At 44.0% G+C, this 57459-nt stretch carries 55 protein-coding genes and 1 rRNA gene (1 of these 56 only partly in view); 31 read left to right on the top strand and 25 right to left on the bottom strand.

Features of this window, described 5'->3' with window-relative positions; translation table 11 throughout:
* Positions 1–465, top strand: the 3' portion of a protein-coding gene (locus tag AC1WMD_RS15000; RefSeq protein WP_043903547.1) for an energy-coupling factor ABC transporter ATP-binding protein. The gene continues 306 nt to the left of window position 1, outside the view; the window shows 465 of its 771 coding nt (coding positions 307–771); the start codon falls outside the window, past its left edge; the stop codon is at positions 463–465.
* Positions 466–601: 136 nt separating this feature from the next.
* Here the strand turns inward: AC1WMD_RS15000 and AC1WMD_RS14995 are convergent, their stop codons facing one another.
* The 3 genes from AC1WMD_RS14995 to AC1WMD_RS14985 form a co-directional block, all read right to left on the bottom strand.
* A complete protein-coding gene (locus tag AC1WMD_RS14995) occupies positions 602–1255 on the bottom strand; it encodes a potassium channel family protein (RefSeq protein ID WP_043903548.1) in 654 nt (217 codons plus the stop codon).
* A 33-nt stretch (positions 1256–1288) separates the two neighbouring features.
* Complete coding sequence (locus AC1WMD_RS14990; protein ID WP_043903549.1) at positions 1289–2629, bottom strand: TrkH family potassium uptake protein; 1341 nt, start codon at positions 2627–2629, stop codon at positions 1289–1291.
* A 759-nt stretch (positions 2630–3388) separates the two neighbouring features.
* Positions 3389–4774: an L-cystine transporter gene (locus AC1WMD_RS14985; protein ID WP_043903551.1), complete on the bottom strand. Its 1386-nt coding sequence runs from the start codon at positions 4772–4774 to the stop codon at positions 3389–3391.
* A 244-nt stretch (positions 4775–5018) separates the two neighbouring features.
* Here AC1WMD_RS14985 and AC1WMD_RS14980 point away from each other — a divergent pair, with 244 nt between their 5' ends.
* On the top strand, positions 5019–5561 hold the full coding sequence (locus AC1WMD_RS14980; RefSeq protein ID WP_043903552.1) for an RNA polymerase sigma factor: 543 nt from the start codon (positions 5019–5021) through the stop codon (positions 5559–5561).
* Entirely contained in the window at positions 5554–6312 is a 759-nt protein-coding gene (locus AC1WMD_RS14975; protein WP_043903553.1) for a hypothetical protein, read from the top strand. The genes AC1WMD_RS14980 and AC1WMD_RS14975 overlap by 8 nt, the downstream gene beginning before the upstream one ends.
* Before the next feature lie 47 nt (positions 6313–6359).
* Here AC1WMD_RS14975 and scpC read toward each other — a convergent pair whose 3' ends face one another.
* Complete coding sequence (gene scpC / locus AC1WMD_RS14970; protein WP_043903554.1) at positions 6360–7886, bottom strand: succinyl-CoA:acetate CoA-transferase ScpC; 1527 nt, start codon at positions 7884–7886, stop codon at positions 6360–6362.
* A 318-nt stretch (positions 7887–8204) separates the two neighbouring features.
* The gene (locus AC1WMD_RS14965) at positions 8205–8852 is read right to left on the bottom strand and encodes a LytTR family DNA-binding domain-containing protein (protein WP_043903555.1); all 648 of its coding nucleotides are present in this window, start codon (positions 8850–8852) and stop codon (positions 8205–8207) included.
* Between the two features lie 324 nt (positions 8853–9176).
* Here AC1WMD_RS14965 and AC1WMD_RS14960 point away from each other — a divergent pair, with 324 nt between their 5' ends.
* Positions 9177–9494 (top strand): DUF3870 domain-containing protein, encoded by a 318-nt coding sequence (locus AC1WMD_RS14960; RefSeq protein WP_043903556.1) that lies wholly within the window; start codon positions 9177–9179, stop codon positions 9492–9494.
* A 27-nt stretch (positions 9495–9521) separates the two neighbouring features.
* Here the strand turns inward: AC1WMD_RS14960 and AC1WMD_RS14955 are convergent, their stop codons facing one another.
* The 3 genes from AC1WMD_RS14955 to AC1WMD_RS14945 form a co-directional block, all read right to left on the bottom strand.
* Positions 9522–10727, bottom strand: a complete 1206-nt coding sequence (locus AC1WMD_RS14955; RefSeq protein WP_186003944.1) for an acyl-CoA dehydrogenase family protein — start codon at positions 10725–10727, stop codon at positions 9522–9524.
* Entirely contained in the window at positions 10727–11890 is a 1164-nt protein-coding gene (locus tag AC1WMD_RS14950) for a CaiB/BaiF CoA transferase family protein (protein ID WP_494257823.1), read from the bottom strand. Before AC1WMD_RS14950 ends, AC1WMD_RS14955 begins: the two co-directional genes overlap by 1 nt.
* 295 nt (positions 11891–12185) lie before the next feature.
* Positions 12186–14213 (bottom strand): penicillin-binding transpeptidase domain-containing protein, encoded by a 2028-nt coding sequence (locus AC1WMD_RS14945; protein WP_494257822.1) that lies wholly within the window; start codon positions 14211–14213, stop codon positions 12186–12188.
* A 489-nt stretch (positions 14214–14702) separates the two neighbouring features.
* Between AC1WMD_RS14945 and AC1WMD_RS14940 the strand changes: the two genes are divergently transcribed.
* The 3 genes from AC1WMD_RS14940 to AC1WMD_RS14930 all read left to right on the top strand — a co-directional run bounded on the left by AC1WMD_RS14940 (position 14703) and on the right by AC1WMD_RS14930 (position 17573).
* Entirely contained in the window at positions 14703–16139 is a 1437-nt protein-coding gene (locus AC1WMD_RS14940; protein ID WP_043903560.1) for an NADP-dependent isocitrate dehydrogenase, read from the top strand.
* Between the two features lie 98 nt (positions 16140–16237).
* On the top strand, positions 16238–16495 hold the full coding sequence (locus AC1WMD_RS14935) for a hypothetical protein (protein ID WP_043903561.1): 258 nt from the start codon (positions 16238–16240) through the stop codon (positions 16493–16495).
* A gap of 250 nt (positions 16496–16745) precedes the next feature.
* Positions 16746–17573, top strand: coding sequence for a glycosyltransferase family 8 protein (locus AC1WMD_RS14930; RefSeq protein WP_043903562.1), 828 nt, complete (start codon positions 16746–16748; stop codon positions 17571–17573).
* Between the two features lie 33 nt (positions 17574–17606).
* Here the strand turns inward: AC1WMD_RS14930 and AC1WMD_RS14925 are convergent, their stop codons facing one another.
* From AC1WMD_RS14925 to AC1WMD_RS14910, 4 genes are all read right to left on the bottom strand, one after another.
* Positions 17607–17795, bottom strand: a complete 189-nt coding sequence (locus AC1WMD_RS14925) for a YfhD family protein (protein ID WP_043903563.1) — start codon at positions 17793–17795, stop codon at positions 17607–17609.
* 89 nt (positions 17796–17884) lie between these two features.
* Complete coding sequence (locus tag AC1WMD_RS14920) at positions 17885–18013, bottom strand: YfhE family protein (RefSeq protein WP_088124098.1); 129 nt, start codon at positions 18011–18013, stop codon at positions 17885–17887.
* 103 nt (positions 18014–18116) lie between these two features.
* Positions 18117–18668, bottom strand: coding sequence for a GNAT family N-acetyltransferase (locus AC1WMD_RS14915; RefSeq protein ID WP_494257821.1), 552 nt, complete (start codon positions 18666–18668; stop codon positions 18117–18119).
* Positions 18669–18955: 287 nt separating this feature from the next.
* Positions 18956–19858, bottom strand: coding sequence for a TIGR01777 family oxidoreductase (locus AC1WMD_RS14910; protein WP_494257820.1), 903 nt, complete (start codon positions 19856–19858; stop codon positions 18956–18958).
* 97 nt (positions 19859–19955) lie between these two features.
* On the opposite strand from AC1WMD_RS14910, the gene recX reads away from it, so the two are divergent.
* On the top strand, positions 19956–20771 hold the full coding sequence (gene recX, locus AC1WMD_RS14905) for a recombination regulator RecX (RefSeq protein ID WP_494257819.1): 816 nt from the start codon (positions 19956–19958) through the stop codon (positions 20769–20771).
* Here recX and AC1WMD_RS14900 read toward each other — a convergent pair.
* Entirely contained in the window at positions 20768–21436 is a 669-nt protein-coding gene (locus tag AC1WMD_RS14900; RefSeq protein ID WP_494257868.1) for an SDR family NAD(P)-dependent oxidoreductase, read from the bottom strand. The genes recX and AC1WMD_RS14900 overlap by 4 nt on opposite strands.
* A 68-nt stretch (positions 21437–21504) precedes the next feature.
* Here AC1WMD_RS14900 and AC1WMD_RS14895 point away from each other — a divergent pair, with 68 nt between their 5' ends.
* Entirely contained in the window at positions 21505–21840 is a 336-nt protein-coding gene (locus tag AC1WMD_RS14895) for a YfhH family protein (protein WP_043903568.1), read from the top strand.
* 38 nt (positions 21841–21878) lie between these two features.
* On the opposite strand, the gene AC1WMD_RS14890 is transcribed toward AC1WMD_RS14895, so the two are convergent.
* Together AC1WMD_RS14890 and AC1WMD_RS14885 are read right to left on the bottom strand one after the other, a co-directional pair.
* Positions 21879–22040 carry a YpzG family protein gene (locus AC1WMD_RS14890; RefSeq protein ID WP_088124099.1) on the bottom strand — a complete coding sequence of 54 codons (162 nt, stop codon included), beginning with the start codon at positions 22038–22040 and terminating at the stop codon, positions 21879–21881.
* 32 nt (positions 22041–22072) lie between these two features.
* Positions 22073–22234 carry a small, acid-soluble spore protein K gene (locus tag AC1WMD_RS14885; RefSeq protein WP_043903569.1) on the bottom strand — a complete coding sequence of 54 codons (162 nt, stop codon included), beginning with the start codon at positions 22232–22234 and terminating at the stop codon, positions 22073–22075.
* A 118-nt stretch (positions 22235–22352) separates the two neighbouring features.
* Between AC1WMD_RS14885 and AC1WMD_RS14880 the strand changes: the two genes are divergently transcribed.
* Positions 22353–22622, top strand: coding sequence for a YfhJ family protein (locus AC1WMD_RS14880; RefSeq protein ID WP_043906471.1), 270 nt, complete (start codon positions 22353–22355; stop codon positions 22620–22622).
* A 36-nt stretch (positions 22623–22658) separates the two neighbouring features.
* On the opposite strand, the gene AC1WMD_RS14875 is transcribed toward AC1WMD_RS14880, so the two are convergent.
* Positions 22659–23639 (bottom strand): metal-dependent hydrolase, encoded by a 981-nt coding sequence (locus AC1WMD_RS14875; RefSeq protein WP_494257816.1) that lies wholly within the window; start codon positions 23637–23639, stop codon positions 22659–22661.
* 356 nt (positions 23640–23995) lie between these two features.
* Between AC1WMD_RS14875 and mutY the strand changes: the two genes are divergently transcribed.
* Positions 23996–25108 (top strand): A/G-specific adenine glycosylase, encoded by a 1113-nt coding sequence (gene mutY / locus AC1WMD_RS14870; RefSeq protein WP_043903571.1) that lies wholly within the window; start codon positions 23996–23998, stop codon positions 25106–25108.
* Here mutY and yfhS read toward each other — a convergent pair whose 3' ends face one another.
* The gene (gene yfhS, locus AC1WMD_RS14865; protein ID WP_043903572.1) at positions 25109–25327 is read right to left on the bottom strand and encodes a mother cell protein YfhS; all 219 of its coding nucleotides are present in this window, start codon (positions 25325–25327) and stop codon (positions 25109–25111) included.
* A gap of 69 nt (positions 25328–25396) precedes the next feature.
* Here yfhS and fabL point away from each other — a divergent pair, with 69 nt between their 5' ends.
* From fabL to nikC, 10 genes are all read left to right on the top strand, one after another.
* Positions 25397–26146 carry an enoyl-[acyl-carrier-protein] reductase FabL gene (gene fabL, locus AC1WMD_RS14860; RefSeq protein ID WP_494257815.1) on the top strand — a complete coding sequence of 250 codons (750 nt, stop codon included), beginning with the start codon at positions 25397–25399 and terminating at the stop codon, positions 26144–26146.
* Positions 26147–26204: 58 nt separating this feature from the next.
* Complete coding sequence (locus AC1WMD_RS14855; RefSeq protein ID WP_043903574.1) at positions 26205–26393, top strand: gamma-type small acid-soluble spore protein; 189 nt, start codon at positions 26205–26207, stop codon at positions 26391–26393.
* A 213-nt stretch (positions 26394–26606) separates the two neighbouring features.
* Positions 26607–26879, top strand: a complete 273-nt coding sequence (locus AC1WMD_RS14850) for a YgaB family protein (protein WP_043903575.1) — start codon at positions 26607–26609, stop codon at positions 26877–26879.
* Positions 26880–26959: 80 nt separating this feature from the next.
* Entirely contained in the window at positions 26960–27493 is a 534-nt protein-coding gene (ntdP, locus tag AC1WMD_RS14845; RefSeq protein ID WP_043903576.1) for a nucleoside tri-diphosphate phosphatase, read from the top strand.
* A 69-nt stretch (positions 27494–27562) separates the two neighbouring features.
* A complete protein-coding gene (locus AC1WMD_RS14840) occupies positions 27563–29311 on the top strand; it encodes an ABC transporter ATP-binding protein (RefSeq protein ID WP_043903577.1) in 1749 nt (582 codons plus the stop codon).
* A gap of 208 nt (positions 29312–29519) precedes the next feature.
* Complete coding sequence (locus AC1WMD_RS14835) at positions 29520–30545, top strand: ABC transporter ATP-binding protein (protein ID WP_043903578.1); 1026 nt, start codon at positions 29520–29522, stop codon at positions 30543–30545.
* Entirely contained in the window at positions 30511–31476 is a 966-nt protein-coding gene (locus tag AC1WMD_RS14830; RefSeq protein WP_043903579.1) for an ABC transporter ATP-binding protein, read from the top strand. The genes AC1WMD_RS14835 and AC1WMD_RS14830 overlap by 35 nt, the downstream gene beginning before the upstream one ends.
* Before the next feature lie 52 nt (positions 31477–31528).
* On the top strand, positions 31529–33133 hold the full coding sequence (locus AC1WMD_RS14825) for an ABC transporter substrate-binding protein (RefSeq protein ID WP_043903580.1): 1605 nt from the start codon (positions 31529–31531) through the stop codon (positions 33131–33133).
* A 67-nt stretch (positions 33134–33200) separates the two neighbouring features.
* Positions 33201–34205 (top strand): ABC transporter permease, encoded by a 1005-nt coding sequence (locus AC1WMD_RS14820; protein ID WP_494257814.1) that lies wholly within the window; start codon positions 33201–33203, stop codon positions 34203–34205.
* A 17-nt stretch (positions 34206–34222) separates the two neighbouring features.
* Positions 34223–35122 (top strand): nickel transporter permease, encoded by a 900-nt coding sequence (gene nikC / locus AC1WMD_RS14815; RefSeq protein ID WP_494257812.1) that lies wholly within the window; start codon positions 34223–34225, stop codon positions 35120–35122.
* 37 nt (positions 35123–35159) lie between these two features.
* Here nikC and AC1WMD_RS14810 read toward each other — a convergent pair whose 3' ends face one another.
* From AC1WMD_RS14810 to AC1WMD_RS14800, 3 genes are all read right to left on the bottom strand, one after another.
* Positions 35160–36221 carry an FUSC family protein gene (locus AC1WMD_RS14810; RefSeq protein WP_494257811.1) on the bottom strand — a complete coding sequence of 354 codons (1062 nt, stop codon included), beginning with the start codon at positions 36219–36221 and terminating at the stop codon, positions 35160–35162.
* Between the two features lie 275 nt (positions 36222–36496).
* Positions 36497–40969, bottom strand: coding sequence for a glutamate synthase-related protein (locus tag AC1WMD_RS14805; RefSeq protein WP_494257809.1), 4473 nt, complete (start codon positions 40967–40969; stop codon positions 36497–36499).
* Positions 40970–41399: 430 nt separating this feature from the next.
* On the bottom strand, positions 41400–42695 hold the full coding sequence (locus AC1WMD_RS14800) for a glutamate-1-semialdehyde 2,1-aminomutase (RefSeq protein WP_494257808.1): 1296 nt from the start codon (positions 42693–42695) through the stop codon (positions 41400–41402).
* A gap of 321 nt (positions 42696–43016) precedes the next feature.
* On the opposite strand from AC1WMD_RS14800, the gene AC1WMD_RS14795 reads away from it, so the two are divergent.
* The 5 genes from AC1WMD_RS14795 to AC1WMD_RS14775 all read left to right on the top strand — a co-directional run bounded on the left by AC1WMD_RS14795 (position 43017) and on the right by AC1WMD_RS14775 (position 48467).
* Positions 43017–44021 carry an ABC transporter ATP-binding protein gene (locus AC1WMD_RS14795; RefSeq protein WP_494257807.1) on the top strand — a complete coding sequence of 335 codons (1005 nt, stop codon included), beginning with the start codon at positions 43017–43019 and terminating at the stop codon, positions 44019–44021.
* Positions 44014–44805: an ABC transporter permease gene (locus AC1WMD_RS14790; RefSeq protein ID WP_494257805.1), complete on the top strand. Its 792-nt coding sequence runs from the start codon at positions 44014–44016 to the stop codon at positions 44803–44805. Before AC1WMD_RS14795 ends, AC1WMD_RS14790 begins: the two co-directional genes overlap by 8 nt.
* 3 nt (positions 44806–44808) lie before the next feature.
* Positions 44809–45594: an ABC transporter permease gene (locus AC1WMD_RS14785; protein ID WP_043903588.1), complete on the top strand. Its 786-nt coding sequence runs from the start codon at positions 44809–44811 to the stop codon at positions 45592–45594.
* Between the two features lie 251 nt (positions 45595–45845).
* Positions 45846–46805, top strand: coding sequence for an L-lactate dehydrogenase (locus tag AC1WMD_RS14780; RefSeq protein ID WP_494257803.1), 960 nt, complete (start codon positions 45846–45848; stop codon positions 46803–46805).
* Between the two features lie 36 nt (positions 46806–46841).
* Positions 46842–48467, top strand: coding sequence for an L-lactate permease (locus AC1WMD_RS14775; RefSeq protein ID WP_043903590.1), 1626 nt, complete (start codon positions 46842–46844; stop codon positions 48465–48467).
* 146 nt (positions 48468–48613) lie between these two features.
* Here the strand turns inward: AC1WMD_RS14775 and AC1WMD_RS14770 are convergent, their stop codons facing one another.
* The 4 genes from AC1WMD_RS14770 to AC1WMD_RS14755 all read right to left on the bottom strand — a co-directional run bounded on the left by AC1WMD_RS14770 (position 48614) and on the right by AC1WMD_RS14755 (position 53099).
* Positions 48614–50533, bottom strand: a complete 1920-nt coding sequence (locus tag AC1WMD_RS14770; protein WP_494257801.1) for an FtsX-like permease family protein — start codon at positions 50531–50533, stop codon at positions 48614–48616.
* Positions 50505–51284 (bottom strand): ABC transporter ATP-binding protein, encoded by a 780-nt coding sequence (locus tag AC1WMD_RS14765; protein WP_043903592.1) that lies wholly within the window; start codon positions 51282–51284, stop codon positions 50505–50507. Before AC1WMD_RS14765 ends, AC1WMD_RS14770 begins: the two co-directional genes overlap by 29 nt.
* 94 nt (positions 51285–51378) lie before the next feature.
* On the bottom strand, positions 51379–52401 hold the full coding sequence (locus AC1WMD_RS14760) for a sensor histidine kinase (protein WP_043903593.1): 1023 nt from the start codon (positions 52399–52401) through the stop codon (positions 51379–51381).
* Positions 52398–53099 (bottom strand): response regulator transcription factor, encoded by a 702-nt coding sequence (locus tag AC1WMD_RS14755; protein ID WP_043903594.1) that lies wholly within the window; start codon positions 53097–53099, stop codon positions 52398–52400. The genes AC1WMD_RS14760 and AC1WMD_RS14755 overlap by 4 nt, the downstream gene beginning before the upstream one ends.
* A 118-nt stretch (positions 53100–53217) precedes the next feature.
* Here AC1WMD_RS14755 and AC1WMD_RS14750 point away from each other — a divergent pair, with 118 nt between their 5' ends.
* The 3 genes from AC1WMD_RS14750 to perR all read left to right on the top strand — a co-directional run bounded on the left by AC1WMD_RS14750 (position 53218) and on the right by perR (position 54857).
* Positions 53218–53634: a potassium channel family protein gene (locus tag AC1WMD_RS14750; protein ID WP_043903595.1), complete on the top strand. Its 417-nt coding sequence runs from the start codon at positions 53218–53220 to the stop codon at positions 53632–53634.
* A gap of 53 nt (positions 53635–53687) precedes the next feature.
* Positions 53688–54158, top strand: coding sequence for a thioredoxin-dependent thiol peroxidase (gene bcp / locus AC1WMD_RS14745; protein ID WP_494257799.1), 471 nt, complete (start codon positions 53688–53690; stop codon positions 54156–54158).
* A gap of 246 nt (positions 54159–54404) precedes the next feature.
* On the top strand, positions 54405–54857 hold the full coding sequence (perR, locus tag AC1WMD_RS14740) for a peroxide-responsive transcriptional repressor PerR (RefSeq protein ID WP_043903596.1): 453 nt from the start codon (positions 54405–54407) through the stop codon (positions 54855–54857).
* 25 nt (positions 54858–54882) lie between these two features.
* Here perR and AC1WMD_RS14735 read toward each other — a convergent pair whose 3' ends face one another.
* Positions 54883–55236, bottom strand: coding sequence for a YgzB family protein (locus AC1WMD_RS14735; RefSeq protein ID WP_043903597.1), 354 nt, complete (start codon positions 55234–55236; stop codon positions 54883–54885).
* Positions 55237–55407: 171 nt separating this feature from the next.
* Between AC1WMD_RS14735 and AC1WMD_RS14730 the strand changes: the two genes are divergently transcribed.
* Positions 55408–56280 (top strand): nucleotidyltransferase-like protein, encoded by an 873-nt coding sequence (locus AC1WMD_RS14730; protein WP_494257797.1) that lies wholly within the window; start codon positions 55408–55410, stop codon positions 56278–56280.
* A 500-nt stretch (positions 56281–56780) separates the two neighbouring features.
* Positions 56781–57459, top strand: a 16S ribosomal RNA gene (locus AC1WMD_RS14725); the annotation flags it as partial.

Genomic DNA, 57459 nt, shown 5'->3' with positions numbered 1-57459 from the left:
GCCTTTGGACCACGAAATTATAAGCTGGAGGAGGAAGATGTGGAGAGAAGGGTGACGCAGGCATTGGAGATGGTCGGAATACCTCATTTGAAAGACCGGGCCCCCTATAAATTATCGGGTGGAGAAAAGCGGTCTGCCGCAATTGCATCCGTTTTATCAATGCAACCTGATGTATTGATAATGGATGAGCCAACTTCAGGCCTGGACCCAAAATCAAGACGGAGAGTAATTGATTTGTTAAAAAGCTTTGAACATACAAAGATAATTACCAGCCACGATTTGGACATGGTGTTTGAAACTTGTAAAAGAATTATTGTGATAAAAGAAGGTGAAATAGCTGCAGATGGAACCACAGAGGAGATTTTATCCAATGCGGAATTGCTGGATAGCTGTGGTTTGGAATTGCCTCTTTCACTTCAGAATTGTCCTATCTGTGGTGCCGCGAAGCGACGCATGGATGGCTAAAGGTTGGCGATAGTTGACCAGCACATAAAAAAAGACCGATTGATTTCGGTCTTTTTCTCCTCCCGTCCTTTTTGCTCCTGCCATTTTAACAATAACCTATGAAATGATCCTTCAACCACTTTACTAAAAACCGTTTTTAGTCAAACTTTTCAAACCGGTCCAAATCTTTATTTTCCCCGATCACGACTAATATATCTCCTTCTTTAATGGTTTGATCAGGTGAAGGGGAAATACTTACTTTTCCACCGCTGATAATAGCGATGACCGTTATATTAAACCGTGCCCTGAGATTTAATTCTCTTAAATTTTTTCCGATCATTGACGGATGGACTTTTACTTCTTCTATACTATAATCTTTCGCGAGTTCAATGTAATCAAGCACGTTCGGTGACATGAGCTGTGTTGCAACCCGCTCTCCCATATCCCTCTCTGGAAATACGACCCAATCGGCACCAACTTTATATAAGACTTGACCGTGCCGTTGGTTAATGGCTTTTGCCACAACTTTATTAACCCCTAATTCTTTAAGGACTAGCACCGTTAAAATGCTTGCTTGAATATCATCACCAATCGCTACGATGACAGCGTCAAAATTTCGAATGCCGACTCTCTTTAACGCTTCTTCATCTGTTGAATCAGCGACAACGGCATATGTAACATGATCTTTATATTCTTCAATTCGTTCTTCATTGCGATCAATGGCCAAAACTTCATTTCCAGCTTGATGCAAGGTCGTGGCCAGACTGGAACCGAATCTTCCTAATCCGATCACAGCATATTGTCCTTTCATGTTCTTTCGTCCCCCTTTATGTATGATAAATTACTATCCGATCATAATCTTTCCCTTTGGAAACTTAAATGGATCCGGTTTTCGATGTAAAGCAACGGCATAAGCGATCGTTAAAGGTCCTACCCTTCCTGCAAACATAGTTAATATAATAAGAATTTTTCCGATAGGAGATAATTCAGGCGTTAACCCCATCGATAACCCTACTGTAGCAAATGCCGACGTTGCTTCAAACAAAATCATCAAAAAATCTTTATTCGGTTCGGTTATCGTTAGGAGCATCGTTATCGTCATGACAACAAATAAGCCGCTTACTGTTACGGTTAGTGCTTTATAAATCGTGTCATACAATATACGGTTTCGGAAAAAAATGACATCTTCTTTACCCTTTATATTTGACCAAACCGCGCCTAACAAAGTGGCAAAGGTGGTCGTTTTAATCCCCCCGCCTGTCGATCCAGGAGATGCCCCTATAAACATTAAAAAGATGATGAGAAAGAGAGTCGGTTGCGTTAAATCCGGGATATTCAGTGTATTTGAACCAGCTGTCCTCGGTGTAACCGCTTGGTACAAGGATGCTAAAAATTTTCCAAATGTTGATAATGGCTGCAATGTTTTCGGATTATGATATTCCAAAATAAAAATAAGAATAGTTCCAAAAACAACCAAGATCGAACTCATAACAAACACGACTTTGGTATGTAAAGAAAAACGGCGTGTCTGACGATACTCATATATTTCATTTAAGACAATAAACCCAATACCACCCAGTGTAATAAGAATACATAAAACGAGAGTTACTAGCGGATCATCCACGTAGCCAGTAAAACTTCTGAAATCACCCATTATGTCAAATCCAGCGTTATTAAAGTTTGAGATGGCATGAAACAAACCAAAATAAATTGCTTTAGGCAACGGCATATCAAAGGAAAAACGAATCGCAAGCAAGATTGTGCCAATTAGCTCGATAACGGCAGTAAAAATCAATATTCTTTTCACTAGTCGAACAACACCATCAATCGACAAATTATTTAATGATTCTTTTATTAATAACCTTTCTTTTAATGAAATTCTCTTACCTAAAATCAAAGCAAAAAGAGTGGCAAAGGTCATAAAACCTAATCCGCCAATTTGAATCAGTGCTAGAATGACTAATTGCCCAAATAATGTAAACGTCGTACCAGTATCCACGACGACCAGGCCAGTTACACAGGTAGCAGAAGTAGCCGTAAATAAAGCGTCTAACCATGGAAGCCCCTTCCCATCTACTGTTGCTGCAGGTAAAGTTAAAAGAAATGCACCAATAAAAATAATGAAACTAAACCCTAATACCAATATTTTAGGTGGATCTAAATAAAACATCCTTTTCTTATTCATATTCTTCTTCCTTACTCCATTAATTTTTTATTATTCTAATGGTAAGTATAAATCGTAGAAATGAGAATGGAAAGAATCATGAGAGGAAATCCGGCAATGAATTTTTTAATGAGGAAGTTGATACCCCTCTTTTTGGAAGCGAGTCCTGCGACAACTAAAATAATTCGGCCTAACATCGGATGCGATCGTACGATACACTTTTTCTGATATGATGAGGCATCATCAGAAAAAGATCTAGAGCAATCATCGTTTGTGAATCCTGCCTTTGCCTCCATTCCCCCATTTATATAGTAGTATGTCTTATAAAGATTGGATATATTCTGATAAATTAACTAACACATCCTTTTATATTCATCACAGTATGCAGCAAGCGCTACGATATCAAAAATTGTGATGAACCCTAACCCCGATCCTTCAGGAACCAAAAAGATCAAGCCAATTTGGAGAATGGAAATTAATTCATGAACATTTAAGCAGTCTTTAAATAAATATTAATGTTGGATTAACGGATGCAATCCTTCAATAAGGAACGACATTCTATGTTTCCGTTCGCCGCAAACTGTTGAAAAAGTTCAACAAGCCATTATTATATAAAATACAGCATAGGTTCTGTTGAATACTGAACCCATGCCGTAATTCTTTTACACGTATCTGTTTGACAGATGCCAGTTCACCATATTTAGGCCTTCTTCTGTCGTTTACCGCGCAAGTGCACTGGATGTTTTGGCGTGGCGGGAAAGTGTAAAACATCTCCAAGCCTTATGCTTCCAGTTTTTGCGTTTCTCCGTTATAAATATTTAAATTCAATTCTTTAGTGATGCGGCTGGTGACTACACCGGCGGTCATGCTTCCGCTGACGTTTAAGGCAGTTCTTCCCATGTCAATCAACGGCTCTACGGAAATGAGCAATCCTGCTAATGCTACTGGCAGATTCATGGTAGATAGCACTAAAATCGCCGCGAACGTAGCCCCGCCGCCAACGCCTGCAACCCCAAACGAACTGATGGTGACGACTAGAATAAGCGTCAAAATAAAGGAAAGAGAAGTTGGATCGATGTTGACGGTTGGCGCGATCATCACTGCAAGCATGGCAGGGTAAACGCCGGCACAGCCATTTTGCCCAATCGACAGCCCAAATGAGCCGGCAAGGTTGGCAATGCCTTCCGGAACGCCAAGCGCGGTTGTTTGTGCTTTAACATTCAATGGAAGAGTGGCTGCGCTTGAACGGGAAGTGAATGCAAACGACAGTACCGGCAGCGCTTTTTTTACGTAAGTAATAGGGTTTAGTCCGGCCAGCGCTAAAATTAGCAAATGAATGGCAAACATAACGAGAAGTGCAATATAGGAAGCTAGGACAAATTTTCCTAGTTTTGCAATTGCGTCGATATCGCTTGTCGCAGCCACTCGGGACATAATGGCTAAAATTCCGTAAGGTGTTAAACGGAGCACTAGCGTGACGATACGCATGACAATAGCGTACAAGGCATCCACTATTTTTTTGAACATTTCTGCTTGTTCAGGCTGTTTTCTGGCAACTCCTAAATAAGCAATGCCGACAAAGGCAGCAAAAATAACAACCGCTATGGTGGATGTGCTGCGTTGTCCCGTGAAATCTAAAAATGGATTTGCCGGAAGCAGCTCGATAATTTTTTGCGGGAAAGACAGGTTTTGAATTTGTTCATATTTTTGTTCTAACTCCTGCCCACGTATCTGTTCCGCCTCTCCCGAAGGAATTTCCATCGCCTCTAATTGAAAGCCTAATGAGGCCATAATGCCGATAGAAGCAGCTACCGCTGTCGTGCCCAATAATAGGCCAATAATGAGCGTGGCGATTTTTCCTAAATTATTAGATATAGAAAGTTTGGTAAATGCCATAACGATAGAAATGAAAACTAATGGCATAACAATCATTTGCAATAGCTTTATATATCCTGTGCCAACAATGTCAAACCATTGGGTGGACTGCTGAACGATAGTGGAACCAGCCCCGTACACTCCCTGCAATGCGAACCCAAAGACGATCCCTAGTCCAAGAGCGGTAAACACCCGTTTGGAGAAGGAAACGTGTTTCTTTTGCATATAGGCCAGCACACCAATCAATAATAGCAATATAGCAATGTTTAAAATGATTAAGTAAACATTCATCGTTAATCCCTCCTGACACATAGAATTGCTTTAATAACCAAAAACCGATATGTCAAGTAAGTTTTATTTATCTTATGAAAGAGTTTATAGGAAATTGCTATTGCTAATAAAAAATTTCATGAATGGCTATTAGATGGTTTTCGTTCTTCATACAGAATTTATTAAGATTTTGTTATCGAAAACGAAAACATTTTGCTCTTTGTCGGGGTATATAAAGTGAAAACAGCGCTGAGGAGGTGGGGAGATGGAAAAGGAAATCATCCAAAGGATTCAACAGGGGGATGAGAAGGCGTTTGCCAAGCTGTATCATCTATACGCGGAATACGCGTTAAGGGTGGCCATGGCGGTTACGAAAAGCAGGGCAAACGCCGCGGATGCGGTGCAAGAAACGTTTATCCGCGTGTATGACCATATTGACCGCTTCGATCTTACGAAAGATTTTAAGCCTTGGTTTTACCGGATTTTGCTCAATGAATGCAATCGGCTGATGAAAAAGCAAGGGAAAATGGTGGCGATGAGCGATTATATAGATGATCAGGTGCGAATAGCTAATGTAGATCACCATGCTTTTGAGCAATACGAAGAGCTGTATAAAGCGATTGAAAAATTAAAGGATATTCATCGTATTCCCATTGTGCTGAAATATTTAAAAGGATTTTCCGATGAGGAAATTGCGCAAATTCTTGATCTTAATGTGAATACCGTCAAGTCGCGGCTGTTTAAGGCAAGAAACAAGTTGACAAAGATTATTGAAAAAATGAAAGAAAGGGGTGTTGGAAATGGATGAAAAAAAGATGGAAAATATGATTCGCACCGCTCTGATCAACGGAACGGAATCGACGGTAGAGTTGGAAGAAGAGGTGTGGGAGTATGTGCAAAAAAATATAAAAGGACAGCGGAGAAAGGGAAGGAAAATAAAAACAAGAAAAAAACGCCTATGGTTTGCCTTCGTGTCGGCTGCGGCTGTGCTGATGCTAACGTTTCTGTTTACCGAGCCGGGCCAGGCAGGCATTAATAAGGTAAAAGAATGGTTTGCGCCGAAAAAAGTGATTGTCGAAGAAGTGGAAGGGCAAAAAGAGCAAAAAGAGGTAACGTTAAATAAAAGCAAAGTTGGGTATGTGATTTATTTCGATGAGAAAATGTATCGGGTAGAAAAACTGAACGGAAAAGACCGCATCGTTCCGCTGGTGCAAGGAAGTCCGGATTTGCCAAAAGTGTATATGGAAATCAGACAAGTAACCGATCAAACTCCGGAAGCGCTTGCTTCTTCTTTGGAAAAACAGGTGAAAGAACAATATCCGATCATCATTCAGACAGGAAAGGTCAGCGAACCTGTGAAAGGGTATGTCATCCAAGGGGAAAGCGGCCGGCAATGGAATGATGAAGTAGTAAAGTATTATCTTGTCGATAACGGCCAAGGAGGAACGTTCGTCATCGAGCAGCATTATTTTGTTGAGGCGAGCGAAGGCCATGGAGCTAGATTTGACAACATGCTAAAACAATTTCGGGTGACGAAGGAGCTTGATAAACAGCAATAGACTAGCATAGATAAGGGGGTATCCTGATGAAGGCTACCCCACTCTTATTATTCTTGAGTTTGCAATTGATATTTTGATTCTAACATTGTTCCGTATTTCTCATAATTGATATGCCATGAGAATGCTTTTTCTAGGACGTGCGGTGTTTGCCCTCCGCGCTTAAGCGCTTCCTTAAAGTATTCACGCAACTGCGGACGGTAAGCTGGGTGCGCGCAGTTTTCAATGATAACAGGTGGGCGTTCAATTGGCGCCAAGCCGCGAAGGTCAGCATAACCATACTCCGTGATAATCACATCCACGTCATGTTCGGTATGGTCAACGTGCGATACAAATGGAACGATGCTTGAAATAGCCCCATTTTTTGCAACGGATTTTGTCACGAAGATAGTAAGGCGTGCATTGCGGGCGAAATCGCCTGAACCGCCAATGCCGTTCATCATGTTTGTGCCGCGAACATGTGTAGAATTAATATTTCCGTATATGTCTGCCTCCAAGGCTGTGTTGATGGAAATGAGTCCGAGACGGCGAACGATTTCCGGATGATTAGAAATTTCCTGAGGACGAAGGATAAGTTTGCCTCGGTAAGCATCTAAATTGGAATATACTTGTTTCATTTTGTTTTGAGACAAAGTAATGGAGCAGCCGGAAGCAAACCGGACTTTTCCAGCATCAATAAGGTCAAACACGGCATCTTGAAGAACTTCTGAATAAACTTCTAAGTTGGAAAATTCCGAATTCAACAAACCGTAAAGAACGGCATTTGCAACCGAACCAATACCTGCTTGAAGCGGAGCTAAATTTTCGGAAAGCCGACCTGCTGCCACTTCTTTTCGTAGAAAATTGATTAAATGATTTGCTATAACAGCTGTTTCCTCATCTGGAGGTACAATCGTGGATGGTGAATCCGTTTGGTTTGTCAAAACAATTCCTATAATTTTGTCCTCATCCACTGGAATGCCAATCGTTCCGATTCGATCGTCTACTTTTGTCAAAGGTATCGGTTCCCGTTCCCCATGTTTGCCGACTTCATAAATGTCATGAAGCCCTTTGAGTTCTTTTGGTTGGGCCGTGTTCAATTCAACAATAACATGTCGGGCTTTTTTCACAAAAATAGAAGAGTTTCCTACGGAAGTAGACGGGATGATCATTCCGTCTTCGGTTATCGAAACCGCTTCCACAATTGCGAAATCGATAGGATTTAATACGTCTGAACGCACTAATTCCGCTGTATGGGATAAATGTTGATCAATAAACAAAATTTCTCCTTCGTTAATTTTTTTGCGCATCACAGAATCGGCTTGGAACGGAAGCCGTTTGTTGATAATTCCTGCTTCTGCCATCATTTTATCAATGTCCGAGCCTAGGGAAGCGCCTGTATATACGTTTACCTTTAAGGGGTGTTGTTTCGCTTTTTCGATCAGTGCAAAAGGAACCGCTTTGGCATCGCCCGCGCGGGTAAATCCGCTCAAACCAAGCGTCATCCCGTCTTTTATCCATGAAGCGGCTGTTTCTGCCGTTACAATTCGGTCTCTTAAACGGGGATTGCCGATTAGCTCCGAAATATGTTTATCCAATGCGACCTCACCTCTTTTGTTTTTTAAAAATATTCTAGCGATTTGGCTGTAAAAAATCATTCGAAATTGAATAAAAAGGCTTTCTTTGTACGTGAAAAAGAATTTTCTGTGCATAAAGAAGAAAAATAGAAAAACAGCTTCGAAAAGAAAAGGAATAAGCGAGAAAAAACATTGCCTATAAAAGAAAATAAATACATAGATTGCAAGGCATCAGTGAATAGTTGCGGAAAATAAAGAAAGAGCTCACTTTCATGAGCTCTTTAGAGAGAAGGGGATTGGTAAAAGGAACCGTACAGTAGGAGAAAAGAAGCCGAATTATTAAAAGCAGAGCAGCTTCCGAAAATGGCTTGCATATGTTTGGCTGACAGGCACTCGTGAGCCGTCTTTCATCATCAATAAAAAAGTTGAATGCGAATCTGGATGAATTTCTGCAATGTGATGAATGTTAACGATATATGATCGGTGACACCGAACAAACATATCATCAGGAAGGGAAAATTCCAGTTCTGTTAAGTTATATTTATGGTAGCCTTCCGCATAACTCGATTTTACGAATGTTTTCCGATTTTGGGCTTCTAAATAGATAACGCTCTCGAAAGGAACAGGCAGCCAACGATCCGTCGCTCGAATCGTTAAATACGGCATTGCAAGCATCGGTTTTCTCGGCAATATTGCGGTAACACAGCCCCTCGGGCTGCCATCATCCAAAATTGGGACGGATATCCCGAAATAAGGCACGCCAAAAACGCGGCTGTCTTTCTGTTCTGCAATTTTCCGTTGAACGATCAAGGCCTTGTAAGTAACCGATTCCGGTTTGATTTCGTCTCCGGGGCGAATTTTTAAATCGATCTGTTTGCTTGGTCGGTAATAAATATAGCGCTTATTATCAGAAATCACGAAAGACGCTTCTTTAGGAAATAATTCATTCATCACTTTTGCAATAGAGGAAACAGTAAATGAATCCATATTATCACCCCTAGTGAACGATCTGCCACTTTACTTCGTTTGAGCGGGGTTTCTGCCGACTTGTATGTTTTTGCTAAACGACAGTGACATACAAGCCCCCTTTACGCTTACCTTCCATCCGAAGATGTTCGTTTGAGCATCATTATAGCATTATGTTGTGCGTCTATAAAGGGCAGATAAGGAAATCGGGTGGATGGGAACAGTGTAGGCAAATTTATGATAAAAAATATAGAAAAAAAGTTTGTCGATATACTTTAGAAAATTATGATTAGTTATGTTTTATAATCTTATATAGTAGACATTTTGACGAAAGGGGAGAGGGAGATGAATACGCAGTTTATTGCTGGGCACGCGCGGCTGCCGGCGGGAATGGCGGCGAAAAGCATCTACGATACATTGACGATTACGGCGGAGATTGATAAAAAGTACGGGGTGATTGTCGACGCTTCGTGTACACTGGCGACCGAGCACGGGCGTGATTATGTCGCCCGCTTGCTTAAAGGCCATTCTTTAAGGGACGGGATTGATTCGATTTTAGAACAGCTGAATGAGGGATATTTAGGAAAGGCGAATTCGGCGCTGTGTGCGGCGCTAAAAGATTTGTACAAGCAATATTGCAAAATGCAGGAGGAGAAGGAATAAAACCCCCGCTTCGGGCGGGGGATTTTTTTACATTTGTACCGATTCCGGATTCCAAGGCGGAAGCGTTTTACGCAGCGGTTTATCCTGGCGGTAGCCAAGCACGTATTCCGCCTGCATAATCGTATGAATTTCCCGTGTTCCTTCATAGATGACCGGCGCTTTCGAGTTGCGCAAGTATCGTTCGACAGGATATTCGTTTGAGTATCCGTACGCGCCGTGAATTTGCACCGCATCATCGGCTGCTTGATTAGCGAAGTCGCAGGCGATCCATTTCGCGAGCGATGCTTCTCTTGTTGTGCGGCGCCCTTGGTTTTTCAAAAATCCTACTTTGTAGACGAGCAAACGGCTGATTTGCAGACCTGCTTCCATTCTGGCGATCATTTGCTGTACAAGCTGATGTCTCCCGATTTCTTTGCCGAACGTTTTCCGCTCATGGCAATACTTGACGCTTGCTTCTAAGCAAGCCATAATCAGGCCGACCGCTCCGGCGGCAACCGTGAATCTTCCGTTGTCGAGGGCGGACATGGCGATTTTAAATCCTTCGCCTTCTTCGCCAAGCAGGTTTTCTTTCGGTACGCGGACGTTGTCAAAAAACAGTTCTCCCGTGTTGCCGGCACGGATGCCCAGTTTTCCTTTAATCGCTCTTGATGAAAAGCCTGGCATTGTCCGTTCGACAATAAAGGCAGAAATGCCGCGGTGCTTTTTCGATTTGTCCGTATAGGCGAACACGATAAAGTGATCAGCGATGTCACAAAGTGAAATCCACGTTTTTTGTCCGTTTAAAATGTAGTAGTCCCCGTCGCGGACGGCGGTGGTGGTAATGGAGGCGACATCGGAACCGGCGTTTGGCTCCGTCAGGCCGAAGGCGCCGATTTTTTCCCCTTTCGCCTGCGGAACAAGATATTTTTGTTTTTGTTCTTCCGTGCCCCATTGCAATAATGTGAGGCTGTTTAAGCCAGTGTGCACGGAAACGGCGGTGCGAAATGCGGTATCCCCGCGTTCCAACTCCTCGCAGACGATGGCGAGCGAGTTGTAGTCCATGCCCATTCCGCCGTATTTTTCCGGAATGCATACGCCCATTAAGTTTAATTCCGCAAGCCGTTTGAAAATATTCGGATCAAAATATCCGCGTTCATCCCATTCTTTGATGTACGGTATAATTTCTTTGTCGACAAATTTGCGCACGGTGCTGCGAAGCATTTCTTGTTCTGGAGTAAAATCGAAATTCATCATCATACATCCTCCCCCGTTTCATTCATGATTTCTTTTATAATTTCGTCGTTGTGCTCTCCGGCAAGCGGAGGCGGCAGACGGTACGATACTTTTGTATCCGATAGTTTGATTGGGCTTCCGACAAGCTGCAGCGTTCCCACCTTTTCATGCTTTATCGTAATGACCATATCGCGAGCTAGCGTCTGCGGATGCTGGAATAATTGTTCAAGATTTTGCACCGGGCCGCACGGTATTCCTTTTTCGGCAAGCAAGCGCTGCCACTCGGACCGCGTCCGTTTTTTCACTTCTTCATTAATGCGCCTGTTGAGTTCCTCGCGGTGGGCGACGCGGCCCGGATTCGTTTGAAAGCGCGGATCCGTCCCGATCGTCGGGTCTGACAAAAGCTCGCAAAACGCTTGAAATTGCCGGTCGTTCCCAACGGCGATTACAATCGGTCCGTCGCTCGCTTCATACGTCGAGTAGGGAACGATATTCGGATGTTCGTTTCCCAACGGCACCGGGATGTCGCCGGACATTAAATAGTTGGCTGCGACGTTGACGAGCGCGCTGATGGCGGAATCGAATAGAGAAAGGTCAATTTTTTGTCCGCGCCCGGTCTTTTCGCGGGCAAGCAGTGCGGCCTCAATTGCGATCGCTGCATATAATCCGGTGAATACATCGGCAATGGCGACGCCGACTTTCAGCGGTCCGGATGAGGGGGTGCCGTTAATGCTCATCCATCCGCTCATCGCCTGAATAATGTAATCATATCCAGGCAGGTGGGAGTAGGGACCTGTTTCGCCAAAGCCGGTAATGGAACAGTAAATAAGGCGCGGATTCAACAACGATAAATCGTCATAACCAAGCCCAAACTTTTCCATCGTTCCCGTTTTAAAGTTGTGAATGACGACGTCGGCTGTTTTGGCAAGGTTTCGGATGACTTTTCGGCCTTCTTCCGTTTTTAAGTTGACGGTAATGCTTCGCTTATTGCGGTTAATCGCCGTATAATAGGCGCTCATCCCGTTTTGAAAGGGAGGGCCCCAAAATCTTGTATCATCGGATCCGCCCGGTGCCTCGACTTTAATCACATCGGCGCCAAGATCGCCTAAAATCATCGTGGCGTAGGGACCTGCGAGGACACGAGTCATATCTAAAATACGAATGCCGTCTAACGCGCCTGGCATGGATACACACCTCCTTATGCGGGAAAATAAAAAGCCGGCTCCTTTTCTTTGTCAAGAAAGGAACCGGCTAAACGGCCTGAGGAAGCATTCGGTGAGGAAATGCTGATCAGACCGTCACAGTTCTTCATTTATGACGATGATAAAATGGTTGTCCTCTTGTTCCATCATTGCCGTCTGTGCAGCGCCAGCGGCGAAACTGACGGGAGACGGCTTGTTAAGTTTATTATAAATAATAGAACGATAATTGTAAATAATAAAAAAATTCAGCTAAAAAAAGAGCCTGCTGCTGGCTCCGTTACTGCGATTTTACCGTTTGAAAAATGTGTTTCACGATATTTACGACATATTTGCTTCCTTGTTCGTTCTGTACCCCTTCGACTAGCATGGCAAGGAGAAGGTCAGGATTGTTTGTATTATAGGCGACAAACAGTCCGTTTTCTTTTCCCTTTTCTCCTTTTTGTCCTTTCAGTTCAGCCGTTCCGGTTTTCCCGGCCAACGGAATGTCTTTCATATAAGCGCTATGTGCGGTTCCGTTTGGATTGGCGACGACTTGTTTTAATGCGTCTGCGATGGTGTCAGCTGTTTTGGATGAAATCAATTGCGGTTTCCAAACCGTTTTTTGCTGACCTTTTTCTAAAATTGGCTGCAGTAAATCGCCATGGTTGATAAACGGTGTGTATGCGGCGGCAAGATGAAGAATGCTCATCTGCATTTGTCCTTGACCATAGGCGGTATCCGCCAGCTGCGGCCCCGGTTTCAGCTCGCCTGTATTCGATATTTGCGAAGCTGGAATCGGGTATGGAAACGGCAATTTTTCGCCAAATCCGAATGAGTGCAACCCTTCTTTCAATTGATCCGGTCCGAGATCAAGACCGACCATGGCGAAATAAATATTATCGGAATAAATGAGCGCGTTTCGCAAATTCACTTGTTGCAGGCGATCGCTTACCCTTGTGACGAAATAATTTCCCCACGATCCGTCTTTTGGCTGCCACTTTTTCCCGATGATCGTTTTTGTCTGTTCAGGGGTAATTACGCCTTGTTCGAGACCGATTGCCGCTGTCACCGGCTTAATGGCCGAGCCAGGCGCGTAGGTGGCGGCAAAACGATTAATCAATGGTTTTAGCGGATTATTTTCTAATTTTTTGTATTCCTCTGCTGAAATTCCGAGTACAAACTCGTTTGGATTGAACGAAGGGGAGCTGACTAAGGCGAGAATTTCGCCGGTCAACGGGTGAATGGCAGCGGCGGTTCCCGCTCTTCCTTTCATGTTTTCATAAATCGTTTTTTGCAGCTTGGCGTCAATCGTCAGTGTAACCGTTTCTCCGTTTTTTGGTTTTGATTCGGCAATCGTCACCGTCGATCCATTTTCTTTTTCGATATAGATTTTGGCACCGTCTTGTCCTTTGAGGCGTTCTTCAAACAGCTCCTCGAGCCCGCGCTTTCCGATGCGGTCGGATGGCGAATATCCTTTGTTTTTTAATTTGCTTAGTTCTTCTTCCGTAATATTGCCGATATATCCAATCAGATGGGCGGCGGCCTCCGCGAATGGATATTCCCTTTCTGATACTTCTTTTACTGCCACAGCTTGGATGTTACGGGCGCTTTCTAATAACGCTGTTTCCGATTTTGCTACTTTTTGAATCGGAACAAAATAATCAGGCTGAACCCAGTCGGCATTCAGTTTTTCATTAATGAATTCCACAGGAATATGGAGCAACTCAGCAAGCTGTTTTTTAATCGTTTCTTCGCTTTCGCCCATTTTCCCGGGAACAATGCCGATTTCGTAAGCGGTTCCATTGATGGCGAGCGGCAATCCGTTGCGGTCGTATATTTCGCCGCGCTTTCCAGGTGTAATGGCAATGCGGATTTTATCGTTTTTTTGCAATTGCGGGAAAATGTAAGTGGTATCCCATTGCACATGCCATTGTTCTTGATCCTGCTCTTTTTCTTTTACAAGCAGTGCTTCATGTTTAAACTGGATGGGGCCGGCGATTGTATCCATTTTTACGGAAAAAGGAAGCTTTATTTGGTTTTTGTCGCTATCTTCTTCTTTTTCTTTCACCGGCAGTGGCGTTACCGATAAATTCTTTACTTCGATGTCTTGATAAATTTTTTTGTAGCGCTTAACAAACTCTTCCTTGGATATGTTTTCTTTCGCCTTTTTCGACAGCATTGCGTACATATCCTCGAACCGCTCATCAGTCCATAGTTTTGTATACTTTTGCAGCGCGTCATGCGGGGATGGCGGTTTGCTGCAGGAAGATAATGCAATGGATAAAAACAAAGCAGCGAAAAACAATAGAACTCGTCTTTTCTTCATTCTCGATCCCCTCCCATTATAGTTAGGTATATTTCGGACCGTTTCGTTTCTATGTCAAATATACCATTACACAGGAATTAATATCCAATGAAAATAATAGAAAAAGAGAGGAGAATGAATATTGGAATAGTGGCGAAATTATATTAATAATATTTATTTACTATCATATAAGGTAATCATAATGATGGTCATTCATGAGAAAGTATATATTTTTTATTATCCAAAATATTAACACTGACCAATCACTATTGCCCATATAAAAAATTTATATATGAGAAAAAATAAAATTTTTTGAGGAAATTTTAACAATACTTTGTTATTATCATAAATGGGGTAATTTTGACATGGAACGTTTTGGGATACAATAACACGTATGTGAAGAACATGGAATGCAAACGGTTGCTTTTTTAGGTGAAGAGTGGTCTTCCGCTGCATGTGCGGCAGCGGGTTGGCAATAGATCACATCATCATCGTCAAAGGAGGATTCAGATGAGCAAAACACCAATTACGGTTGCGTACGGAGATGGAATCGGTCCAGAAATTATGGACGCGACGTTAAAAATTTTGGACGCCGCGGGTGCGCAACTAGATATTGAGACGATTGTGATTGGGGAAAAAGTGTATCTCCGCGGCGGTACAACAGGCTTGGAAGAGAGTGCGTGGGATTCGTTAAGAAGAACGAAAGTATTTTTAAAAGCACCGATTACGACACCGCAAGGAGGAGGTTATAAAAGCTTAAACGTAACGATCCGCAAAGCGCTCGGCTTATATGCGAACGTCCGTCCGGCGGTGGCGTATTATCCGTTTGTCGAAACGAAACATCCAAATATGGATGTCGTCATTATTCGCGAAAATGAAGAAGACTTGTACGCTGGCATCGAACATCGCCAAACGGAACAAGTATATCAATGCTTGAAGTTGATTAGCCAGCCTGGTTCGGAAAAAGTGATTCGCTACGCATTTGAATATGCGCGCAGCTACCGCCGCAAAAAAGTAACCTGTTTTGTGAAAGACAACATTATGAAACTGACAGACGGCATTTTCCACCGCATGTTTGACGAAATCGGCAAAGAGTATCCGGATATTGAAAAAGAAACATGGATTGTCGATATCGGCGCGGCAAAATTGGCCAATAGCCCAGAAGAATTTGATGTCATTGTCATGCCAAACTTATACGGCGATATTATGTCCGATATTGCAGCGCAAATTTCAGGTTCTGTTGGGCTTGGCGGTTCGGCGAATATCGGTGATCAATGCGCGATGTTTGAAGCTGTTCACGGATCGGCGCCTCCGCTTGCCGGGAAAAACCTTGCCAATCCATCAGGATTGCTTTTAGCGGCGGTGATGATGCTGCAGCATATCGGTCAGCCGGAAGTAGCGGCACGCGTGCATAACGCTTGGCTAAAAACGATTGAAGACGGCATTCACACGTTTGACATTTACCGCGAAGGAATTAGCAAACAGCAAGTAGGAACGAAAGAGTTTGCAAAAGCGGTCATCGACCGTCTCGGCCAGCTTCCGGAAAAACTTTCGCCAGTTTCCTACAAAGAAGCGCCAAAGCTTCACGCGGTGTTAAAACAACGGCAAAAACAAAAGAAAGAATTATTTGGCGTAGACATTTTCCTTGACTGGGATAAAGGGACGGCAGAAGAGCTTGGCAGAGCGTTGGAGCAATTTAAAGCAGGCAATCTCAAGCTTCGCGTTATTACAAACCGCGGTGTGAAAGTATATCCAGGAGGATTTCCGGAAACGTTCTGCGCCGATCATTGGCGCTGCCGTTTCCATGCGGAACCAGGCGAAACGATCGAGCATCGGCAAATTGTCGAATTATACAACCAGCTTGTTGCGGCGGGATACGATTGCATTAAAACGGAAAATCTTTATTTATTTGACGGCGAACCGGGATTTGCAGCGGTTCACGGATGAAAAAACAGCAGCGGTGCGCTGCTGTTTTTTTTTGGAAGAAACACGAAACTTTTAAGAACAAACTTCGTATAAACGTAATGAAAGGAAGGAGGGACAGAATGAAAAAATATATTGTATTTTTGTTTAGTTTTCTGTTTATTTTTATGGCGATTCAAATAGGATCTGGAATTGTCTTGACGTGGCTGTATACGCCTGATCCGGCAAAACTATGGTCAGAAGCCGCGCAGGCGCCAGCGGAAGTGCAATTTGTCGGACCAAAATTTGGCATGCTGTTTATATCTGCCGTGCTGGCTTTGGTGATATCTTTGTTGATCATGAAACTATTTCGACGATTTTCCCGTCCGCACCTTGGCTAATGTACTAGCTGGCAGCCTATAGCTGCTTTTTTATTTTCCATCCATAAGGGAATTGCCTCTTCATCGGATAGCTATTTTAGCCTATTGAACGATGTCTTGCACATAAGCATCAAACGCGTTTCCTTTGCGTTACTAAAAAATTTACCGGAAACCATGAAAAAGAAGAAACATCAAGCGATATTTATATATAATTGTAAGGAGGGAATGGTCTAGTTTTTACTGAACGATATGGACAAGGAAGTGATGGTGGATGTTTCATGTTCTCGTGACGCTGGACGCCAATTACCTTCCGCCGCTCAAAGTGCTAATGAATTCTTTGTTTCGCAATAACAACCGGCCATTTACGTTTTATTTATTGTATTCCCGCATCCCTGAGATAGAAATCGAATTATTAAAACAATTTGTGGAGAGGCAAGGGCATCAGCTCGTGCCGATTTATGTTGATCCAGAGCTGTTTGCCGATGCACCTGTATTTCGCCATTATACGGCGGAGATGTACTATCGGCTTGCCGCCCATCAGTTTTTGCCGCCGCAGTTAGATCGTGTTTTGTATCTAGATCCGGACATCGTAGCGATTAATCCAATCGACGAACTATACGATATGGATTTTGAAGGAAATATATTTATCGCCGCGGAGCATACCCACTCCACGAAAGTAGCGAATTTATTCAATAAGCTGAGGCTAAAGACGCCGAATGCGAAAGGATATTTTAACACTGGCGTCATGATGATGAACTTGGAGCTGATGAGAAAAGAGGTTCGGCTCGAAGATATTTACCAGTTCATCCGCGATAATCGCTTTAAGCTCGTGCTTCCTGACCAAGATGTGTTGAACGGCTTGTATTGGGACAAAATTAAACGAGTCGATGGCTATCGCTATAATTATGATGCCCGCTATTACGATATGATTCAGCTGCTGCCGAATCCAAAACATGATTTGCAATGGATTCAGGAAAACACCGTATTTATTCATTATTGCGGAAAAGATAAGCCATGGAAAGAAAATTATAAAGGAGAACTTGGTCTATTCTATAAACGGTATAGTGATGTTTTGCAACTCGAAGGGGAAACAACATAAAGGCAGCACAAAGCGCTGCCTTGTGAAAGGATGTTATTTTTTGCGCGCTTTGCTTTGGCGAATGCCTGCAGCTTGGGCGCGCGCTTGTGCTTCGAGATCTTCGTGATCAGCAAATTCGCGGGAGTATTCGACATCGAGTCCGTCAGATTTCAGTTGTTTCGGAACTTGCGGCAAAGTAACTTTGTTTTTATCGCGTGTTTTTTGTCCGCGAGATCGGCCCATCGTCTATGCCTCCTAAGCCATAATGTGAATCGTACGATTCATTACTTAGGATGGCGGGCCGTGCCGAAAAGTATAAATAACAATGTTTTCTAATGCTTCGCTTTTTTTGCCGTGTAGCCGCCGGCTTGGTCAGCCAGTTTAAAGTCGCGGGCATAGCTCATTTCTTGTGCGCGCGTTAACGTGCTTTTTGTTTTTTCGCGTCTCCGGTTTTCCGCCATATTCAGCCCCTCGCTTTTATAAAAATTTATTTGTTTTTAGTTTGCCCGCTGCTCCGCTTTTTTATGCACGCGAATAAAAAAGGGCTGCTACCGTCAGCCCCAGTTACGCTTCCTTGCGTTGTTCCTCTTCGATTAAAGAAGGATGGCGAAGCGTATATAACGTATAATTGTCTTTTGTAATTTCGTATAGATTGTATACATCTGCTCCAATTTGTTCAAGAAGGCTTTTTCTTGTCTCGTTTGCCGGCGTGACGTACGGCAGTTTTTCCGCCGCTTTAATGGAGCGGGTGTTTACTTTGCGAATGCGCATAAATACCGTTTCGATGGAAAGTTCGTAAAATAGTTCATGGAAAAACGCCTCTTTTGCACGGCGGTTATACCCTTGACCGTGATACGGCTTTCCCAGCCATGTGCCTAAAAATCCGGCGTTATCCTGTATATCGAATAAGCTGATCGTGCCAATCGGATTTCCCCATTCATCCAAAATCGTGCGAGAAATAAGTTCACCGCGCTCTTCTGCTTCGATCATTTGTTTCGTCATAAACAAAAATTCTTCGTACGAGCTCGCTTTTTGGCGCACGAAAGGGAAGACCTCCGGGTGCACCATCAGCTCGTAAAGCGCATGGCAATCTTGTAGTTCACGTTTTTTTAACATCATTTTCCCTCCTTTTACCGAGGGCAGTTTATCTGTGGGCAAAACCACCCTCGAAATTTTTTAATATATATTCATCAAAAAATTTCGGGGTGGGAATCGAACCCACTAGAACCAGCGGGATCCGCTGGTGGCGCACCATTTGCCTTCCCCTTTGTCGCGTCGATATATGATTATAGGCAACGAGTCGATTAAGGTCTTCATCATCATACACGATGATAAAGAAAAAAGAAATAGGTTTTTTGTTAAATTTTTATGGATATTTTTTGGTTTTTTTAACGGCGAAACAGTTATGTGGCTAATAAATCGGCTAAACTTTTTTCCAGTGTAGGGAAGGAAAAGATAAACCCAGCTTCCATCAGTTTTTTCGGAATTACTTGCTGTCCTTCGGTCACAAGCATGCTCATTTCACCAAGGAGGGCGCGCAGCATCGCATTTGGCACACGAAGCCAATGAGGGCGGTGGAGCAGGCGGGCGACTGTTTTTCCGAATTGCTCCATTCGGACAGGGGACGGAGCGGTAAGATTGATCGGTCCTGCGAGCCTGTCATGATCGATAATATAAGCAATGGCGCCGACAACATCGTCGATATGAATCCAAGAAAGCCATTGCTGTCCCGTGCCGATGGGGCCGCCGATATAAAAGCGATAAGGAAGAACCATTTTTGGAAGCGCGCCGCCGTTTTTGCCAAAAACGACGCCAAATCGCGCCATTACCGTACGAACGCCTAACAATTCCGCTTGTTTCGCTTCTTTTTCCCATTTCGCTACGGTTTGTGCCAGAAAATCGTTGCCAATAACTGAATGTTCTTCGGTAAAAGAAGCGGTAAGCGAAGTGCCGTAAATACCGATGGCGCTCGCGTTAATAAATACGCCAGGAGGGGATGGCAATGCTTTGATCATTTCAATGATCCGTTTGGTCGTGGAGACACGGCTATGGACAATGCGTTCTTTCTGCTCTTTTGTCCACCTTCTGCGGTTAATTGGCTCGCCGGCTAAATTAATGACAACATCAAAGGCAGGAAAATCAATGTTGGGGCGAGTATCAGGCGTCCATGCAAGATAGCGGATGGCTGCAGAGGAAGACGGTCTAGGGCGCCGGGTTAAGATATAAATCCGGTGTCCTTGCGCCGCAAAGTAATCAGCGAGCGCTTGCCCAATGAAACCTGTTCCGCCGGCAATGGCGATATGCATCCGCTTCCCTCCCTATTTTTTGGCATCATATAATTATTTCGTGTTTTATGTTCAACATTCCTTCTTATGATACGATAAAAGTGGAGGGAAAAAATCGATGGGGATCATTACGAATATAACCGTTCAGCCAAATAGCCACGAACGCTTTCGCGTCACGATGCAAAAAGAAAATGGAGAAATAGATGTCATTACCGTTGATCAAGACGTGCTGCTTCAATTCCGATTGAAAAAAGGAATGGAAATCGATGAGAATTCCTTACAAGAAATAGTATATGCAGATCAAGTCAAAAAAACGTATAATCAAGCTTTATATTTTTTAGCGCACCGCATGAGATCTGAACGCGAGGTCATCGATCACCTGAAGAAAAAAGGTGCGCGCGAAGATGTGATTGCAGAAGTGCTACATAAGCTGCGGGAGAACAAATACGTGGATGACCGCGAATTCGCTTTTGCCTATGTGCGCACGCAAAAGCAAACGACGGCAAAAGGACCGTATGTCATTCGTAAAGAATTGGAAAAGCTCGGGATTGCGGAAGAATGGATTGAGCAAAGCCTGGCTGTTTACTCCTTTACCGAACAAGTGGAGACGGCGCGCTCGCTTTATGAAAAAGCAAAAAAACAACGGACAAAGCAGTCTTTGCGGCAATGGAAATATCAGATCGGGCAGCTTTTATATCGAAAAGGATTTCCGCAGGAAGTCATTGATCAGGTGTTGTCGTCAGAATGTGACGAAAGGGAAGAGCAAGAGTGGGAGGCTTTGCAGCATCAAGGAAGAAAAGCGCACCGCCGCTATGAAAAATATGATAGCCCGCTATACGAGCAAAAAATGAAGCAGGCTCTGTACCGCAAAGGTTTCCCACTTGAGATGATCGAGCAGTTTTTAAGCCAATTAAAAAACGAGAGGGACCATTAGGATAAAATCAGTTCCGCTTGCCCGTTTTCCAAAGCAATAATTTGTTCGGCTATTTCTTTTGGCGAGCGCAGCCGCGAGCGGTCTTTTATATGGTCGCTTCCGTTCCAAAATGGCGTGTCCATGCCGCCCATATAAACGGCGGTAACGGAAACATTGGTTCCTTCCAGTTCTTTCACTAAGCTTTCGCTAAAACCACGAATTGCGAATTTTGTAGCGACATAGACGGATTCGTTTACTTTGCCGCGTAAGCCAGCAGTCGAAATAATATTCATAATTTTTGCTTTCGGCATCGTCAGGAAATGTGGCAAAAATGCTTTTGTCATATAAATGGTGCCGTTGATGTTCGTTTGAATCATCTCGTCAATTTGCTGCCGGGAAAGGGAAGAAAGCGGGCCAAAATGGCCGATGCCAGCGTTATTCACAAGACATGTAACATGGTGATTTTTCACGATCGTATCGACTGTATGAACAACATCTTCGTAACAGCGGATATCAAGTGAATAGGCAAATGCTTTTCCGCCGAGATGTTCGATTTGTTGTACTACGTCTAAAAGAGGGGAGATCCGTCTACCGAGAGCAACGACGATATGTCCTTGCCCAGCATATTGCAATGCTAATTCTCTTCCTAAACCTGTACCAGCTCCGGTAATAGCAATAACATCCATCATCTGTCTCTCCATTCTGTTGGGTTGTCGTTTTTATCATATAATAAAAATCAAAGGAGGAACAAACAATGAACGCTCCTGGGGAACAAAAACGATATAGCGAAATGACGAAACAAGAATTACACCAAGAAATCGCCGCATTGACGGAAAAAGCACGCAAAGCAGAACAGATGGGAATGGTCAACGAATACGCCGTATACGAAAGAAAAATTGCCATGGCCAAAGCGTATTTGCTTGACCCGAACGATTTCCAGCCTGGAGAGATATATGAAATTGAAGGCGATCCAGGAGAATATTTTAAAGTGCGTTATTTAAAAGGTGTGTTTGCTTGGGGCTATCGTCTAAAAGGAAATGGGGAAGAAGAGGCATTGCCGATTTCACTGCTCGGCAAGCCGAATATGTAAAAAAGAACCTAGAGAAGGAATTCTCTAGGTTCCATCAGCTACGACTGTTTTCGCGTCTGGCGTTCAAGGATAATTAAATCGAGTGTCTGCTGCGTTTCCCCATTCACTTGCGAGTGGGCGTGTTTCGGGTTTGCCCATGGCTGCTGGAAAGGGTTGGAGTAGAAGTTATCATAAAATTTTTTGCGTGGATGGTGACCCATTATCGAACACCTCCCAACATCAAGGAAGGTTTTTAAAAATCATCTCCGCGTTCACCAGAGGCGCGCATCCGTTCTTGCGGATGAGTGTTTGTCGTGCCGTTTGCCCGTTTGGAAGCATATTCCGCTTTTGCTCGCGGTTCTCCCTCGAATTTGTTATTGTTTTGGTTTGGGAAGCTGCGCTTTTTATTCCGCACCGCACATTCCCTCCTTGTTTTCCTGCTCGTGTTGGTAACCAACACGTATTTTTATTATGATGCAACTTGGCTGGCTTATGTATGCAAATTGTTGGGACAAGAGGTGAAAAAAATGATGATGAATGAATATTTCGAACGGCTGACGAATTATTTGTTGGAGAAAAACCCGTCCCTTGCTTATGCCCAAGCGCGAACATGGGTGGAATTGCTGTGGGAAGATTTCGAAACGACATACGCCCGCGCCGGATACGAGTACAGAGGAAAAGAGCTGACGGAAAAAGTAGTGCGGCAATGGATCGACCGCTACGGAGCAACGCTGCATGAATTTCAAACAAACAACCCAAAATATAAACATTTATTAAATCGTGACGATTATTTAAAGCACTAAAAATAGGCGGGTGCTTCTAAGCGTCCGCCTATTTGCTTAGTTTGGCGCGAGATCCAGTTTTTTTCGCAGCTTTCCTTCGCTAAAAACCCAGCCTGTGTACGAACTAATAACATTTAAACCGCGATCCAATTGCGCTACGGCGACAAATGGGTAGTGGCCTTTGCTGCGGTAGCGCAAGTCGGTAAAGCGCACTTCGTAATAATCATCGTATTCGTTAAGTTCCCAGCGATAAACAGGGGAGAACGATAAAAAGGCGGCAACGTTTTCATCCTGCTTGGCTGCTTCGATGACGGGATCGTCGGGAAGAGGGCATTTTGCAAATTGATCCAATATATAGATGCGCCCGTTTTTTGCCCGCCCGACATAAAAGTAATCTTTTGCCGTAATCGCCAAATGCCACTCGCGGAAGCGGAACGTCGGAACGGTAATAATCTGTTCGACATCGGCAATTTCGGCGCGGACGGCTTGTTTAATCGCTGCCTGCTGGCGAAATCGTATCATATAATAAACGGCGATGACGCCATAAATCGCTAAAAACGTATAGCCAGGATGAAGGTCAAGAAACAACAGGCCGATGCCGATGACATGCAGGGCAAAAATGATTGGGTCGAATGTATTAATCACGCCGAGCGCGACCCATTTTTTTGTAAACGGACGCAGCGCCTGGGTGCCGTAAGCGTTGAAAATGTCGACAAAGACGTGAAGTACGACAGCAATAAATGTCCATAGCCATAGGTGAAATAAGTTAACCGATGGATAAAAGAAAGCGATAACTCCTACAATAAGCAGCGGCCATAATGATATGGCAGGGATGGAATGAGTAATGCCGCGATGGTTGCGAATATATTTGGCATTGTTGCGCAATTTCAGCACGGTATCGATATCCGGCGCTTGAGAGCCGGCTAATGTTCCAATCAGTACAGCGTGAGACAAAAAAGGATCGTGTGCGACAGCGGGATCTAATGTAGCAATGCTGCCTAGCGCTACCCCCATCAAAATGTGCGTTCCTGTATCCAAGCGAAATAAGCCTCCTTTGTTAGTCTCATTCATTAGTATATCCAGTCCGTTTCCGATCATTGGACGAGTCAATGGATGAAAAACAAAATGATGTATTGCCAGTGTAGCACATTTCGAATGCATTGACGAGGGAAGGGAATACTAAAGCCATCTTTCCTGTCCGGGAAAGATGGCTGAAAAGGCGTCATCATCTAGCTATTTTCCAATTTTTTGAATAGGAAAGAATAAAGCCGATGGTGTGGCTTATGTGAAAAATAATAACGGCGAAACACCTGATGCCGCGAAAGGCACAATCAGGTGTTTTTTGTTATAATAAACATGCAAAACGGACATAAGGGTATCATGGAGGAAATAAGGTGAAAGAACAAACATTGCTTGGCGGATTTGCCATCAAACAGTTTCAACAAGATTTAATCGGCTGGTTTGAAAAAGAGCAGCGCGACCTGCCGTGGCGTAAAGACAACGACCCGTATAAAGTATGGGTGTCGGAAGTGATGCTGCAGCAGACAAAAGTCGATACGGTGATTCCGTATTTTCATAAGTTTATCGAGCAGTTTCCGACGCTTGAAGCGCTTGCCGAAGCGGATGAAGAAGAAGTGTTAAAAGCATGGGAAGGACTCGGTTATTACTCGCGCGTCCGCAATTTGCATGCGGCGGTAAAAGAAGTGAAAGAGCAATATGGCGGAAAAATTCCCGATAATCGCGAGCAATTTGCGAAATTAAAAGGAGTCGGACCGTATACGACAGGTGCGGTGCTAAGCATTGCCTACGGCATTCCTGAACCTGCGGTCGACGGCAATGTGATGCGGGTATTATCAAGGATTTTTCTTGTCTGGGAGGATATTTCCAAAACAGGAACGAGAAAGCTGTTTGAAGCGATTGTCCGGCAAATTATTTCACGTGAAAATCCTTCGTATTTTAATCAGGCGTTAATGGAGTTAGGAGCGCTTATTTGTACACCGCGCAATCCTGCCTGCCTGCTCTGTCCGGTGCAAGCGCATTGCCGCGCGTTTGCCGAAGGAGTGCAGGCAGAGCTGCCGGTCAAAACCAAAAAAACGAACGTGAAACAAGTGCCGATTATCGCTGCGGTGTTGAAAGATGAAAATGGAAAAGTATTGATTCATAAGCGCAGCAGCGAAGGGCTGCTTGCGAACTTATGGGAATTTCCAAACTGTGAAGCGGCGGACGGACAAGCAAGTCAAGAAAAGCAGCTGGAAGCATTTTTAAAGGAACAATATGGGGTCAAGGTACAGCTTGGGCAACCGTTTATTGCGCTAGAGCATGCATTTTCCCACTTGATTTGGAATATTACCGTTTATGACGGAAAAATAGCTGGCAAATTTATTGAAACGGAACAGCTGAAACTGGTGGATGAAAAGGAAATGAGTTCCTATGCTTTTCCGGTTTCTCACCAGCGTGTTTGGCAGGAGTATAAACAGAAAAAAGGTGGATTGTTCCACCTGTTTTAGTCATACATCTGTCTGGTACATTGTATACGTGGCTTCGCTGTTTCTTAGTCCGCCGCGAGCTTCGATTTCTTCGATGATTTCACGGTGGAGCGTCTGGCCTTCTACGTTTAAATATGGAGCGATTTGTTGAAAGGAATGATGGAAATAAGCGAGTTCGCTGTCCGTCCATTCCGATTTTGGAAGCATGGACAGTTCTGTCATATCACGACCAACGTACATTAGAAAAGCCCCCTTTTTTTTCTAGTTTGAAAAAGCAATGATTCATTTATGCGTAAAGGAGAGAAAAACATGAACGAAAAAGTGGCGGTAGTTACAGGAAGCAGCCGCGGAATCGGCAAAGCGATTGCCCTTCGCCTGGCGAAAGAAGGATATAATATTGTTGTTAACTATGCACGCAGCAAAACGGCTGCACTAGAGACAGCAAAGGAAATCGAAGCGTTGGGAAGAAAGGCGCTTGTCGTGAAAGCAAACGTCGGCGATGTCGAAAAAATTAAAGCGATGTTCGCGCAAGTGGATGAAGCGTTTGGGCGTGTGGATGCCCTTATTAATAACGCCGCCTCAGGCGTGCTGCGGCCAGCGATGGAGCTCGAGGAGTCGCATTGGAATTGGACGATGGATATTAACAGCAAAGCGCTTTTATTTTGCGCCCAAGAAGCAGCAAAACGAATGGAAAAAGTCGGCGGCGGCAAAATTGTCAGCATCAGCTCATTAGGAGCAATCCGCTATCTGGAAAATTATACGGCGGTCGGCGTTTCGAAAGCAGCGGTTGAATCATTAACGCGTTATTTAGCTGTGGAATTAGCACCGAAAAATATTTCTGTAAATGCCGTATCAGGTGGTGCCGTCGACACCGATGCATTGAAACATTTTCCAAACCGTGAAGAGTTGTTGTCCGATGCTGTCGCAAAAACACCTGCCGGTCGAATGGTAAAGCCAGAAGATATTGTTAATGCAGTAATGTTTTTGCTGTCTGATGAAGCCGAAATGATCCGTGGGCAAACGATTATCGTGGATGGTGGAAGATCTTTACTTTTGTAATTTTCATGGATAGAATCATCACCTCCTGGGTACATTAAGTCACGTGGAGGTGATAACGATGGCAAAACAACAACAACCAAACAAAACAGCTGCAGGCACTAACGCTCAAGAAGTAAGACAACAAAACGCGCAATCTGCACAAGCAGGCCAATTCGGCACTGAATTTGCTGCAGAAACTAATGCGCAACAAGTAAGACAACAAAACGCGCAAGCAGAAGCTAGCAAAGCGCAAAACTCCAGCAAGTAACATAGAAAAGCGGAGGCGGCAAAAGCCTCTGCTTATTTCATTTTGCACCACTACGAAAACGTCAAAAAAGCTAACAAAGTGAAAAATTGGTAAGGCGAAACATGGTTCGTTTAACGACAAAAGTTGCCATAACTTTACATATATAGTCAAAGGAAATTTTCCTCCCTTCCCGAATGTAATAAACATAACCGGAAGGAAAGGGAGAGAACGAACGTGGAACTGTTTGAACGTTTAGTAAATGAGCAACTAAAAACGATGGACCGGCTTTTATTTTTACAGTCGGAAATCGAGCGCTGCCAAGAAATTGAAAAACAATTGATCGAACTGCAGCAAGAAGCAAAGCTCCAATCGATTCAAGAAGAAATTCAGCAGATGAAACAACAGTTAAAGGAAATTCAACAAACGTTTGAGAAACAAACGGAAGAAGTTATTCTTTCTTATCAAAACCAGTATCGCCGCACATGCGAGCCATCTTCAGCTTGGTAAGATGGCTCTCTTTGTTTTCAATTATCTGCTTAATCGTTATAATAGAAAAGAGAAGTTCCCATGAGAAAGTAGGGAGAATGATGTCTGGATATCCTGTAGAAGGAGAGATTATTCAAATCCATAGTTATAAACATAATGGGATGATTCACCGTATATGGGAAAAATCGGTCGTGCTAAAAGGAGCTTCTGCATATATTATCGGGGCGAATGACAAAACGCTGGTGACGGAAGCGGACGGCCGGACATGGGTGACGCGCGAGCCGGCCATCTGTTTTTTTCATGCAAAACATTGGTTTAACATTATTGGAATGATTCGTGATGATGGGGTTTATTATTATTGCAACTTAAGTTCGCCGTTTGTATGGGATGAGGAAGCGCTCAAATATATCGATTACGATTTGGATATTAAAGTATTTCCGGATATGACATATATTTTACTTGATGAAGATGAGTATGAACGGCACCGTAAAGAGATGAATTATCCCGATGTGATCGACCGCATTTTAAAAAATAACGTAAAAAAACTGATCAGCTGGATTCAGGAACGAAAAGGCCCGTTTGCGCCTGATTTTATTGACAAGTGGTATGAAAAGTTTCAGTCATATCGAAAGTGAATAAAAGAAAAAACAAAAAAGCCTGTTCGTTGCCGCAAACAGGTTTTTCTGCTTTTAAGGGGGATGTTTATGGAAAGTATTCGCCGCTATATGCAATTTGTTCGTCCGTACAAATGGTATATCATCGCTACAATGATCATCGGCATTATTAAGTTTGCGATCCCGCTTCTTATTCCATTGCTGCTGAAATATGTGGTGGACGAAATTATTGGAAATGCGACGATGTCGATGGCGGCGAAAACCACCCGGCTTTGGTGGGCGCTTGTGATCATGTTGGTTATTTTTGTCCTTATTCGTCCGATTGTCGAATATTATCGGCAATATTTTGCCCAGTGGACGGCGAGCAAAGTGCTGTATGACATTCGCAACCAGTTGTTTACACATATGCAAAAGCTAAGTTTTACGTATTATTCGAATCACCGCACCGGTGAAATTATTTCGCGCGTGATTAACGATGTCGAGCAAACAAAAGATTTTATTATTACGGGACTGATGAATCTTTGGTTAGATATGACAACGATTATTATTGCACTCGTTATTATGGTGAAGATGGATATAAAACTGACGCTGCTTTCCATTAGCACGCTTCCGCTTTACGCGTTTTCCGTTAAATATTTTTTTGGCCGCCTGCGCCAGCGGACGAAAATGCGCTCCCAAGCTTTGGCAGAGCTCCAAGCTTATTTGCATGAGCGGGTGCAAGGAATGTCAGTCATTAAAAGTTTCGCGATCGAAGAAGCGGAGCAGAAGCGGTTTTCTGCGCAAAACAACCATTTTTTAACGAAGGCGCTGATGCATACGAGCTGGAATGCCAAATCGTTTTCGGTTGTCAACACGGTTACCGATATCGCCCCGATCATCGTTATTATTTATGCCGGCTATCAAGTACTGCTTGGCCATATTACCGTCGGAACGATGGTCGCTTTTGTCGGATATATCGATCGGCTGTATAGCCCACTGCGCCGCCTTGTCAACTCGTCTACGACTTTAACGCAATCGTTCGCTTCGATGGACCGGATGTTCGAATTTTTCGATGAGCCGTATGATGTTGCAGATGCGCCAAACGCGGTCGACTGTCGAGAAGTAAAAGGCGATATTGTATTTGACCATGTTACGTTTGCTTATCATAAAAATGAACCGCCGGTACTTCGCGATATTTCGTTTTCCGTAAAAGCGGGAGAAACGATCGCCCTTGTCGGCATGAGCGGCGGCGGGAAATCTACGCTAGTAAGCCTGATCCCGCGTTTTTATGACGTGACTGCAGGACGGATTTTATTGGATGGCGTTGATATTCGCCATTTTCGCGTCCGCAGTCTGCGCGATAAAATTGGGATTGTGTTCCAAGATAGTTTTTTATTTAGCGATTCTGTAAAAGAAAATATTTTGCTTGGAAAACCCGGAGCGACGGACGAAGAAGTGATTGCCGCTGCCAAAGCGGCTAACGCCCACGATTTTATTATGAATTTGCCAGACGGATATGACACGAAAGTCGGAGAACGCGGCGTTAAATTATCCGGCGGGCAAAAGCAGCGAATCGCCATCGCCCGTGTCTTTTTGAAAAATCCTCCGCTTCTTATTTTTGACGAAGCAACATCAGCGCTCGATCTGGAAAGCGAGCATTACATTCAAGAGGCAATGGAGCGGCTCGCTAAAAATCGCACAACGTTTATCGTTGCCCATCGCCTGTCGACGATTACGCATGCGGATCGCATTTTCCTTATTGAAAACGGCAAGATTGTCGAAAGCGGAACCCACGAGGAATTAATGGCGAAACAAGGGAGCTATTATCACTTATTTACCATTCAGCAACTCCATCAATAAATAAAAGAAAAATATTTATATTATTGGAAAATAAAAGATGAAAGCGGTTTTACACTTTGTAAGACCGTTTTTTATTATTGTTCAATCTATTGGGATAATTTAAATTTTTTATAATATTATATTGTCTTATGGAAACTCACGTGGCATAATTTTAATTAAAATAAAAATATTTTATCAATTGAACCGAATGGGGATAGAAGGTGAAATAATGGCAGAAGCGCGGGTGCTAGAAGTAAAAGGATTAAAAACGTCTTTTTTTACCGATGAAGGAGAAATCCCTGCCGTTGACGGCGTTGACTTTTACATAAACGAAGGAGAAATTTTAGGAGTCGTTGGCGAATCAGGATGCGGAAAAAGCGTCACCTCGCTGTCGATTATGGGCTTGTTGCCGAAAGGGGTCGGGCGCATTGTCGATGGTGAAATTTTGTTTAAAGGCGAAAATCTCGTTCATGCCTCCGAAAAACGGATGAAGCAGATTCGCGGCAATGAAATCGCGATGATTTTTCAAGAGCCGATGACATCCTTAAATCCGCTGTTTACGATTGGCAATCAGCTAATAGAGGCGATTCGCATACATACGAAAGCGAGCAAGAAAGAAGCGAAAGCAAGAGCCGTCGAGATGTTAAAGCTCGTCGGTCTGCCGCGCGCGGAACAAATTATCGATGAATACCCGCATCAGCTCTCCGGCGGGATGCGCCAGCGCGTGATGATTGCGATGGCGATGGTGTGCAATCCGGCACTGCTCATTGCCGACGAGCCAACTACGGCGCTCGATGTGACGATTCAGGCGCAAATTTTGGCGTTGATGAAAGAACTGAATAAAAACTTTCATACCTCGATCATGATGATTACGCACGATTTGGGAGTAGTCGCTGAAATATGCGACCGTGTGATCGTCATGTATTCGGGAAAGATCGTCGAAGAGGGCGATGTGCGGACGATTTTTAAAAATCCGAAACATCCATATACGATCGGCTTGATTCAATCGGTTCCCGACATTCGCGACAAAAAAGAACGGTTATATTCCATTCCAGGCAATGTGCCGAAGCCGGGATCGGTTCGCCAAGGCTGTCGGTTTGCGGCAAGGTGCGAGCATGCTTTTTCCCGCTGCCTTCAAGAAGATCCAGAACTATACGAAGCAGGAGAACGCGGCCATCGCGTCCGCTGTTTTTTGCCGCTTGGAGAGGAGGAACGAAATCATGAGCGAACCGCTGTTGCAAGTGAAAGGGCTTAAAAAATATTTCCCGATTACGGGAGGAGTATTTGGCAAAAAAATCGGTGAGGTGAAAGCGGTCGATGATGTAACATTTACCGTTTACAAAGGAGAGACGCTTGGCATCGTTGGGGAAAGCGGCTGCGGCAAGTCAACGACAGGACGAATGCTCCTCCGTTTAATTGAACCGACGACAGGGTCGATTGTTTTTGAAGGAAAAGAAGTAACGAAATTGCCGAAAGCAGAATTGCGGAAAATGCGGCGCGATATGCAAATGATTTTTCAGGACCCTTTCGCCTCGTTAAATCCGCGCCATACGGTCGAAAAAATTTTGGAAGAACCGCTGATCGTACACGGAATAGGCTCCAAAGAGGAACGGAAAAAGCGCGTTCAGGAGATGCTGGAAGTGGTTGGACTTGGGCCGTATCATGCGAAGCGGTATCCGCATCAATTTAGCGGCGGGCAGCGGCAGCGCATCGGCATCGCGCGCGCTTTGATGACCAATCCGAAGCTCATTATCGCCGATGAGCCAGTGTCTGCGCTTGATGTATCGATTCAGGCGCAAGTGCTGAATTTGCTTGAAGACTTACAAAAAGAATTTGGGCTTACATATATTTTTATTGCCCATGATTTAGGGGTTGTCCGTCATATTAGCGACCGCGTCGGCGTGATGTATTTAGGGCGTCTAGTGGAATTGGCCGATAGCGACCAATTATATGAATCTCCGAAACATCCGTATACGCAGGCGCTGCTTTCCGCTGTGCCGATTCCGGACCCGGAATATAAAAAAGAACGCCAGCTTTTATCAGGAGATTTGCCAAGCCCGGCTAATCCGCCGCAAGGGTGCGCGTTTCATACGCGCTGCAGCGCTTGCATGGATATTTGCAAACAAAAGCGACCGGAGATGAAAGAAGTAGAGAAAGGGCATTACGTTGCTTGCCACTTGTATTAACAGGATGGCAACCAACGAAATGATAGAAATTTTATTTAAGGGGGAACAAAGAATGAGGAGAAAAACATGGATGACATTGCTTGCATTAATGCTTGCAGTGTCGATGGCGCTTGTTGGCTGCGGAAAGTCAGAAAAAACAAGCAGCGGCGAAAAAGAAAAATCATCATCGCAAGATACGCTCGTCTACGGACGTGGCGGCGATTCTGTCTCGCTTGACCCGGCTGTGGTCACAGATGGCGAATCGCTAAAGGTAACGAAAAATATTTTTGACACACTGCTAGACTATAATGACGAAGATACGACCGTAAAACCGGCGCTAGCGACAGAATGGACGATTTCTGATGATGGATTGACTTACACATTTAAGCTCCGCAAAGGTGTGAAATTCCATGATGGAACGGATTTCAACGCCCAAGCGGTTGTCTTCAACTTCGAACGTTGGGCCAACGGCAATGCGGATAAATTTCCGTATTATGGCTCGATGTTTGGCGGTTATAAAAACGATGAAAGCCATGTCATTAAAGAAGTAAAAGCAGTGGACGACTACACGGTTCAATTCGTGTTGAAACGTCCGCAAGCTCCGTTTTTGAAAAATATTGCCATGACGCCATTTGCGATCGCCAGCCCAGCGGCAATTAAAAAATATGGCGACAAGTTTGGCGAGCATCCAGTGGGAACTGGACCATTCGTGTTTAAAGAATGGAAGCGCAACGAACGAATCGTCCTCGAAAAAAATAAAGATTATTGGGAAAAGGGCTATCCGAAGCTGAATCAATTAATCTTTGTTTCGATTCCAGATAACTCCGCCCGTCTCAATGCGTTGCTAAAAGGCGAAATCGATTTGATGGAAGACTTGAATCCAGCCGATTTGAAACAAGTGGAAGGAAATAAAGATTTTCAAATTTTTAAACGTCCGTCGATGAACGTCGGTTACGTCGGATTGACGGTGACGAGAGGACCGTTGAAAAACAAATTAGTCCGCCAAGCATTGAACTACGCGGTGGACAAAAAGGCGATTATTGACGCGTTCTACGCCGGTCAGGCGGAACCGGCGAAAAACCCGATGCCGCCAAGCATTCCTGGCTATAATGATGCGATTCAAGACTACCCGTTTGATTTAAATAAAGCGAAAGAATTGCTCGCACAAGCGGGATATCCGAATGGCTTTGAAATGGAGCTATGGGCTATGCCGGTGCCTCGTCCATATATGCCAGATGGTCAAAAAGTAGCGGAAGCTCTCCAAGCTAACTTTGCGAAAATTGGAGTAAAAGCGAAAATCGTTACGTATGAATGGGCAACGTACTTAGAAAAAGCAGCAAAAGGAGAAGCGGATGCGTTCTTGCTTGGTTGGACCGGCGATAACGGTGACGCCGACAACTTCTTATACGCTTTGTTAGACAAAGACAGCATCGGCAGCAACAACTATACGTATTACTCCAATGATGAACTTCACAAAATTTTAGTCGAGGCGCAAACCGTCAGCGACGAAAATAAACGAAATGAGCTTTACAAAAAAGCGCAAGAAATCATTAAAGAGGATGCACCATGGATTCCGCTCGTTCACTCGACACCGCTGCTTGCCGGAAAAGCAAACATTAAAGGCTTTAATCCGCATCCGACTGGTTCGGATAAATTTACAAAAGTTGAATTTGAATAACGATATGCGGAGGGGAAAGGAGTGCATCCTCCCCTCTTTTTCATGATCGGCAAAAGGAGGGACAGGCGTGCTTTCATATACAGTCAGAAGAATACTAATGGTCATTCCTGTATTGTTGGGAATGTCGCTTGTCGTTTTTTTCATGATTCGCGCGATACCGGGCAATCCCGCGCAAGTCATTTTAGGACAGAAAGCAACGAAGGAAGCGGTTGCTGCGCTAACACATAAGCTAGGATTAGACCAGCCTTGGTATGTGCAGTACATCAAATATTTAGGCGGCTTGCTGCAAGGGGATTTAGGCGAGTCGATCCGCACCGGCGCCGCGATATCGGATGAAATTTGGCCGTATTTAGCCGCGACGTTGGAGCTTTCGCTAGCCGCGATGATCATCGCTGTCGTCATCGGGGTTAATGCCGGCATTATTAGCGCCTGGTTTCAAAATTCTTGGTTTGATTATGTCGCGATGGTCTTAGCGCTTATTGGCGTTTCGATGCCGATTTTCTGGCTTGGCCTGATGGAGCAATGGGTGTTTGCCATTCAGTTAGATTGGCTGCCAACATCGGGGCGCGAAGAAGTACGAAACCCGATAGAGCCGATTACCCATCTGTATTTGCTTGACACGCTTCTAGCAGGAAATACGGAGCAATTTATGCAAGTCGTGCAGCATTTAATTTTACCAAGCGTCGCCTTGGCGACGATTCCGATGGCGATTATCGCCCGGATTACGCGCTCGAGCATGCTTGAAGTGATGAAATCGGATTACATCCGCACGGCGAGAGCAAAAGGTTTAAGCATGTTTTGGGTCGTGTACAAGCATTCATTGAAAAATGCGATCATTCCGGTGTTGACTGTTATTGGTTTGCAAACAGGCCTGTTGCTTGGCGGCGCGATTTTAACGGAAACGATTTTTAGCTGGCCTGGCATTGGCCGCTACATTTACGACGCGATTAACTATCGCGATTATCCGGTTATTCAGTCGGGAATTTTAGTGATTGCTACCATCTTTATTTTTATCAACTTAATCGTCGATCTGCTTTACGCGGCGATCGATCCGCGCATCAAATATAACTAGGAAGGGGGAAAGCGGATATGGCGGAACTGGCACGCAATCAAACACCGCTGCATACGGTGCAAGAACAAACAGAGTCTGCTTCCCTATGGAAAGAAGGATGGCGCCGATTTCGCAAAAACAAAATCGCCCTTGTCGGACTGGGCATCGTCGTCTTTTTTATCTTGCTGGCGATTTTTGCTCCACTGCTTGCGCCTTATGACTTTAAAGAGCAAAATTTAGCAGAGCGGTTGCAGCCGCCGTCATCGGAACATTTCTTTGGGACAGACGATTTTGGCCGAGATATTTTTTCCCGTGTTATTTATGGTGCAAGAATCTCGCTATGGGTCGGCTTTTTCTCTGTGCTTGGCTCGGTTATTGTCGGCTCGCTGCTCGGTATTATCGCCGGGTATTACGGGCGCTGGATTGATGGCATTATTTCGCGTTTGTTTGATATTATGCTCGCTTTTCCAAGCATTTTGCTGGCTATTGGCATTGTCGCCGTGCTCGGGCCGTCTTTGCAAAATGCATTAATTGCGATTGCCGTCATCAACATTCCGAACTTTGGGCGCTTGATCCGCTCGCGCGTCTTAAGCATTAAACAAGAAGAATACGTCATGGCGGCAAAAGCAATTGGAATGAGCGATATGCGCATTTTGTTCCACCACATTTTGCCGAACAGCATGGCGCCGATTATTGTACAAGGGACGCTGGCGATTGCGACGGCCATCATTGAAGCAGCCGCTCTTGGATTTTTAGGATTAGGGGCGCAGCCGCCAAATCCGGAGTGGGGGAAAATGCTTGCTGATTCGAAAGACTTTTTGACACAAGCGCCATGGACGATGATTTTTCCGGGGCTGGCTATTATGCTTACGGTGCTTGGCTTTAACTTAATGGGAGACGGGTTGCGCGACGCGCTAGACCCGCGCATGAAAAGCTAACGAAAAAGGCTATCTCCGCTATGATGGAGATAGCCTTTTAGTCGTTAATTAAAGTTTTCGCTAGGGAAGACTCTTGGTGATAATGTTGGAAACTGTCAATAAGCTTATCAAGATGTTCCAACTGCTCGCTATAATCGATAATCGTGCCAACCAACGAGAAAAGATAGTATTCGTTCAATGGATGATGATGCGCGTAAAACGCCTCGATTAACCGCATTCTTTCTTGATGCGCTTCATCAGCCGTTTCCATGCGTGGCTGATGTTTTACTTTGCCTATAAACTTTAATAATATTTGTTCGTGATAATAGAGAAGACAGTCTAACTGCGAACGGATGATTTGCTGGAATTCGAGCGGCATGCGATACAGCTCGTTTTCAAAGCGATGAAGGAGTTTTAATGTATCGAGCGCCCGGTTAGCTGTGACGATCATTTGCCGATATAACACGAGCTTTCGCGATTTTTGGAAACGATTTTTGCGAAAATACGTGCGCTCTTCTTTGTACATTAAGTAAAGATGTTCCAGCTTCGTCATATTTTCTTTTATTTTTTCAATATCTTCTTTCAAAATATGATGCTCTGATGCGTGTCTCGTATGGATGCGAATCCACTTTAAAATGTTTTCTGTGTTTTCGCTAATTTTCTCATATAGTTTCTTTTCATATTTTGGGGGAAGAAAGATTAAATTGACAATAAAGGCAGCAAATATGCCAAGCATAATGGTGAGAAAACGGATAACGGCAAATTCAATAAACTGTTTATCTGTATATTCCATAATAGCGATAACTGTAACTAACGCCACCGAAATGGTAGATTCAAGGCGCATTTTTAAGCAAAGGGCGATAACAATCATGAGCGTAAGGCCGACAATAAATGGATCGCGTCCAAATAACAGGACGGCGATGATTGCCAAGATGGCCCCAATGATATTCGCCTGCACTTGTTCGACCAATGAAAGATAAGAGCGATAGATCGTTGGCTGCATCGCAAATACAGCCGAAATCCCCGCAAATACGGGAGAAGGCAAGTGTAGCAGCGCTGCGAGGAAAAGCGCCAATGTAACGGCGATTCCCGTTTTAAAAATGCGGGCACCGAGCTTCATCGTATCTTCAAACCTTTCCTTCTAGTTCTCGTAAACAATTTAGTACTATACACGCTTTTATATATGATATCAAGAAGGAAATATACATGGAATATTTTTAAAAATGGGAAGGACAGATTTTCTTGCAAAATGGATGGCGGCCGCCGGCATTATTGGTCGTGCTGGCTGCGCCGCTTCTCTCCGGGCCATGCTGCGCTGAAGTCTTTTTTGCAGAAACGGGGATAAAGGCAAATCAAAAAAGAGCATCCCGATGTGAGCAGGGATGCTCTTTCTCGTCATTCTGTCGAAATCGAAGGGTCGGCTTGTTCTTTTGTCGGGATGATTTGGAAGAAATGTTCTTCTAAGTTTTCGAGAAGCGGCTGCAATGATTGCGCTTCTTCGTGCTGATCATGTTCTTTTAACAGTTCGATGTATGTCGATAACAGTTCTTCGACATCTGCTTTGCCGCGTTCGTTTAATGGCTCGAGGCGCACTTGCGCTCCTTTGGCGATACGGCGCTCTAACGCTGCTTTGGTTAAGCCCATTTCAGGCTGATGGCGCAAGTAGACGACGCCGCCGGTCATGCCGGCGCAAATCCACGGCCCCGGATCGCCGAGGACGAGACCGCGTCCATTTGTCATGTATTCAAAAGCAAATCCTTTAATGTTGGCGCGCGTTCCGATGTTTCCGTGTTCCTCATCTGGAAGCGGGGAGGTTACTTGGCCGCCGATGATCATATCGGCTCCGGAGAGGCGGATGCCGGCGCGTGCATCGGCGTTTCCTTGCACGACGAGAAGTCCTTTTTGCGCGCCGTATCCAAAGCCTTTGCCGACAGACCCATTATAAAATTTTCCGTCTTTTCCTTTCGCTTTAAAAATCAAGATGCTGCCGCCAAATGCGGTTTTTCCGACGCCATCCTGGCCGCCGCCGTCAACATGAATGTGAATGCCGTGAGTGTTATAAGCGCCAAGGCCGTTTCCTGGGATCGAGCCTTTCGTATAGCGTAAGGTGACGTTTGGCAATTTTTTGTACGAACCATCAAGACGTCCGCGCACGCGGTGGCACGAAACACGGCTGCCGAGAACGCGTTGTTCGGATGTCACGGTCGCAAATTCACGGGAGCGATGCAAATCTTCCACATGATAATCGAGATATTCTGCTCCGGCGGCCACGAGCAATGCTGGTTCTTCCGCGCTTGCGGCCGCTTCTTTTTGCGCCAGCTGCTCGACCTCGAGCACTTTAAGCAAGTTTGCTAGATTCATTTGCCCCAGCCCTCTTGTTTGTTCCAATAAGTCAGAGCGGCCGACAACATCTTGCAGGCGGGTAACGCCGAGAGCTGCTGTTAACGCTTTTAGCTCGTTTCCAAAGGCGGTGAATAAGTTAACCAATCCTTGCACCGCAGCCTCGAATTGCCGCGGGACGAAACGGCGCAGCCCGTGTTCTTTTGCTTGTGCTACCGATTCAATTTGCGTGGCAATGCCGACGTGGCACGTATCTAAATGACAGCCGCGGCAGGTCGTACAGCCGATCGCGATCATCGATAATGTACCGAAGCCGATGCGGTTTGCGCCAAGCAGCATCACCTTTAGAACGTCGAGCACACTTTTGATGCCGCCGTCTGCCCAAATTTCGACTTTGTGTCGCAAACCGGCTTCTATGAGCGCGTTATGGGCCGCTTTTACCCCGATTTCTACCGGAAGGCCGACATGCTGCAGGGCGTGGATGCGTGCCGCCCCGGTTCCGCCGTCAAAGCCGCTTAGCGTAATAATGTCCGCACCTGCTTTGGCGATGCCGACGGCAATCGTTCCGATGTTTGGAACGACCGGCACTTTAACGGCGACTTTTGCCTTGTCGTTCGCCGTTTTTAATTCGGCGATCATTTGCGCTAAATCTTCGATTGAATAAATGTCATGGTTATTGGACGGAGAAATTAAGTCGGAACCAATTGTCGCGTTCCGCGCTTCGGCGATTTTTGCCGTCACTTTTGAACCTGGCAAGTGTCCGCCTTCGCCTGGTTTTGCTCCTTGGCCGATTTTAATTTCGAGCAGATTCGAAGAGTTCAGCAATTCCGCGTTGACTCCGAAACGGCCGGAGGCGATTTGCTGGCCGCGCGTGCGCGGGTATTTGCCGAGCATATCTTTAATTTCGCCGCCTTCGCCGTTTAGGCTGACCATGTTCAAGCGATCCGCCGCTTCCGCATAAGCGCGGAACGCTACTTCATTTTGTGAGCCGAACGACATCGAAGCAATGACAAACGGCAGGCTATGTTCACCGACACTAATATCGACTTTTTCAACCGGAACGGGCTTGTCGGATTTCTTTATATCCAGCAAGTGGCGAATGGTTGTCGGTGTTTCGCTTTCAAGCTCGTTTGCTTTTTCCCGGTAGCTGTCATACGATCCTGTTTGCGCGACTTCGCCAATCGCCTTCCAAATGCGCGGGAAGAGGTGGAACGTTTTTCTCGGCTTGGCGTTTTCGTTGGCGTAGTCTTCGGCACGGGCGATGGCGTCTTGTTTTAGCGCCGCGAAGTCGTATTGCAGTGAATCCGAACCAAAGAAGTTGACGATGTTTAACGCATCGGCAATTTCATCATGCAGGCCGATTGACGAGAAGAGGCGGCTGTAGCCGCGCAATTCATGAATGCCGATGGTGGAAATGACTTTTTCTAATCCTTTATTCAGCGCTTTAAATAAGTTTATTACAGGCGTAATTGATTCTTCCGCTGCAACCGTCGCAAACATGAGATACGGGCTGATGGCGTTTGCTCCTAACCCGTAGACGACGATCACATCATGAAGAGAGCGGATTGCACCGGAATGAAGCAAAAGCGAACAGTCGCGGCGCAAATCTTGTTTTGTTAGCGCTTGATCAATCACCGATGTAACAAGCAATGGGTCGATCCACAAGTTTCCGTTTTGGTGTGCCTCTGCATCGTCTAAAACGAGCAGGGTTTTGCCGGAACGAACCGCCTCGCATGCTTCGTTAGAAAGACGCTCTAGCGCCTGTGGAATTGTCTCTTCGCTTGTAAATGTCGTTGACAAAGTATGCGCTAATTGTTTTTCTTGGAACGAATGAACAATTTGGTCGTACGAAGGATGATGTAATTCTGCCGCACAGTCGTTGCCGATTTTTCCCTCAATGAGAATCGGTGAGCTCAGTTCGATGGTGTATGATGTTTCTGGTTGTGCAAAAAGAGACGGCCGTTTGCCAATCACTGTTCTTGTCGAGAAATGCTCCATCTCACGGTCGCGGTCAATCGCCGGGTTGGTGACAACGGCAACGCTTTCTTTAATGAAGTCGGCAAGATTTTTGCGATTCGGGTCAATCGCTGCAAGCGGCGCGTCATGACCTAGTGAGCGAATCGGCTCCGCGCCTTTTTCAGCCATTTGCTCTAGCAGTTGAATATGCTCTCTGTCCCAGCCAAATGCCGCATATTGTCCGTTATGCACTCTGGTCGGAGCGGAGGAAAATATATGGTTGTCTAGTTTCGGAACATCAAGGCGCTTTCGGAAGTTTGCGATATCAAACCGCCCCGAAAAACGGGTGTATACTTCTTCTTGAAATTGTTCATATTCCAACACTTGAATAGCCCCGTTGCCGGACCACATCAAACCGATTTTTTCCCCAGGCGCAAGCGGTTTTGGTTCGCCAGTATATTCGCATGTTGGAATAATTCCCGGTTCGGACGTAAACACAAACCGCTTTTCCGTTTCTAATTTCCACAGCGGCCGCAAACCAAGGGCGTCGACGCTGAATACTGCTTCATCGGCGTAGCGGGAGATAATCGCCGCCGGCCCTTGGGCGAAATGCCCCCATGCCTCGCGGATGTATGCATATAAATCTTGCAAGTGTGGCGGATATTTCTTGATTTCATTCAAAATAGGCGGGAACAGTATATCCATCGCTTCAAATAAGCTATAGCCATAGCGGCAAATGAGCGTTTCGATTGTCCGGCTTAAATCTTGGGAGTCGCTGCCGTCTTTTGTCAGCGGAACGCCGATCATTGTTGCTTCTTCGCGCAGCTTTGCGATCGTGTTGATTTCTCCGTTATGTCCTAATACGCTAAACGGCTGAACGCGGAAAAAGTTGGACAGCGTATTGGTCGAGTAACGGTTATGCCCTAATGTCATGGTCGATGCGATAAACGGATGGGCCAAGTCATGATAGTATTTTGGCAAAATATCGCCGGCTCCCATCACTTTATAGACAACGTGGAAATTGCTCAAAGAGGCGACATGGACATGTTCATCTTGTTCGATGTCAATAACGAGATCAAATAACCGTTTCGAAAGCTGTACATTGTCGTTTGGCAGCAAGGCGATTTGCCAAAATACCGGTTCTTGTCGAAGCGCGATTGGTCCTAATGCGCTCGATGAAGTGACGCGGTCCGATTCAAAAATCAACGAGAATCCATAATGTTTACAAAGCTGTTTAATTTGCGCTTTGACATCGTCTACATCTGCAGACCGATGGATGAAAACATGACCGACGGTAAAGCTTTCGTCGTTGGCAATCTCCGGGTTTTGGCCGGCATTTGCGAGTTTTTTCATCCACAGTTTTCTCGGAATATCCATATGAATGCCAACGCCGTCTCCCTCGCCGTTAATGAAGCCGGCGCGGTGGTTCATTTTGACAAGTGCATCAATGCATGTCATAATGTTTTCGCGTGTCGGGATGCGCTGTTTTTCAATGGCGGCGACAATGCCACAGGCATCATGCTCGACCTGATGAAAGTTTTTGAAAAGATTTGGATTCCAATGTTGTTTCATATGCAAGTGGCGTGATTAAGCGGGAGGGGCCCGCTTCCGCCGTTCACCTCCTGTTGTATTCCCTGAACCTCTGCGCGATGGAAATCGGCATGTTCTAGCATACAAAAAAGAGTTTTTCTACACCTTCGCATAGATGCTCCCTCTTGTTCCGCTAGATTTTCATGGATAAATACTTGTCTTGTCAGCCCGATGCAAAACCGATCCCCACTTCATCCAGATAATTTCAGTGACGGACTTTCAAATGGTAAGCATTAAATTCGGTCTTAATTTTCAGAATTTATAACTTATCATACCATGTCAGAAAGTTCAAATCAATTATTTATTCACTTTTTTGGATATATTATTCACAAAATTGTCAAGTTTTTTGTAACCGTTTTCATAAAAATAGCAAACCATCCAGGAGGAGATCCTTCCTAGATGGTTTGTATAATTATGCATTTTTTAATTGTTTAAATGCGTTTTCTACCGCCTGAAGTGTGTATTCAATATCGTCTTCTGTATGTGCGAGCGTGACAAACCACGCTTCATATTTTGAAGGAGCGAGGTTGATGCCTTGTTTTAACATGAGTTTAAAGAACTTCGCAAACATTTCGCCGTCGCTTCGCTGCGCTTGTTCATAGTTTTCGACTTTTTCGGTCGTAAAGTAGACGGTAAGTGCGCCTTTTAAGCGGTTGATTGTTACTGGAACACCATATTTGTCAGCATGGTGAAGAATACCATCTTCTAACATCGCGCCAAGTTTATCAAGATATTCATAAACGCCGTCTTGCTGCAGCACCTCAAGGCAGGCGATGCCAGCAAGAATCGATGCTGGGTTTCCTGCCATCGTCCCTGCTTGGTATGCCGGACCGAGCGGCGCGACTTGTTCCATAATGTCTTGACGGCCACCGTATGCGCCGATTGGCAGACCGCCGCCAATAATTTTTCCAAGCGCGGTTAAATCGGGTTCGATACCTAATAAATTTTGCGCCCCACCGTACATAAAGCGGAATGCCGTGATGACTTCATCGTAAATGACAAGCGCTCCTGCTTGATGGGCGATCTCATTGATCGCTTCTAAAAAGCCAGGTTTTGGTGTAACGATGCCAAAGTTGCCAACGATCGGTTCGACAAGCACAGCGGCGACTTGGTCTCCCCATATTTCCATCGCTTGTTTGAATGAGTCAACATCGTTGTACGGTACAGTAATTACTTCTTGAGCAATGCTTTTTGGCACGCCGGCGGAATCTGGGGTTCCTAATGTCGACGGACCAGAGCCGGCAGCGACAAGGACTAGGTCAGAATGTCCGTGGTAACAGCCGGCAAATTTGACGATTTTATCGCGGCCGGTATAAGCGCGTGCCACGCGAATCGTCGTCATTACCGCTTCCGTTCCCGAGTTGACGAAACGTACTTTTTCTAAGGATGGAATCGCTTCTTTTAGCATTTTCGCGAATGTAATTTCATGAGGAGTTGGAGTGCCATAAAGGACGCCAGTTTCCGCAGCGCGCTGAATCGCTTTCGTGATGTGCGGATGGGCATGGCCTGTAATAATCGGTCCGTATGCTGCCAAATAGTCGATATATTTGTTGCCGTCGACGTCCCAAAAATAAGCGCCTTGCGCGCGTTCCATGACGACCGGCGCCCCGCCGCCGACCGCTTTATACGAACGGGATGGGCTGTTGACGCCGCCGACGATATGCTTGAGCGCTTCCTGATACAATTGTTCCGATTTCGTAAAATTCATGTTCTAAAGCCTCCTATGATTGTCATCATTTTTCCCTCTCTTATTCTAACATATTTGCCGGAATGTACATTTGAAGCAGCTATTCATTAGATGCTTCAACGGGGAGCGGAAAAAGCATGGCGCGCAGACATTGTATGGCAAATAATGAAAGAACAAAAAAGATGAAATATCATTCCGTTTATGTATAATGCAATACGTAGGAATTTTGTATGAAACGAAGGGAATAAATAACGTTTTGCGATTGACGGTTACACCAATATTTGGTGAAACATGTATGTTCCATGTCTTTTTTTAACTTCATTCCTATGCAGGAGGAGAACGATGAACGTCATCGAAGTGGAAAACTTACGGAAAGAATTTAAATCGTATTCGAGCCGCTCCGGCTTAATTGGCGCGTTTCGCGATTTATTTACGCGAAACTATAAAATCATTCGTGCGGTGAATGATATTTCGTTTACCGTAGAGCAGGGGGAAATCGTTGGCTATATCGGCGAAAACGGCGCAGGAAAATCGACGACAATTAAAATGCTGACGGGAATTTTGACGCCGACGGCGGGAAAAGTGATCGTCAACGGCATGAATCCGCATAAAGAGCGGGAAAAGTTCGTGCGGACGATCGGTGTGGTATTCGGACAGCGTTCCCAATTGTGGTGGGACATTGCGGTGCAAGAATCGTTTCGGCTCTTGAAAAAAGTGTATCGCGTTTCCGATGAAGATTATCGGCAACATATGGAACATATTATTGAGACGCTAGATATCGGTCCGCTCTTGGACAAGCCGGTGCGCAAGCTGTCGCTCGGGCAGCGGATGCGCTGTGAACTGGCAGCGGCGCTCATTCATAATCCACCGCTGTTGTTTTTGGATGAGCCGACCATTGGCCTCGATGTGCTTGTCAAACTGAAAATCCGCGAGTTTTTAAAAGAAATTAATGAAAAATACAACACGACGATTTTATTGACGACGCATGATATTTCCGATATCGAAGCGTTATGCGAACGCGTCATTATGCTCGATGAAGGAAAGATCATTTACGATGGTTCGCTTAAGCGCCTTAAAGAAAAATGGGGAGAGGGAAAACAAATCCAATTTACGTTTGCGGGCGAAATTGCATTTCATGATTTACAGGAACTAACGAACGGTCTGCAAGTGATATGGAAAAAAGGGGAGCAAGACAACGTCTGGATAGCGCACGTGCCTTCCGCGCTGCTGCCTGAAGTGATCAGCCGCGTTGTCGCCCGCTACTCGATTCAAGATATGAACATTAACGAAATTTCCACGGAGGAAATTATCCGCAACATCTACGAAGAAGGTGTTGTGCATGAATAAATATATTGAGATGATCCGCATCCGCTTTTTAATGATGCTTGCTTACCGGACCAATTATTATACGGGCATTCTTATTTACGCCATTAATATCGCCGCGTACTATTTTCTCTGGTCAGCGATTTACGGCGGCAAATCGACGATGCAAGGAATGTCGATGGAGCAAATGACCACGTATGTTGCCATTTCGTGGATGGCGCGTGCGTTTTATTTCAATAATATCGACCGTGAAATCGCGATGGAAATTCGCGAAGGAAAGGTGGCGACCGAGCTCATCCGCCCTTACAGTTATTTGGGAATGAAAACGATGCAAGGATTGGGTGAAGGAATTTTTCGCTTATTGTTTCTTTCGCTTCCCGGCATTCTTCTGATCGCGCTGTTTTTGCCGCTTCGTTTTCCGACCGATGTTCATACATGGCTGTTTTTTATATTGTCGATTACATTCAGTTTTATTATTAATTCAGAGTTGAATTTGCTTGCAGGAATTGTGACGTTTTTTACCCTCAACAATGAAGGCTTGTTGCGGGCAAAACGGTTCGTCATCGATCTTTTTTCTGGCTTGATTTTGCCAATCCGCTTTTACCCAGAATGGGCGCAAGAGGTAATGAAATACTTTCCATTTCAAGGAATTAGCTATATTCCAAGCATGATTGTGACAGGAAGCTTTCAAGGGCAAGCAATCATCCACGGTCTTTTGTTTCAGCTTGTATGGTGCGTGCTGTTGCTCATCCCGATTCAGCTATTGTGGCAAGCGGCGAAAAAACAGCTTGTCGTTCAAGGAGGGTGAGTTGTGTTTTACGTATCGGTCTTTTTTCAATATATGGCGCAATACATGAAAACCAAATTGCAATATCGCGCCGATTTGTTTGTTGAGTTCATTTCTGATTTGATGTCACAGGCGGTCAATCTTGTGTTTCTTCTCGTTGTGTTTGGGCATACGTCGTTATTGCACGGCTGGACGCGCGAGGAAATTTTGTTTATTTACGGCTTTTTCTTAGTGCCATATGCGGTGTTTGGGGCGTTTTTTAACATTTGGGATTTTAACGAGCGCTATATTGTCCGCGGGGAGATGGACCGTGTGTTGACGCGCCCGGTGCACAGCTTGTTTCAAATTATTCTCGAGCGGATGGAACTTGAATCGTTGCTTGGCGGAGTGACGGGCATCATCATTATGGCGTATGCAAGCGCGCGTTTATCCCTTTCGTTTCATTGGTATGACATTTTTATGTTTATTCTGTTTGTTTTAGGTGGAGCGCTTATTTACGCGGGAGTATTTGTGTCATTGGCGACCATTAGTTTTTGGGCCGATGCTCGTACATCTATTATGCCGATGATGTACAACATCAGCAACTACGGACGCTATCCGATTGACATTTATCATCGCCTCATCCGCTATATTTTAACGTGGATTTTGCCGTTTGCGTTTGTCGGAGTATATCCCGCATCGTATTTTCTTGGCAAAAAAGAATGGTACAACTATGCGTTTTTTACTCCAATCATGGGTGTTATCTTTTTTACGATTGCGGTCGTTTTATGGAACGCAGGAGTAAAGCGATATCGAGGTGCGGGGAATTGAGAAAGAGGGTGAATTCAAAAGGAAATAAAAATTCCTTTGACGGATCCGCCCTCTTATTTTTTATAGGATATTACGGAGGGTATAATGACAGACTGTTTTTTTCGTTTATTGGCTGTGATTGTGTGAGCAAACTGTTAACAAAAAAGACAAATTTATTTTATAGTTGATACTTGATAAAGTTTGTGAAGTAATGCACAATATATTTGTGAATTGTTTCACAAATGAATTTTTGGAAAGGATGACAGACAACTATGAAAAGACAATGCATGAATCGAGTAGCACTTATAGGAACAGGATTCGTTGGAGCCAGCTATGCATTTGCTCTTATGAATCAAGGGATAGCGGATGAACTAGTGTTGATTGATGTGAATAAAGAGAAGGCAAAGGGCGACGTGATGGACTTAAATCACGGAAAAGTATTTGCGCCGAAGCCAATGAATATATGGCATGGAGATTATCAAGATTGTCAAGATGCTGATTTGGTAGTGATTTGTGCAGGTGCTAACCAAAAGCCAGGGGAAACAAGACTCGATCTTGTTGACAAAAACATTAATATCTTTAAAACGATTGTCGATTCGGTTATGAGATCAGGGTTTGATGGCATTTTTCTTGTTGCAACAAATCCAGTAGATATCTTAACGTATGCTACTTGGAAATTTAGCGGTTTACCGAAAGAACGAGTTATCGGTTCGGGAACGATTCTAGATACGGCAAGATTCCGCTTTTTGTTAAGTGAATATTTTCAAGTAGCTCCAATCAATGTGCACGCGTATATTATCGGAGAGCATGGGGATACGGAGCTGCCTGTTTGGAGTCACGCGGAAATTGGAAGTATTCCAGTTGAGCAAATATTGTCGCAAAACGATAGCTGCAGAAAAGAGGATTTAGAAAATATCTTTGTTAATGTTCGGGATGCGGCATACCAAATTATTGAGAAAAAAGGTGCAACATATTACGGCATTGCAATGGGGCTAGTCCGCATTACACGTGCTATTTTGCACAATGAAAATGCTATATTAACCGTTTCCGCTCATTTGGATGGTCAATATAATGAGCAAAACGTTTATATCGGTGTACCTGCTATTATCAACCGAAACGGCATTCGCGAAGTAATGGAAATAAAGTTAAATGAAACAGAACAACAGCAATTTCATCATAGCGTAACCGTATTAAAAGACATTCTTTCCCGTTATTTTAATGAGGTAAAGTAATAAGTACTGACTTAGAATAACAACAAGGTGAACATCATGTGGATACAACATTACAATCCTTTTCATAACGCATATCTTTCTGCATTCATTGCGGCGCTTCCAATTGTTTTATTTTTATTATGTTTAACGGTGTTGAAGATGAAGGGAGTAAAAGCCGCTTTTCTTACCCTTTGTTTTGGATTAGTGACAGCGGTTTGTTTTTTCCATATGCCGATTTCAAAGGCGATTGCCGCTTCCATTTATGGAATCGCGAACGGTTTATGGCCCATTGGTTATATTGTGATCATGGCCGTCTGGCTATATAAAATCGCTGTTAAAACGGGGAAATTTGATATTATCCGTGGGAGTATCGCAAACATTTCTGAAGATCAGCGGCTTCAACTGTTGCTCATCGGTTTTAGCTTTAACGCATTTTTAGAAGGAGCTGCGGGATTTGGCGTTCCGATTGCCATTTCAGCCGCTTTACTTTCGGAACTAGGATTTCGTCCATTAAAAGCTGCCGCTCTTTGTTTAATTGCCAATGCTGCATCTGGCGCGTTTGGAGCAATTGGGATTCCAGTTATTGTCGGAGCGCAAATGGGAGATTTAACTTCGCTTGAGTTATCTCGTACACTTGCTTGGATTTTACCGTTTATCACATTTGTTATTCCATTCTTATTAGTGTTTATTTTAGATAAATGGAAAGGTATTAGAGAAACATTGCCTGCTCTTTTAGTGGTAAGCGGAAGTTATACCATTGTGCAAACATTGACAATCATTGTATTCGGTCCTGAATTGGCCAATATTTTAGCAGCACTTGTCAGTATGGGGGCACTAACTATTTTCTTAAAAAAATGGCAGCCTTCACATATATATCGAGTTAATCAAGATGGGAAAGTTGTAGAAAAATCTAAATACAGCTTGAAAGAAATCATCAATGCGTGGTCTCCTTTTTATATTTTAACGGTAATCGTTATTATATGGAGTCTACCAAGTTTTAAAGCTCTATTTGCTGAAGGTGGAATGCTTCATCAAACTACGCTTTTATTTAAAGTGCCATTTTTACATGGGGAAGTCGTAAAAACTCCTCCGGTGGCGCCGACACAGACTGCATTAGATGCAATATTTAAGCTAGATCTTGTGTCAGCAACAGGTACAGCGATTTTATTAGCGGTGTTGTTCACAAGTATGTTTAGCAAAAACATTACGTTCGCTGAAGGAATACAAAGTTTAAAAGAAACATGTAAAGAACTATGGATTCCTGTATTAACTATTTGTTTTATCATGGGATTTGCCAACTTGGCTAACTATGCGGGCTTATCTTCTACGATTGGTTTAGCATTAGCGAAGACAGGGGATGCATTTCCGTTCGTTTCCCCGTTATTAGGGTGGCTTGGTGTGTTTATTACAGGATCTGTCGTGAGCAACAATGCTTTATTTGGCCATTTACAAGTGGTTACAGGAACTCAAATAGGGACAAACTCTTCGTTATTGCTTGCTGCCAATACTAGTGGAGGAGTTATGGGAAAACTCATTTCTCCGCAATCAATTGCCATTGCAACAGCAGCGGTGCAAGAGACTGGTAGAGAATCTAACTTGTTTAAAATGACGGTTTATTATAGCTTGATCTTGTTATTGTTTGTGGGAGTCTGGACATACGTTCTTTCGATCATTGGAATTTAATAGTTTGTTATTAAGTTAAGCATTGTGTATAGGCGGGTATATTCTGCGGCCTTTTTCCGATTGATGTACCGGAAAAAGGCCGCATTTAACATTTTCCCGAGAAGTCTCCCTTCCTCTAAACGGAGTGAAGGAGGGAGAGGTTCATTTTACATTACTTGCTCCATCTTTTTCGTGTAAAGCGAACGAATCAAAAAATAGTAACCAAGTTGAACAACGAAAAAGATGATAATGACAAGCACGCTTGTCTTGACAACGGAGCCGGACACCATGTTTTGCAGCATTTTAAAGGCAAAGCCGGCATGGACGGTAGCGATAGCAAATGGAATAAAAAAGAGAATTGCTACTTGCTTCGCAGCGATTTTTTTCATTTCTTTTAATGTTAAACCGAGTTTGGATAACGCTTCGTATTGCTTGCTGTCCTGCTCTAAATCGTTATAGAGCTTAAAATATAAAATGCTGTCAGCGGCTAAAAAGAAGAGGACACTGACGAAAAAACCAATAAAGAGCATTAAGGAGAAAATTTGTTTCATTTGGTTAAAGAATTCTAAACGATTGATGAAATCGACATCATCTTTTTGAATCACGCGGTTCAGTTTTTTGATTACTGATGTTTTTGATTCCCAATTTTTATATGATATACCAGTGTAATATTGAATCGTTTCTTCCGCTGCGAGACGATGAAATTTAGCATATAAATGATCAGGAACAACTAACATGTATCCGATAAACCCCGAAGGATTGATGGCTGGTTGGGGAATCGATTTAGCCAATGGAACCACCAACGTCTCATTACTATTTTTTATAGCGATCGCAATTTGTTTTCCTTTAATAGGTTCATACCCTTGGTCAGGGGTAGGGTGCATATAGGCAGCTGTATTTGCTGGTAGCGATATATGCGGCTGACCGGCCAAATCCGCGAATCGATTGTAATCTGTTACACGCATCAGAACAAGGTTTTGCATTACATCATCGTTAGGTTTCTTAGGATTATATGCCCGAATGAAAGCGGCCTTATGACTTGTGAAAGGAATATGCTCATCACGTAAAACATTTTTTAGTATTTGCAATTTGTTTTCAAAGGCTTTCGGTTCTTTTTTTGAGATAAGGGCAATCGCATGCGGAAACCGCGCTTCTGCTTCTGCTTTTTTGCCAAAATAAAGGTTGGCAAGCACCCCGGTAGAAGTGAAGGTCACCGCCGTTAGAATCGTCACCATGCTTAAAATTCTCGCGTTATCTTTCAGTTTATATGTTAGTTCCGCGGCGGTAATTAAGTTTGTGCCACGATAATAGAAATGCTTTTGCTTTTTATAGTATCGCAGCAGCCCGATGCTCGCTTGCGTATATAGAAAGTACGTTCCAATAATGACGAGCAATAGAATTGGAAGGACGCGTTTCATCATTTGTACGATGTTGGAGGTATAGGCTAAATAGTATCCAATTGCCAGGCAGATAACCGCAAGCATCGAAAGCCAGATCGAGTAGACAGGCGTTTTTTTCGGTTTTTTCGCCGACATTAATAAATCAATAATTTGCGAAGAACGGATCGTGATGAGCGTCAAGATCGTAATTGCCTCAAATGTCACTAGAAACACGATCCCGGTAGTGGCGACCGCTTTCCAAGCAATATAGTAAGATAGCGGCGATGGCAAGTCTAAAATAACAGAAAACAACATGAAAAAGATTTTTGTCAGTAAGGCTCCAAACACCATTCCTGTTACAATCGAAAGCAGGGCGATGATCGAGTTTTCGATCACGATTAATTTATTTAGCTGACCGCGCGTAATACCAAGTAACGTCAGCATGCCAAAATCTTTTTTACGCAATTTTAAAAACGAGCTTGTCGAATAAAAAATGAAAAATACAGAAAAAAGAAAGACGATGACTTCGGCAGCAAAGATTCCTCTTCGCACTGATGGACGAATCGTTCCATTCACTACATCAGGATGGAAAATAAATGCAGCGTACATAAAAAAGACAGTGACGGCGAAAGTGCTGCTCAAAAAATAGGCGGCATATCGGCCAAAGCTTCGTCTCACATTATGAAGGGCGAACTGTCGAAATGTCATTGACGTTCCCTCCTAATAGTGACAGCATGTCCAGAATATCTTGAAAAAACGCCTGCCGGTTATGTCCTCTGCGTATCTCTGTGAACCATTTGCCGTCTTTGATGAAAATAATGCGCTCACAGTAGCTCGCCGCAAAAGGATCGTGCGTAACCATCATGATGGAAACGTTCTTTTCCTGATGCAATGCTGTTAATGTTTCCATCACATCTTTTGAAGATTTCGAGTCCAGATTCCCGGTCGGTTCATCGGCAAAAATGAGCAGCGGTTCATGAATAATTGCCCGTGCAATTGCAGCGCGCTGCTGCTGTCCGCCTGAGACTTCGTATGTCCGCTTATCGAGAATCCCTTCAATGCCTAAAGTGGCAGCTACCATTTGCAACCGTTGTTCCATTTCTTTAACAGGAATTTTGTCCAACGTAAGTGGAAGAATGATATTTTCCCCGATGGTTAACGTGTCTAGCAAGTTGAAGTCTTGGAATACAAAGCCGAGTTTCCGTCTGCGAAACAAAGCAAGTTCTTTTTTCGAAAGCTGCGATAGATTTTTCCCCTCTACCAACACTTCTCCCGTAGTCGGCTGATCGATGGTTGCCAAAATATTAAGCAAGGTTGTTTTTCCGCTTCCGGATGGTCCCATGACTCCGACAAATTCCCCTTTTTCAATCGATAAACTGAAATTATCTAACGCCCGATGTGCGGCCGATTGGCTGGAACGATATATTTTCGTAATCGAGTTTGCCTGCAGGATCGTCATAAAAAAACCCCTCCCTTATGTTCTTCTATTGTCGATTATACGGAGGGAGAACATGTGAACATATCGATTTTTCTTACAATGTCTGCTTGTTTTCTTACATTTTTGTCACATTGTAAAAAGTGATCGTGACGGACGTTCCTTTTCCTTCTTCAGAAGAAATGGTAATTCCGTGGCCAAGATGGTCAACAATTTGTTTGACAAGGTATAACCCCATTCCAGTGGATTCGCGAAACCTGCGCCCATTCATACCAGTGAAAAAAGGTTCAAATACGCGTCCGATATCTTGTTTTGGAATGCCGACTCCAAAATCTTGAACGGACAAAAACACTTCGTTTTCGCGTTGAACAGCAGAAAGCACGATTTGGTTGCTAACGTCTTTCGAATATTTGATGGCATTGGTGACGATTTGGCTAAGGGCGAACTGAAACCATTTTTGATCCGTTTCTACGAAAATCGTTTCGGGAATTTCCACGATGGGGTGAATGCGGTTGCGAATAAAAGAGCGTTTGTAATGTTGAATGACATGGTTGACCATTGTTTTTAGCGGCAGCCGCTTTACATGAAAATCGTGAGAAAACCGCTTTATTCGTTCCGAATACAGGGCCAGCTCCAATCCGTGCTGCAATCGCTCGAGTTCTTCGCGCATGCTATTAACAAACTCCCGGTCGGATTGGTCTTGAATGTCAAAGTTTTGCAAAAGCAAATCAATGACAGAAACCGGCGTTTTCATCTGATGAACCCATTGGTTCATAAATAATGATGCATCGTCCATCTCTTTATGCAATGCTTGCAGTTCTTCTGTATAATAACGATATTGCGAGTGAAGGAGTTTTTGAAAAGCATGCAGTAGCGGAGACCCGCTAAAAGGGTACGTGCTCATATCTAACTGCCGCAAGTTGGACGATAAAAACCGATATGCATGGGATTGCCGCCAATAACGCCATGTTAAAAACATTGCGATGCACACAAAGCTGATAACAAAAAGATAAGCAAACATGCCAAAAGACGGATGAAAGGATTGTTCGAGCATATATAAATACACAATCGATAGCAAAAGTACAGTGTGAAGGAGATGAAAGACGGTCAGCGGGATATGCTCGCGCAAAAACAATTTCATTGTGAATCCCTCCATGTTTCCACCAATTTATAGCCGACCCCGCGAACCGTTTCAATTGCCTGTTCGATTCCGATTTGCTGCAGTTTTTTGCGAACGCGTGTAATATTGACGGATAGTGTATTATCGTCGACAAATTCCGTATCATCCCACAATGACTCGAGCAGTTCTTCGCGAGATACAATTTTTCCGGATTTTTTTGCCAAACGCTCTAATAAGGTAAACTCCTTTTTGGTTAGCTCGATCGTTTTCTCTTTCCATTGAACGATATGTCGATCATATAACAGGTACAATCCTGATACTTCATATACATGGGGCTCTGTAGGAGCAGCGTAAGGACCGTATGTTCGCCGAAGTAAACTTTTGATTTTTGCCATGACCAGATCAAAATGAAACGGTTTGGTAATATAATCATCCCCACCGTTTTCAATGGCCATAATTTGGTTCATTTCATGACTGCGCGCGGAGATGAAAATAATAGGGCAAAGGGAAATCGTGCGGATTTGCCGGCACCAATAAAAACCGTCAAATCGAGGCAGATTAATGTCGAGCAGTACAAGATGAGGCCGACATTTTATAAACTCCTTTTTAATATCGTCAAACTGTTCCGCAATATGTGCGCGATATTCATATTTCTCAATATGTTCCTTAAGCATGGAGGCGATTTTAGCATCATCTTCGACAATCAAAATCGTATGCATTGTTTTCTCCCTCTCCATAATCTTTCTTTATGTTTTATTATATCGAATCCACTTATATAGGAATAATCGACTTTCTGTTTTTGTATATATGGTTATGGACAAGTATGAGGTGAGAGCGATGGAGTACGCATTCATTGGAATTGTAGCCACGGTGTTAATTGGAAGCATTACGTCTATTTGGACGACAAGTGTAAAAGCAACTCGTCGTATTTCCTTAGAAAATTTATTTGTCCTTATTCAATGGTATATCACGATGATGCTAGGTTTTGGACTTATATATATGGTGCTTCAACTGAATGGGCATAACGTATTTACCCCATCGGCGAATGGAACAGCTAATGAATGTTTTTCTATACTTCAAGATAGTCTTTACTTAAGCGGGATCACGTTATTGTCGGTTGGATATGGAGACGTTACCCCAATGGGGATTGGAAGATGGATTGCCATCATTGAAGCTTTGTTAGGTTATATTATGCCTGCTGTGCTTGTTGCCCGTACGATGATGGATCGGGATGAAGCTAATCGTTGCAATTGATCGTTCCTTTCGCTACTCTAAAAGCGAAAGAACAATACATTGGAGGGAAAACGATGTCACTGCAAGTCGGGCAACTAGCACCGGATTTTACATTGCCGGCAAGCAACGGGGAAATGGTTTCCCTTTCGGATTTCAGAGGCAAACATGTCGTATTATATTTTTATCCGAAAGATATGACGCCGGGGTGTACGACAGAAGCATGCGATTTTCGCGATCATCACGAGCAATTTGTCAAGTTGGACGCAGTTATTTTAGGGGTTAGCACCGATCCGCTCGAGCGGCATAAAAAGTTTATCGAAAAGTACGAACTGCCGTTTTTGCTGCTTGCCGATGAGCAACACGAGGTAGCGGAAATGTACGGCGTTTGGAAGCAAAAGAAAAACTTTGGCAAAGAATATATGGGCATCGAGCGATCGACGTTTATTATCGATCGCGATGGCAAGCTGGTAAAGGAATGGAGAGGCGTCAAAGTAAAGGGCCATGTTGAGGAGGCACTCGAGTATATCTCTAAAAATTTGCATTAACGTACCGTTAATTGGGTAGAAGTCCATACAAAACAAAAAAGGCTGCGTATGATGGATAGTAACCTCCTCAAATGAATGAAAGGGCGACATTGGTGCGGAACGTTCTTCCGCACATTTTTTTGTTAAAAAATATGACAAATTCATATATTAATGATACGAATATTGACAAGTAGCATAAAATACTTGTAGACTAATTATAAAAATTATAAAATAATAATTCTTTTTATTTTTAAAGAAGTGAGGTGCATGACGGTGTCTGACAACCAGCAGTTAAAAGAAGCGCTTGATATGTTAAAGCAGACGGGAATACGCATCACTCCGCAACGTCATGCGATATTGGAATATTTAATTAATTCAATGTCACACCCGACGGCAGATGAAATATATAAAGCGCTGGAAGGAAAATTTCCAAACATGAGCGTAGCAACCGTCTATAACAATTTGCGTGTTTTTAAAGAGATCGGATTAGTGAAAGAATTGACATATGGTGATGCATCAAGCCGCTTTGATTTTGTCACATCAAACCATTACCATGTTATTTGTGAACAATGCGGCAAAATTGTCGATTTCCACTACCCAGCGTTGGATGAAGTAGAGCAGCTTGCCGCACATGTAACCGGATTTAAAGTAGATCACCACCGCATGGAGATCTACGGAACATGTCCGGATTGCCAGAAAAGCGGACATCGCCGACATTAAAAAGCTGATAGCGGGAAAATGGCTATCAGCTTTTTCTTTTTTTGTTATACTTTTCATCAAACTCTTTACCTTCTAACTCCGGATCTAATGTTAACGGTTCGCTGCAAAACATACATAAGTCTACTTTGCCAAGCATTTTTGTCACTTTGCCACAAGAAGGACATACTACCTGTACTGCTCTTGTTGATAATGTTCCAATCCAAAAATAAACGACCGTGCTAGCGATGATAAAAAGAAGTCCTAAGATCATAAACAGCGTCATCACTAAAGGAGAGGTACGGAAAAATATACCTATATACATGACAAAAATGCCGACAAAGATTAAGCTTAAGGCGAATGTACGAATTTTGTTGATTTTGCTCGAATATTTAATGCCCATGCTTGTCCCTCCTATATACACCACTATACCATAAAGTGCCGAAAATCCGTTAATTTTAACATTTTTCTTCCCATACATGTTTTTATTTCGTTTGACCAAACAATAAAGGAGGATTTTTTCGTTTTTTGTCGAATAACCAATGACAGCATAAAGGAGATGGAGGAAACGATTATGGAGGATTTGCTTCGTCCCATCTACCAAGAATGGGCTAGCCGCCGCGATACATTAGGGATTTTAATGATTGAAAAGAAAGGAAATAATTCAGCGGTCACCGATACGTTTGATAAGGTTTTATTAGTAGTTACTATTGATGGGGATGTTCCCGTCTTTATAAAACATTATGCATTAGGTGAAGAAAAAGCGGCTTTATATGCAGTTAGTGAAGCAAAGCTAAATGAATGGCTTCTTCTCGGTTCTCATCGAAAAGTGATTGACTGGATATTCAACGGGAAAGTTTTGTTTGACCGAAATGATTATATACATCATCTGCGAAACCGTATGAAGGATTTTCCAGAGGAAACGCGGCAATTAAAAATGGGATTAGAATTTGCAAAGTTGATTCGTCGTTATATGGACGGAAGGGCGTTTTTTGACGCAGGGCAATTGTTAGATGCATATAATCATGTTATTCATGCGTTACATCACCTAGCAAGACTGGCTGTGATCGAACAAGGATTTTATCCGGAAGTAACGGTATGGGACCAAGTAAAACAAATCGATGCACAAATTTATAAGTTGTATGAGGAGCTTGTGAGCAGTGAAGAACCGTTGCAAAAACGGTTAGAGCTTTTATTTTTAGCAAGCGAATTTTTAATTCATTCGCGAATTTCATCAGGAGCCGCTCATTTGTGTAAAGTGTTAGGTGAAAAAGAAGGGGCATGGAGCATTGCTGAAATTGTGCAGCATCCAGAGCTTTCTCCGTATTCTGTAGATCTTATTATCATGTTGGAATATTTAGCGGAGAAAAAAGTTTTGTCCGTAGAAGAGATACCGACAAAAAGTCGTCGTATATATCATCGTTGTTATTCAATTCAAAACGAATAGCCGGAGGAGGACATGCATTTTTTGCATGTTGGCGGGAGAGGATTTTGTTTTGGAAAGCATGACAGCCTTGCTTTTCACCGGTAAAAGGGCTGTTTATTTTTTTGTTATCGCGAAAAATAAAAAATGTTATTGACTTGTGAAAAAAGAGATGGTATATTATGAAACGTCGTCGCAATCGAGATTGTTGCGAGGCGTTAATAAAAAAACAAAAAAAACAGTTGACAACAGAGAATAAAAATATTAAAATAAAAAAGTCGCTTTGACGACGGAAAATGTTCCTTGAAAACTGAACAAAACGAAGCGTCCACATAGAAAAGCTGAAGCGCCGAGATCAGCTCTCGAAGCCAAATGTTCTTCATCCGCAGAAGTGCTTGCACTTAGAGGGGGAAGGTTATTTGGCGCAAGAGAGCTAGGCGCTGAAGCTGGACAATAAGAAAAGCGAAGGCGACTTGACACGTTATGGTGTCGGTGCTGAAGCTTGGGAATAAGCCAATCAACTTTCTATGGAGAGTTTGATCCTGGCTCAGGACGAACGCTGGCGGCGTGCCTAATACATGCAAGTCGAGCGGACCGAACAAGAGCTTGCTCTTGTTTGGTTAGCGGCGGACGGGTGAGTAACACGTGGGCAACCTACCCGTAAGACCGGGATAACTCCGGGAAACCGGAGCTAATACCGGATAACACCGAAGACCGCATGGTCTTTGGTTGAAAGGCGGCTTTGGCTGTCACTTACGGATGGGCCCGCGGCGCATTAGCTAGTTGGTGAGGTAACGGCTCACCAAGGCGACGATGCGTAGCCGGCCTGAGAGGGTGACCGGCCACACTGGGACTGAGACACGGCCCAGACTCCTACGGGAGGCAGCAGTAGGGAATCTTCCGCAATGGACGAAAGTCTGACGGAGCGACGCCGCGTGAGCGAAGAAGGTCTTCGGATCGTAAAGCTCTGTTGTTAGGGAAGAAGAAGTACCGTTCGAATAGGGCGGTACGGTGACGGTACCTAACGAGAAAGCCCCGGCTAACTACGTGCCAGCAGCCGCGGTAATACGTAGGGGGCGAGCGTTGTCCGGAATTATTGGGCGTAAAGCGCGCGCAGGCGGTCCCTTAAGTCTGATGTGAAAGCCCACGGCTCAACCGTGGAGGGTCATTGGAAACTGGGGGACTTGAGTGCAGAAGAGGAGA

It is taken from the genome of Parageobacillus sp. NEAU-HV-2 (genome assembly GCF_059115485.1).
Note: the sequence above shows the minus strand (reverse complement) of the source record. Positions and strands in the feature narration are given on the sequence as shown.

Excerpts from the sequence above, each read along its gene's own strand:
- AC1WMD_RS14930 (WP_043903562.1), top strand. The coding sequence starts at position 16,746 with ATGTTTCATGTTCTCGTGACGCTGGACGCCAATTACCTTCCGCCGCTC.
- AC1WMD_RS14920 (WP_088124098.1), bottom strand. The coding sequence starts at position 18,013 with ATGGCGGAAAACCGGAGACGCGAAAAAACAAAAAGCACGTTAACGCGC.
- AC1WMD_RS14790 (WP_494257805.1), top strand. The coding sequence starts at position 44,014 with ATGAATAAATATATTGAGATGATCCGCATCCGCTTTTTAATGATGCTT.
- AC1WMD_RS14770 (WP_494257801.1), bottom strand. The coding sequence starts at position 50,533 with ATGACATTTCGACAGTTCGCCCTTCATAATGTGAGACGAAGCTTTGGC.
- bcp (WP_494257799.1), top strand. The coding sequence starts at position 53,688 with ATGTCACTGCAAGTCGGGCAACTAGCACCGGATTTTACATTGCCGGCA.
- ntdP (WP_043903576.1), top strand. The coding sequence starts at position 26,960 with ATGTCTGGATATCCTGTAGAAGGAGAGATTATTCAAATCCATAGTTAT.
- AC1WMD_RS14945 (WP_494257822.1), bottom strand. The coding sequence starts at position 14,213 with ATGAAGAAAAGACGAGTTCTATTGTTTTTCGCTGCTTTGTTTTTATCC.
- AC1WMD_RS14915 (WP_494257821.1), bottom strand. The coding sequence starts at position 18,668 with ATGTTAAAAAAACGTGAACTACAAGATTGCCATGCGCTTTACGAGCTG.
- AC1WMD_RS14750 (WP_043903595.1), top strand. The coding sequence starts at position 53,218 with ATGGAGTACGCATTCATTGGAATTGTAGCCACGGTGTTAATTGGAAGC.
- AC1WMD_RS14760 (WP_043903593.1), bottom strand. The coding sequence starts at position 52,401 with ATGAAATTGTTTTTGCGCGAGCATATCCCGCTGACCGTCTTTCATCTC.
- AC1WMD_RS14975 (WP_043903553.1), top strand. The coding sequence starts at position 5,554 with ATGGATGAAAAAAAGATGGAAAATATGATTCGCACCGCTCTGATCAAC.
- AC1WMD_RS14895 (WP_043903568.1), top strand. The coding sequence starts at position 21,505 with ATGAACGCTCCTGGGGAACAAAAACGATATAGCGAAATGACGAAACAA.
- AC1WMD_RS14840 (WP_043903577.1), top strand. The coding sequence starts at position 27,563 with ATGGAAAGTATTCGCCGCTATATGCAATTTGTTCGTCCGTACAAATGG.
- AC1WMD_RS14965 (WP_043903555.1), bottom strand. The coding sequence starts at position 8,852 with ATGGATTCATTTACTGTTTCCTCTATTGCAAAAGTGATGAATGAATTA.
- AC1WMD_RS14960 (WP_043903556.1), top strand. The coding sequence starts at position 9,177 with ATGAATACGCAGTTTATTGCTGGGCACGCGCGGCTGCCGGCGGGAATG.
- AC1WMD_RS14735 (WP_043903597.1), bottom strand. The coding sequence starts at position 55,236 with ATGGGCATTAAATATTCGAGCAAAATCAACAAAATTCGTACATTCGCC.
- AC1WMD_RS14890 (WP_088124099.1), bottom strand. The coding sequence starts at position 22,040 with ATGGGTCACCATCCACGCAAAAAATTTTATGATAACTTCTACTCCAAC.
- AC1WMD_RS14830 (WP_043903579.1), top strand. The coding sequence starts at position 30,511 with ATGAGCGAACCGCTGTTGCAAGTGAAAGGGCTTAAAAAATATTTCCCG.
- AC1WMD_RS14990 (WP_043903549.1), bottom strand. The coding sequence starts at position 2,629 with ATGAATAAGAAAAGGATGTTTTATTTAGATCCACCTAAAATATTGGTA.
- AC1WMD_RS14835 (WP_043903578.1), top strand. The coding sequence starts at position 29,520 with ATGGCAGAAGCGCGGGTGCTAGAAGTAAAAGGATTAAAAACGTCTTTT.
- AC1WMD_RS14800 (WP_494257808.1), bottom strand. The coding sequence starts at position 42,695 with ATGAATTTTACGAAATCGGAACAATTGTATCAGGAAGCGCTCAAGCAT.
- AC1WMD_RS14995 (WP_043903548.1), bottom strand. The coding sequence starts at position 1,255 with ATGAAAGGACAATATGCTGTGATCGGATTAGGAAGATTCGGTTCCAGT.
- AC1WMD_RS14880 (WP_043906471.1), top strand. The coding sequence starts at position 22,353 with ATGAATGAATATTTCGAACGGCTGACGAATTATTTGTTGGAGAAAAAC.
- AC1WMD_RS14910 (WP_494257820.1), bottom strand. The coding sequence starts at position 19,858 with ATGCATATCGCCATTGCCGGCGGAACAGGTTTCATTGGGCAAGCGCTC.
- AC1WMD_RS14955 (WP_186003944.1), bottom strand. The coding sequence starts at position 10,727 with ATGATGAATTTCGATTTTACTCCAGAACAAGAAATGCTTCGCAGCACC.
- yfhS (WP_043903572.1), bottom strand. The coding sequence starts at position 25,327 with ATGTACGTTGGTCGTGATATGACAGAACTGTCCATGCTTCCAAAATCG.
- perR (WP_043903596.1), top strand. The coding sequence starts at position 54,405 with ATGACGGTGTCTGACAACCAGCAGTTAAAAGAAGCGCTTGATATGTTA.
- AC1WMD_RS14925 (WP_043903563.1), bottom strand. The coding sequence starts at position 17,795 with ATGGGCCGATCTCGCGGACAAAAAACACGCGATAAAAACAAAGTTACT.
- AC1WMD_RS14810 (WP_494257811.1), bottom strand. The coding sequence starts at position 36,221 with ATGAAGCTCGGTGCCCGCATTTTTAAAACGGGAATCGCCGTTACATTG.
- AC1WMD_RS14935 (WP_043903561.1), top strand. The coding sequence starts at position 16,238 with ATGAAAAAATATATTGTATTTTTGTTTAGTTTTCTGTTTATTTTTATG.
- AC1WMD_RS14940 (WP_043903560.1), top strand. The coding sequence starts at position 14,703 with ATGAGCAAAACACCAATTACGGTTGCGTACGGAGATGGAATCGGTCCA.
- AC1WMD_RS14805 (WP_494257809.1), bottom strand. The coding sequence starts at position 40,969 with ATGAAACAACATTGGAATCCAAATCTTTTCAAAAACTTTCATCAGGTC.
- AC1WMD_RS14950 (WP_494257823.1), bottom strand. The coding sequence starts at position 11,890 with ATGCCAGGCGCGTTAGACGGCATTCGTATTTTAGATATGACTCGTGTC.
- AC1WMD_RS14780 (WP_494257803.1), top strand. The coding sequence starts at position 45,846 with ATGAAAAGACAATGCATGAATCGAGTAGCACTTATAGGAACAGGATTC.
- AC1WMD_RS14855 (WP_043903574.1), top strand. The coding sequence starts at position 26,205 with ATGGCAAAACAACAACAACCAAACAAAACAGCTGCAGGCACTAACGCT.
- AC1WMD_RS14775 (WP_043903590.1), top strand. The coding sequence starts at position 46,842 with ATGTGGATACAACATTACAATCCTTTTCATAACGCATATCTTTCTGCA.
- AC1WMD_RS14900 (WP_494257868.1), bottom strand. The coding sequence starts at position 21,436 with ATGGATGTTATTGCTATTACCGGAGCTGGTACAGGTTTAGGAAGAGAA.
- AC1WMD_RS14730 (WP_494257797.1), top strand. The coding sequence starts at position 55,408 with ATGGAGGATTTGCTTCGTCCCATCTACCAAGAATGGGCTAGCCGCCGC.
- nikC (WP_494257812.1), top strand. The coding sequence starts at position 34,223 with ATGGCGGAACTGGCACGCAATCAAACACCGCTGCATACGGTGCAAGAA.
- fabL (WP_494257815.1), top strand. The coding sequence starts at position 25,397 with ATGAACGAAAAAGTGGCGGTAGTTACAGGAAGCAGCCGCGGAATCGGC.
- AC1WMD_RS14980 (WP_043903552.1), top strand. The coding sequence starts at position 5,019 with ATGGAAAAGGAAATCATCCAAAGGATTCAACAGGGGGATGAGAAGGCG.
- AC1WMD_RS14795 (WP_494257807.1), top strand. The coding sequence starts at position 43,017 with ATGAACGTCATCGAAGTGGAAAACTTACGGAAAGAATTTAAATCGTAT.
- AC1WMD_RS14825 (WP_043903580.1), top strand. The coding sequence starts at position 31,529 with ATGAGGAGAAAAACATGGATGACATTGCTTGCATTAATGCTTGCAGTG.
- AC1WMD_RS14765 (WP_043903592.1), bottom strand. The coding sequence starts at position 51,284 with ATGACGATCCTGCAGGCAAACTCGATTACGAAAATATATCGTTCCAGC.
- AC1WMD_RS14755 (WP_043903594.1), bottom strand. The coding sequence starts at position 53,099 with ATGCATACGATTTTGATTGTCGAAGATGATGCTAAAATCGCCTCCATG.
- recX (WP_494257819.1), top strand. The coding sequence starts at position 19,956 with ATGGGGATCATTACGAATATAACCGTTCAGCCAAATAGCCACGAACGC.
- AC1WMD_RS14985 (WP_043903551.1), bottom strand. The coding sequence starts at position 4,774 with ATGAATGTTTACTTAATCATTTTAAACATTGCTATATTGCTATTATTG.